Below are 57,671 nucleotides of genomic sequence, written 5' to 3' on the forward strand. Positions count from 1 at the left end.
GAGACGACCTGATTATCCGAGAAAGCCCCAACGTCAAATTGTCTCACATGGATGCCGTTTTCTGTGGTAAAGTGCCCGAACCATGAAGTCCGTATCAATAATCCTTTTAATCGTCTATCTCATGCTTCCGGCAATCTGCTTCGGTCATCCGTGCGAACTCCCATCGATGGATTCTCAACATCTCTCCTCTGTTGCGGCCGACTCAGGTGAGATTCCGGTGGATCACGATACCGACAGTTGCGAAACAACCTGTTGCTGCGCCATGTACGTTCCCCTTTCAGCTGCCATAATTATTACCGCTGCCGAACTTACCACCAGGCAGTTGCCGTATGAACCACATCTGGCCTTGCCCCGCCTTATCGACAGGATCTTTGTCCCTCCGCAGAACCTTTCCTGATTCACTTCTTACCTTCGTTACCGATATTAACTTTAGCCGCCCGGCAGTCCTGACTGAATAGCCATGGAGCAGTCGTGGCAAGACGATCATTGTCATCGGCATTGCCGGACCGGCGATGACCGTGATCCCGGTGGCATCGGAAATCCTTGCCACCGAATTTCCCCGGGCTCGGGGCGCCGGATTACGACAACCAAAGGGAAAAAGGAGAATAAACCATGAAATGCCCGGTCTGCACAGGAGTAGATCTGAAACTCGCCGAACGTCAGGGGGTGGAAATAGATTACTGCCCGGAATGCCGCGGAGTCTGGCTTGACAGGGGCGAGCTGGACAAGATTCTGGAAAGGTCGGCTATCCAGACGCCCGCCTACACACAACCCGAACCGCGACATCAACAGCCTGCCTATAACCAGCAGCATTACGGCAAGCAACATCATGACAGTCATGGCTATGGTCATGACAACCATCACAGGAAGAAAAACTGGCTTGCGGAACTGTTCGATTAAACCGGCGTGAGAGCGGGAGGAGACAACTCCTCCCGTTTTGCACACCCCTGACAAAACAGGCATTATGAAACATCTTGACGGAGTAGCGGAATGATTCAATCACCGGAAGTTCAGGCAGCGAAAAGCAGGGCCGCATTGCTGTCAATCGCATCCAACACGATTCTGACAGTAATCAAGCTGATCATCGGCATCATGATGCAGTCGGTCAGCGTTATCTCCGAGGCAGTCCACTCCGGGCTCGACCTGGTTGCTGCCGTTATCGCCTGGTTTGCGGTCTGTAAATCAGGCAAGCCGGCCGATGACGAGCACCGCTTCGGCCACGGCAAGATCGAGAATGTCGCCGGAACAGTAGAGGCGATCCTCATCTTCGGTGCCGCGTTCTATATCATCTGGGAGGCGGTCCACAAGCTGCGGTCAGGCACGGTGGAGATCGAGAGCCTGGGGCTTGGCGCCGCGATCATGGCCGTTTCCGCGATCGCAAACTACCTTGTTTCCCGGAACCTGCTGAATGTGGCGATCAAGACCGATTCGGTGGCGCTCGAAGCCGACGCCATGCACCTTAGAGCCGATGTCTACACATCGGTCGGCGTGCTTGGCGGTCTGGTGGCGATCAAGCTCACCGGCATCGCCATGCTCGATCCGATCATCGCCATCATCGTGGCCCTGATGATCATCAAGGCGGCCTGGGACCTCACCAAAACCGCCTTCTTCCATATCCTTGACGTCAAACTACCGGATGACGAGGAGGCTTTGATCCATGACGTTATGGCGAGCTATTCCGGCCGGTTCATCGAGTACCACAAGCTGCGCACCCGCAAATCAGGCCATGTCAGACATATCGACATGCATCTGGTGGTGCCGAAGCAGATGACCGTGGAAGCCGGGCATCTGCTCAGCCATCAGATCACGGCTGATATCGAAAACTGCCTGCCCCACAGCCATATACTGGTGCATATCGAACCCTGTCCCGGCGGATGCGAGAGCTGTGCGGTCGAATGTCCGAAAATTTTTGTTAACAGTTCGGCTGGTTCTTGACAGCAATAGGTGTATATTACATCGTGATGAAATTCTTGCCCCCAGAAAGAAGAGCTCCATGAGGCGATCGACAATCCTGCTCTGTTCCATAGCATTTCTATGCTGCACATCCTGCAGTGCAAAAAAAGAGAAACCCAGGGCAAAACCGGCAGTCCCGGTCAAGGTGGCGCAGGCGGTCCAGAAAAATGTGCCGGTCCAGGTCAAGGCCATCGGCAACATCGAGGCGTATACCAGCGTTGCCATCAAGTCGCAGGTGAACGGCCAGATAGCGCGGGTCCATTTCACTGAAGGGAGCGACGTCAACAAGGGAGCTCTACTGGTCAGCATCGACCCGGAACCGTTCCAGGCAGCGCTGAGCCAATACGAAGCAACACTGGCCAAGGACCAGGCACAGGCACGATTCGCCGTAGACCAGGCAAAGCGTTACGAAGGGCTGCTCAAGGACGGCATCGTCACCCATGATCAGTATGACCAGTTGCGGGCCAATGCCGAGTCGTTGGCCGCCACCGTGGTCGCCGATCGCGCCGCAATCAGGAACGCGAAAATTCAGCTCGGCTACTGCTCCATCCGCTCCCCGATCGCCGGCCGCACCGGCACCGTGACCCTGCAACCGGGCAACCTGGTGAAGGCAAACGACCTGGCGATTGTCACCGTCAACCAGCTGACACCGATCTACGTCACCTTTTCCCTCCCGGAAAAACGGCTCACGGAAATCAAGCGGGCCATGGCGGCCGGCCAGTTGAAGGTCGAGGCCGTGATCCCCAACGAACCGGGGAGCACCGAAGCCGGCACGATCAGTTTCCTGGACAATGCCGTGAATCCGGCCACCGGCACCATCAAGCTCAAGGGTGTCTTTGCCAACAAGTCGCGCAAACTCTGGCCCGGCCAGTTTACCGATGTCCTGATAACGCTCGGCGCCCGGCAGAACGCCGTGGTCGTCCCGACCCAGGCCATCCAGACCAGCCAGCAGGGCGAGTTCGTCTACGTGGTCAAGCCGGACAACAAAGTGGAGATGCGTCAGGTGACATCGGCGGTGGCATTGGGAGAAGAGACGGTTGTCGAAAAAGGACTGGCGCCGGGTGAGACCGTGGTGGTCGACGGCCAGCTCCGCCTGACCCCCGGAGCCACGGTGGAATCGAAAGAGAAGCGGGCGGCTGAAGGCAAGAAGAAATGAACATCGCTGATCTCTTCATCCGCCGGCCGATCATGACGTCGCTGATCATGATCGCCATCTTCATCTTCGGGGTGGTGTCCTATCGCCTGCTGCCGGTGAACGACCTGCCCAACGTGGATTTCCCCACCATCCAGGTCAACGCCAACCTCCCGGGTGCCAACCCGGACACCATGGCCGCGGCGGTGGCGACCCCGCTGGAGAACCAGCTCTCCACCATCGCCGGAGTCGATTCCATGACCTCGACCAACGGCGTCGGCACCACCAGGATCACCCTGCAGTTCAACCTGGACCGGGATATCGATGCGGCGGCCCAGGATGTCCAGGCCGCCATCTCCCTGGCGATCCGCTCTCTGCCGAAAAACATGCCGACCCCGCCGTCGTTCCGCAAGGTCAATCCGGCGGACCAGCCGGTGCTCTACCTGGCGCTCAGCTCTCCCAGTCTCCCTCTTTCCAGCGTTGACGAGTATGCCCAGACCCTGATCGCGCGCCGCATCTCCACGATCAGCGGCGTGGCCCAGGTCAACGTGCACGGCTCGCAGAAATATGCCGTGCGGGCCCAGCTCGACCCGAAGGCGCTTGCCTCCCGGCAGATCGGTATCGACGAGGTGGCAACCGCCATTGACGAGACCAACGTCAATCTGCCCACCGGGGTGCTGGACGGCACCAAACAGGCCTATACCATCGAGGCCAGCGGCCAGCTGTTCAAGGCGTCCGCCTACCGGCAGGTTGCGGTGGCCTATCGCGACGGCTCGCCGGTCCGGCTGGAGGAGGTCGGCAAGGTCCTCGACAGCGTGGAGAACACCAGGACCGCCAGCTGGTACAACAACACCCGCGCCATCGTCCTGACCGTCCAGCGCCAGCCCGGCACCAACACCATCGAGGTCGTGGACAGCGTCAAGAAGCTGCTCCCAACCTTCCGCAGCCAGATGCCGGCATCCGTGGAGCTGAACGTGCTCTATGACCGGTCGCTCCTGATCCGCGAATCGATGCACGACGTCAAGTTCACCCTGGTGCTGACCATCGGCCTGGTCATCATGGTGATCTTTCTCTTCCTGCGCAACATCTCCGCCACGGTGATACCGTCACTCGCAGTGCCGATGTCCATTGTCGGCACCTTCACGGTCATGCGCCTGCTGGGATTCTCCCTCAACAACATCTCCATGATGGCCCTGACCCTGGCGGTAGGCTATGTGGTGGATGACGCCATCGTCATGCTGGAGAATATCGTCCGGCACATGGAAAAGGGCGAAAGCGCCATGGAGGCGGCTTTCAAGGGGTCAAAGGAGATCAGCTTCACCATTCTCTCCATGACCATCTCGCTGGTGGCGGTCTTTATCCCGGTCCTGTTCATGGGAGGGATTCTCGGGCGGCTGCTGCACGAATTCGCCATCACCATCAGCGCGGCGATCCTGGTTTCCTGCTTTGTCTCCGTGACCCTGACCCCGATGCTCTGCAGCCGTTTTCTGAAACCGCATGGAGCTAAGCGGCACGGGCGGCTGTTCATGACAATGGAGCGGTTTTTCGACGGCATGCTCCACCTGTATGACCGCTCGCTGAAACAGGTGCTGGCCTACCGGCGGACCACCATGGCAGTGACCATCCTGGTCACGCTGCTGACCGTCTGGCTCTTTACCGTAGTGCCGATGGGGTTCCTGCCGACCGAAGACACCGGCCGGCTCAACGCCGACACCGAGACCGCCCAGGGAACCTCCTTTGCCGACATGAAGCTGCACCAGGAGGCAGTGGCCGCCATCATCGCCAAAGATCCGAATATCGACGGGTTCATGTCATCCATCGGCGGCGGCCGCGGCACCAACAACGGCAGCTTTTTCATGCGGCTGAAACCGCGCGATCAGCGCAAGCTCTCGGCGGATGAGGTGATCCAGGAACTCCGACCCAAACTGGCCAAGATCGCCGGAGTCCGCACCTTTATCAAGAACGTCCCCTCGATCCAGATCGGCGGCACCAGCTCCAAAAGCCAGTACCAGTTCACCCTGCAGGGCCAGGATACCGACGAGCTGTACCGGTCCGCCATAGAGTTAGAGGCCAAACTGCGGGAGCTGCCGGAGCTTCAGGACGTAACCAGCGACCTGCAGATCAGCAATCCGCAGGTGCATGTGGAGATCAACCGGGACAAGGTGGCGGCCATGGGGCTCTCCGTCATGCAGGTGGAGGACGCGCTGGCCTATGCCTACGGTTCTCGCCAGGTCTCCTCCATCTTTGCCCCGACCAACCAGTACCAGGTGATCCTGGAGCTGGACCCGCTCTACCAGGGGGACCCGGCAGCGCTGGGGATGCTCTACATCCACGCCAAGACCGGCCAGCTGATTCCCCTGGAGACCATTGCCACCATCACCAAGACCATCGGCCCGCTGGCGGTCAACCACCTGGGACAACTGCCCGCAGTAACGATCTCGTTCAACCTCCGTCCCGGCATCGCCCTGGGGGATGCAATGAAGCTGGTGGACAAACTGGCCGACACCACCCTGCCCCAGACGGTCAGCACCAGCTTCCAGGGGACTGCCCAGGCCTTCAAATCCTCGTTCAGCGGCCTATGGATGCTGCTGGCCATGGCGATCTTCGTCATCTACGTGGTGCTCGGCGTGCTTTACGAGAGCTACATCCACCCGATCACCATCCTTTCCGGGCTGCCGGCCGCCGGATTCGGGGCTTTGATCACCCTGATGCTCTTCAAGTGCGATCTGAACATCTACGGTTTTGTCGGGATCATCATGCTGATCGGCATCGTCAAAAAGAACGCGATCATGATGATCGACTTTGCCCTGGAGGCCGAGCGGGAGAGCGGCAAACAACCGCTGGATGCCATTTACGAAGGGGCAATCGTCCGGTTCCGGCCAATCATGATGACCACCATGGCGGCCCTGATGGGTACCCTGCCGATCGCCATCGGCCTCGGCGCCGGCGGCGAATCGCGGCAGCCGCTCGGCCTGGCCGTGGTCGGCGGTCTGGTGACCTCGCAGCTCCTGACCCTCTACATCACACCGGTGGTCTACTATTACATGGATCGGCTGCTGCATAAGGTGAGGCCGCGCAAGACGGTTGTGGTGAAGGATTGACGATAAATCGAAGAAGGTTACCCGATTCGGCGGAAGGCCGAGGCCTTGATGGCCGCGTACAGTTCGCTGCCGGCCACTATCCCCAGTTCATCAGCAGCCTGCTTGACCACTTCTGCCACCAGACGGTCCTTGCCGCAGGCCAGCTCGATACCGACCCGGTTCGCCGATGCAAAGGTCCCGGCAACCGTGCAGCGGAACAGGTTGCGGGCGCTGATCGCCTCGGGATGCTGTTTGAACAGGATAATGTCTTTTGATGAGAGCTCGAACAGGGTTTCGGGCTGGTCGTTGCCGGCCGAAATCAGCAGTTCGCCAGTTCCCCACCGGTATGCGTACAGCCCGTCACTGCGACGGGGATTAGCCAGCCTGAGAAGATTGATATAGCCGACCGGGCTGACACCCATCCGGCTGCGGGCCAGATTTTCCGGGGTGGTCTGGTCCACGACGCGGCCGTCGGCCATTGCCAGCACCTCGTCCGCCATGAGCCGCATCTCCAGCATGGAGTGGGAGATGAACAGATACGGGATGCTGAAGGTCGCGCAGACTGTTTTCAGGTGATGAATGATCTGGAAGCGGAGGGTATCGTCCAGCGCGGAGAGCGGTTCATCCATCAGCAGGAGCCGGGGATTGGACAAAACCGCCCGGCCGATGGCAACCCGCTGTTTTTCGCCGCCGGAAAGGTTATTGACCCCGCGCTCCAGCAGCGGGGCGATCTGCAGCACCTCGACCAGGCTGTCGAAGTCGATCCTCCGGTTTTCCGGGGTACAGCGCTTGAAGCCAAAAAGCAGATTGTTCTTTACGTTCAGGTGCGGAAACAGATGTGGATGCTGGAAGATGATCCCGATCCGCCGCCGGTCTGGCGGGGTGTCGATGTTTCGATCGAAGAGCGTTTCGTTGTTAAGCCGGATAATGCCGTCATCCGGTTGCTGCAGCCCGGCAATCAGGTTGACCAGCGTTGACTTCCCGCTCCCGGACGGGCCGAAAATACCGATCCGGTCCTGCGACACCGTAAAATCGACGTTCAGGTCAAAGGAGCAGAACTTCTTCGTCGCCGCGACGCGCAGTTCCATGTCAGTCCACCCTGATCATGCGGCGGCTGAGATATTCATGAAACAGCAGCACCACCACCGAAATGACAACCGAAACAACGCAGAGCGCCAGGGCCATGCGGTCGCCGTCGGGCGAGCTGGCGTATTCGTAGATCGCCAGCGGAATGGTCTGGGTTACCCCCGGGATATTGCCGGCAACGATGATCGTTGCCCCGAACTCTCCCAGTCCCCGCGCGAACATGAGGGCCGAACCGGCGATGACGCCCCGCAGGGAGAGAGGCAGGATAACCGTCATCACGGTATCGAACCAGCCGGCACCGAGGGTGCGGGATGCCTGCACCAGCCCCTGGTCGATGGTTTCCATGCCGATCCGTATGGAACGGACCAGCAGAGGAAAGCCGACCACGGCAGTGGCGATCACCGCCGCCTTCCAGGTAAAGATCAGCTTGATCCCCAGCGGTTGCAGGATCTGCTTGCCGATGACCCCGTTCTGCCCGAGTACGACCAGCAGGATATAGCCGATCACCACCGGCGGCAGGGTCAGGGGAAGGTTGACGATCAGGTCCAGGACGAACTTACCCCGGAACTTCCGGTAGGTCATGACATAAGCGGCGCTAAAACCGAACGGCAACGACAACAGGGTCGCCACTATCGACACCTTCAGCGACAGCAGGATAGCGGTATATTCGGCAGACGTGAACTCCGGCACAGGAACCCCTACTTGACGATAAATCCGTGTTTCTTCAAAACAGCCTGCGCCTCAACCGACTTCAGTACGTTGTAGAAGGCTGCTGCTTCTGCGTTTTTTGCGCCATTAACGGTCAGGGCCATCGGGTAGGTCACCCGGGGATAATACTCCTGCGGCACGACGAACAGAATCTTTGCGTTCCGGGCCGCCTGCTGGGCATCGGTTTTGTAGACAAACGCGCCATCAACCTCGCCCCGGTCCGCATACATCAGGCATTCACGCACATCCTTGGCCATGACCAGCTTCTTTTCCAGCTGTTTGGAGATGCCCGCCTTTTTAAATGCTTCCATGGCATATTCGCCGGCAGGAACGCTCTTGGGGCTGCCGATGGCAATTCTATCAAGTTTCACGACATCCTGCACCCCGGTCGCCTTCAGTCCCGGTTTACCGGCAAAGACCAGCACATTATAGGTGAAGGTAGCAATGCTCTTCTCGTCGGCCTGTTTCCTGGCCTTCAGGTAATCCAGCCATTCCGTATTGGCAGAGATGAAGATATCGGCCGGGGCGCCGTTTTCGATCTGCTTGGCCAGCGCTCCAGACCCGCCGTAGTTCTTCCTGAAACCCACGCCGGGATGCGTCTTCGCGTAATTATCGGACAGTTCGTTCAGAACCTCTTTCAGGCTGGCGGCAACCGCGAGGTTGATCTCACCTGCGAACAGTGGGGATGAACAGCAGAGTATCACCGTTAACGCCGCCAGGGACATGACAACTGCCTGCTTCATCTCTTTGCCTCCCTTTTATAGCGTTTTATTCGATACTACATAAGGCATACCAAAGTCCAACAGATAAGTAACCGTTGGATATCATGCAATTTAAAACAAGCGACATTCAATGCCGGAGTGCTGACTGCTGTAACTTTCGGCAGTAACCGCTAATTTGCCGGGGAAGTAATCAAAAAACCGAGTGTGCATCAAAATACGGAAAATAATGGGTGCAGAATATTCTTCACCCTCACCGAATATTCTTCATTAAGCCTGTACCCCAAATGCCGTCAACTTCAAATCCCGCTTCATATTATCCAGCAATATCGAACAGATGCAAATCAAGCAAAGGATTGGCATGACCCTTGAGTAACAAGGGAGTCATACGCGGAGAACAAACATGAACCTAAAAACAATCTCGACCTCGATTCTCGTCATTGCTGCAGTTACCCTGCTGGTCGTGCTCGCACTGCGCGTTCGGGTCGGCGCAACTGCCGATTCCGTGGCAGTGCTCAGGACCGCGGGAATGACCTGCGGCAGCTGTTCCGACCGGATAGCCAAGGCGCTCGAACGGGAGCAAGGGGTTGCCGTAACCAAAGTGGATATTACCGGCGGCTGGGTAATCATCGGCTTCGACTCAAAGAGGGTCGCCCCGGAAACCCTGGCGGCCAAGGTCACGGCAACAGGGTTTGCCAGCAACCTTGATTCGGTTCTGTCCCCGGAAGAGTTCAAGAAGACCACCGGCATGGAGATCGGCAACTGCGCGGCGAAAGCCACGAGCTGTTGCGCCGGCAATGGCAGGGGCTGCAACATGAACGGAGAAAATCAGGCAAAAGGAGAGTGACATGGCATCAGAACGATCAACACAGGTTGTATGGGGGTTGGCAACAATCGTGGCATTACTGCTTGGAGCGGCAAGCGTCTTTGCCTTCTCGTTCGGCAAGTATGAAAAGGTGAAGGTAACCGGTGCCGTGGCGACGATACCGGTTACCAAGCTTGAAGATGCCAAGGCGCATTTTTACAAGTTTGAAGACGGCGGCAAAGAGATCGCCTTCTTTGCGGTCAAGGCAGCGGACGGCAGCGTCAAGACCGCCTTTGACGCCTGCGACGCCTGCTATAAGTCGAAGAAGGGGTACGAGCAGCAGGGTGACAAGATGAACTGCAAGAACTGCAACCAGAAGTTCGCCATCAGCAAGCTCGGCCCAAATGCCACCGGCGGCTGCAACCCCGGCTATCTGCCGCACCAGCAGAGCGGCGGCAACATCACGATCAACCTGAACGACCTGAAGGCAGGGGCGAGATACTTCTGATGAAGCTGCACACCATTGCCATCAACAACCTGAAACGCCGCAAGGCCAAGATGGCCTTTCTCACCATCGGCCTGAGCGTGGGAATCGCCACCATCGTTACCCTGGTAACCCTCACCAGATCGATGTCCGGCGACATCGAACGGAAGATGGACGAGTTCGGGGCCAACATCCTGATCACCCCGCTGAGTAACGGCCTGGCCATGAATTACGGCGGCATCAGCCTTGGCGGCGTCACCTTCGACCAGCGGGAGATCCGGGAGAGCGACCTGGCCAGGATCAAGACCATTGCCAACCACAAGAACATCTCGGCCATCAGTCCCAAGGTTTTGGGCGGGGTCAAGGTGGGGAGCCATGACGTGCTGCTGGTCGGGGTAGATTTTGCCAGCGAGCTGAAGATGAAGCAGTGGTGGCAGATCTTCGGCGCCGCGCCCAAAGCCGATAACGAGCTGCTGCTCGGAAGCGACAGCGCGAAGGTCCTCAACGTGGGGACGGGCGACCGGATCAGGATCAAAGGTGAAGAGTTCAGGGTGGCCGGAATCCTCGGCCAGACCGGCTCCCAGGACGATGCCCTGGTATTTGCCGCGCTCCCCAAGGCCCAGAAGCTGCTCGGCAAAGAGGGGAAGATCACCCTGGCCGAGGTGGCGGCGCTCTGTTCCGGCTGTCCCATCGGGGACATGGTGACCCAGATCGCTGAGAAAATACCGGATGCCAAGGTTTCCGCCATCCAGCAGGTGGTCGAGGGACGGCTCAAGGCGCTGGACCAGTTCAAGCGGTTCTCCTACGCCATGGCCGCAGTGGTGGTCTTCATCGGTTCCCTGATCGTCTTCGTCACCATGATGGGGAGCGTCAACGAGCGTACTACCGAGATCGGCGTCTTCCGGGCCATAGGATTCCGGAAATCGCACATCATGCGGATCATCCTGTTCGAGGCGGCCCTGGTGAGCCTGCTGGCCGGTTTCCTGGGGTATGGGGCCGGCATGGGGGGCGCCAAACTTGCCCTGCCGTTCATGGCGGAAGGGAAGAATACCCTACTGGCGTGGGACGGATCGGTAGCAATCGGTGCTGTCGTCCTTGCCGTGGCGTTGGGGCTGGTGGCCAGCCTTTATCCGGCGCTGCATGCGGCGAAGATGGACCCGACCGAAGCCCTGAGGGCTCTTTAGTGAAACGCGGCTTTTGCGCAATATCTGCGTAAGTCTTCGGGATTCCTTGTGCGGCGTAGCGCTGCTACGCCTCCGCGCAATCCCTCGACAGCCTTGATCTTGCACAAAATCCACGTTTCATTGGGCAGTGCACTCCATTCGAGGAACAGAAAATCATTATGTCACTCATTGAAATCAGTAACGTAACAAAGCAGTACAATGGCGGCGATGAGGTCGTCGAGGCGCTGCGCGGGGTGGACATAGCCATTGAGGCGGGTGAGTTCATCACCATCATGGGCCAATCCGGTTCCGGCAAGAGCACCCTGCTCTCGATACTTGGTGGGATGAACCACCCGACCTCGGGCGAGGTCGCGATGGCCGGTGTGGAGCTTTACCGGCTCCCCGGCGAAAAGCTGGCAGACTTCCGGGCACAGAACCTGGGGTTTGTCTTCCAGTCATTCCACCTCATCCCCTATCTGACCGCCATTGAAAACGTCCTGCTACCGTTGGCAATCGTCAAGATGAAGGGAGCGGACAAGAACGCCGCAGCCAAACGAGCACTGGAGCGGGTCGGCCTCGGAAACAAGGCGGATCGCCTGCCCAACCAGCTTTCCGGCGGCGAACAGGAACGGGTCGCCATTGCCCGGGCCATTGTCAACAATCCGAAGATCCTGCTGGCGGACGAGCCGACCGGCAATCTCGACTCCAGGACCAGCGATGAAGTGATGGCGCTGTTCCGGGAACTTAATGATGCCGGTCAGACCGTGGTCATGGTAACGCACAATCCGGAAAACTGCCGCTATTCGGACCGGAGCATCAACCTGAGGGACGGGCTGGTCGTAGGGCAGAACTGATTGCATCCGTACGGAAAAAGGATAGACTTTATTTGCCCAACAAGGCAGTTCACCCTGATCCAGATACAGAAGGCCCAATGCAAAGATCATCCATAATCCGGCCAACCGTTATCGCAACATTCATCGTAGCCATCAGCCTGCTGCACTACTTTACCCCGCTTCATCTCCCCTACCTCCATGCCATATTCCAGAGGCTTTACTATCTGCCGATAATCCTGGCCGCCCTCTGGTTCGGCTTTCGTGGTGGCCTGATCTGCTCGATCATTGTCAGTATCGCCTATGCCCCCCATATCCTGTTCCAGTGGGGAGGGTGCCTGACCATGGAGATGGAAAAATACCTGGAAATCCTACTGTACAATATCGTCGGCGGCATGACCGGCCTGCTGTCCCAAAGAGAGCGTGAGCGCACGGTCGAACTGCAAAAGACCGCCCGCGGCCTGGAGGAGTCGTACCAGCAGCTGCAGCAGCAGTCGGAACGGATCATTGCCATCGAAGAACAACTCCGCCGGGCGGAAAAACTCTCAACCCTGGGGGAGATGGCGGCGGTGCTGGCCCACGAGATCAGGAACCCCTTAGGTTCGATCCGCGGCACGGCCGAGATCCTGAAGGACGATTATAAACCGGGCGACCCCAAGCACGAGTTCATCGAGATCCAGATCAGGGAGACCGAGCGGTTGAACCGGGTGGTTGAGGATTTCCTGCGGATGGCGCGGCCGCAGCCGTCGGAAATGGGCCGTTGCTCGCTGGTTGAAGAGCTGGAGACTGTGGTGACGCTTGTTGCCCGTGATGCCCTTGACCGCGGCGTCACCCTGCGCCTGGAGCCGTTCGCTGGCGCGGCGATTGTCCGGGCCAACGGTGAGAAGCTGCGCCAGGCATTCCTCAACATCGTGATCAACGCCCTCCAGGCCACCCCTTCCGGCGGCAAGGTCGATATAGCGCTTCGCATGGCCGAATCCGCCTATGAAATCAGCGTCAGCGATAACGGCACCGGCATCGATGCCGACTCCCAGGCAAAGATCTTCGAGCCGTTCTTCACCACCAAGCCCAACGGCACCGGCCTGGGGCTGGCCATCACCCGTAAGATCGTTGAAGGCCACGGCGGGACCCTGGCGGTAGAGAGCGAAGTCGGTAAGGGGACGACGGTTTTGGTGAAATTGCCCCTGAACGATTCTGCAAACTAAGGACCACCATGAAACCGAAAATCCTCATCATCGATGACGACCCGTCCTTGCGGCGGGTGCTGGAATACAACCTCCAGGAGGAGGGATACCATGTTTTTGCCGCGGAATCCGGCGAGGACGGACTGCGGCTGTTCAGCGACGAGAAGCCGTCGCTGGTGATTACCGACATGAAGATGTCCGGCATGGACGGCATGCAGGTGCTTAAGGCGGTCAAGGAGCAGTCGCCCGAGACCCTGGTCATGATCATTACCGCCTTCGGCGCAGTTGATATGGCGGTGGAGGCGATGAAGCTCGGGGCCTACGACTACATCACCAAGCCGTTCAACCGCGACGCCCTGCGGCTGACAGTGGCCAAGGCGCTGCAGTTCACCGGCATCACGGCGGAGAACCGGCGGCTGAAGGCAGAGCTGGCGGACAGGGACGATTTCCGCGCCATTGTCGGCAGCTCACCGCAGATGGAAAAGGTGTTCGCCGTGGTCCGCAAGGTGGCCGACACCGAGGCATCGGTGCTGATCACCGGCGAATCCGGCACCGGCAAGGAGCTGATCGCCCGGTCGATCCATAGCAACAGCTCCCGCCGTAACGCCCCGTTCGTCGCCATCAACTGCGCCGCCATCCCCCGCGACCTGCTGGAAAGCGAGCTGTTCGGCCATGTCAAAGGGGCGTTCACCGGTGCGATCAGGGACAAGACCGGCAAGTTCCAGCTGGCCGACGGCGGCACCCTGTTCCTCGACGAAGTGGGGGAACTGCCGGTGGAACTGCAGCCGAAACTGCTCCGGGCGCTGCAGGAAAAGGAGATCGAGCCGGTCGGCGGCACCAGGACGCTGAAGCTGGATGTCCGGGTCGTGGCAGCCACCAATCTCGATATCGAGCGGGCCATCGAAGAAGGGGCATTCCGCGAGGACCTATATTACCGGCTCTCCGTCATACCGATCATTTTGCCGCCGCTCCGGGAGCGGCGCCAGGATATCCCGCTCTTGATCAGGCATTTCTGCGCCAAGCACCACAGCGACCAGGTCGGGTTCGACAAGGAGGCGCTGGCAGCAATGACCGCCTATGCCTGGCCCGGCAACGTGCGCGAGCTGGAAAACAGCGTGGAACGGCTGCTGATCATGCGCAGCGGCGAGACAATCACAGCGGCGGAACTGCCGGACAAGATCCTGAACGCCAAAGGCGGGCAGGCTCAGGGATCGGCTGTCTTCAGGCTGCCGGACGAGGGGTATTCTCTGGAACAGCTGGAAAAGGAGATCGTCCTCGATGCTCTGGAGCGAAACAACTGGAACCAGGCAGCTGCGGCCCGGTTCCTGAAAATTCCCCGTCATACCTTGATCTACCGACTGGAGAAATTCGGAATTTCACTGCCCGACAAGAAGGGGTAGAGGAAGAAATGCTAAGAGCCGGGAGGCTAATGCTCCCGGCCCTCGTTCAGAGTAAAGTCCTTAACTGAGGCAACAAGCAGGAATGCCGTATTTTTCTGCAACAACTTTGATCTTGCCTTTCAGCTCTTTTAGTTCCGCTTCAAGATCGTTAACTTTGCGGAGATCAATACCCTCATAGCCGTACAGACCGCGCAGTTCGATTTCTTTTGCCTTAAGTACGCTTGCGAGTGCAGCTGTCTCCTGGGTGAACTGCTGGACGACCTGCTTATCCGTGCATTTGCTATCGGTGCAGCACGACCCTGCAGCTGAAGCCGATATAGCGCCGACTGAAAGCATTGCTATTGCAACCACTACGATTACGTTCTTTTTCATTGTCTTCTCTCCTTTGAGCTGGTTTGTAAGGCGCAAGCCTGTTTGTTATGTTTATACATATCAACGAGTGTGCCACATTGAACTATCCATATAACATACTGAATATGCGGGAAATATTCATTTGACCGTTATAAGGTCAGAATTTTTGCGTACAGAAAATGCTGCATCACCCCTCAGAAATCGGAGAATTTTCTGCAGCTTCCTGTTGATGTGATGTTTTTAAATTGATAGCGACATTACCAGCCTGAATCTTAATAATGATAATGACCGTTAACCCAATCCATGCGGGAGAATATTCTCCGCTCACAAAGAATATTCTCCACCTTTTACCACTACAGCAGCATCCTCCAACTCAACCAGCCCTTCAACATGCCGCAATTCTGGCATTTATTGTTTAATTAATGAGTTGGCACATTGCTTGATAATATAATCATGCAACACTAGGAGCATGTCCATTGTCAGCAATACCGAATGGCAGCGGCGGGAAGATTCAATATTAACCAGAACTTATCATCGTATCTCGACGTGCCTGGAAAGAATGCTACTATCATAAATAAGGAATGATGAAGGAACGCAGCACTCGTCAGTTACAACTCACAGTCAGGAGTTCCCATGCAACACCTCCGTACACTGGCTTTATTAATATTGCTATCTCTTGCACCTGCCCTGGCAAGGTCTGAAGGAGTGAAATCCCCACCCGACGACTTGGCGAGTCTTGTTGCTACAGCAGTCGCCAACAATCCCGAACTCAAGGCTTCCCAGGCGCGCTGGCGGATGTTCACCAGCAAGGCCAGGCAGGCCTCAAGCCTGGAAGACCCGATGTTCATGTTCAAGCTGCAGAACCTGGTGGCCAGGGAGCCGTTCTCGTTCGGCGGCAGCGACCCGCAGACCGCCAAGGTGATCGGCATCTCCCAGCAGCTCCCCTTTTGGGGGAAGCGGGCCATCAGGGAAGAGATTGCCCAGTACGAGGCGGATTCGTACAAATGGTCTCTGGAGGAACGGAAACTGGAGCTGGCCCGAATGGTCAAGGAGACCTGGTACCAGATCTACGCCGTGGACCGGTCAATCGCGCTGGCAGACAAGAACCTCCGGATTCTTACCGACTTCATGACCATTGCCGAGTCGAAATACTCGGTCGGCCAGGGGGCGCAGCAGGACATCTACAAGGCCGGGCTGGAAAAATCCAAGATGCTCGACATGCAGATCACCCTCAGGCAGCAGCGCCGGAGCCTGGAGGCCAACCTCAATTACCTCCTTGCCCGGCCAGACTCGACGCCGGTGGCCAAGATCCCGGATTTCGACCTCCCCGGGTTCGCCATGACGTCACAACAACTCAATGACTTCGCCTTTGCCCAGCGCCCCCGGATGAAGGAGCTATCCAGCCTGGTCAACAAGGGGTCTGCAGCGCACCGGCTGGCGCAGAAAGAGCAGTGGCCGGACTTCAACCTCTCCTTTGAATACATGTTCCGGGAAGCGGTCAACAATGAGATGACCAAAGATCCGGGTTACAACATGTTTACCGTCGGCGTGACCTTCAACCTGCCGGTGCAGAGGGAACGGCGCCAGGCAATGGCTGCCGAGGCGTCATCCGAGACGGCCATGGCGCTGGAAGAGCTTAACAGCCTGAGAAACAGCATCGGTTACTCGATCAGCGACACCCTGGCGCAGATGGAGCGGCTGCAGAAACTGGCGGAACTGTACAAGACCGGCACCATCCCCCAGGCCGAGCAATCCCTGGAATCGGCGGTGATCAGCTACAAGGTGAACAAGGTCGATTTCCTGACCCTGCTCGACAGCCGGATGAGTCTCTATACCTATGAACTCGGCTACTGCCACGCCCTGGCCGAGTACATGATGAAACTGGCGCAGCTCGAAGCACTGATCGGCGTCGATCCGGCAGACCTACAGGCGCTGCCAACGCCGGCAACCGATAAGCAGCCGCACCATTGAAAAATGACTTATGAGGTCGAACATGAACCTGAATAAAAAGATCGTTATCCCCCTGCTGCTGGTGATCCTGGCGGCTGTTGCCGGCGGCGGCTGGCTGTACAGGGCAGGCTGGTTCAACAAGGACAAAGACGGCCACTCCAAGGTTGAACACGCTGCCAAGCAGCTCTACACCTGCTCCATGCACCCGTTCATCGTCAAGGACAAGCCGGGCACCTGCCCGATCTGCGGCATGGAGCTGATCAAAAAGGTTGACGATTCTGCCGCGGGCGGCAGCCAGACACCGGAGCAGAAGCAACAGGCCGAGATGCTCGGCCATGTCTCGGTGTCGCCGACCCAGCGGGTCATGGCCAATGTCGCCACCATAGCGGCCAAGCAGCAGACATTGAACAAGGAGATCAATGCCGTCGGCATTGTCCAGTTCGACCAATCGCGCCAGGCCAAGGTGACCGCCTGGATTGCCGGCCGGATCGACAAGCTGAACGTCAACACCGTCGGCGCCTATGTTTCCAAGGATAAGCCGGTGGCCGAGGTCTACTCGCCCGATCTCCTTGCCACCCAGCAGGAATACCTCCTCGCCGTCAAGAGCCGCGACCAACTGAAGAACTCGCCGGTGGCCGCCATCGCCCAGAACGGCGACGGCCTGGTGTCATCGGCCAGACAGCGGCTGATGCTGTTCGGGGTCAAGGAGAGCCAGATTCTTGAATTGGAACGAGCGGGCAAGCCTAATATCCGGCTCCCGATCTACACCCCGCTCTCCGGCATCGTCATCGAAAAGATGGTGCAGCAAGGGCAGTACGTCAATACCGGTGACCCGCTGTTCAGCATTGCCGATCTCTCGACGGTCTGGGTGGAGGTGGAGGTCTACGAAAACGAGTTCCCCAACATCCGGATCGGCCAACAGGTGGAGATCCGCTCCCAGTCGTTCCCTGGCCGGCCGTTTTCCGGCAGGATCGCCTTCATCTACCCGTTCCTCGACCCCAAGACCAGGACCGTCAAGGCCAGGGTGGAGATGGCCAACCCCGGCCAGAAGCTGAAGCCGGACATGTTCGTCAACGCCGTCATCAAGTCGCCGCTCGGCTCAAGCATCGTACTACCGGTCACTGCGGTCATGGACACCGGCAAACGCAAGGTGGTCTGGGTCGAGACCTCCCCCGGCATGTTCGAGCCGCGTGACGTCCAGACCGGCCAGCAGACCGACGACAAGGTCCAGATCCTCTCCGGTATCAAGCCTGGGGATAAAGTGGCGGTTTCCGGCGGCTACCTGATCGACTCCGAAGCGCAGCTGAATGGTGGCGGCAGCCAGGATCACAGCCAGCATAGCGGGGAGAAGGCACCTGCGGCACCTCCAGCCAAGAAAGACAGCCTGAAGATGGATGATATGAAGATGTAATGTAGGGGCGATCCTTGTGATCGCCCAAAATACGGGCAAACACGAGGTTTGCCCCTACGAGAACCGACAATGATCGAAAAAATCATCGAATATAGCGCCCGCAACCGGGTCATCGTGCTGATGCTCTTCGGGCTGATCATCGCCTGGGGGGTCTGGTCGGTCTACAAGACCCCGGTGGACGCCATCCCGGACCTCTCCGACAACCAGGTGATCGTCTTTACCGATTATCCGGGCCGCTCGCCGCAGGTGGTGGAGGACCAGGTCACCTACCCTCTGGCGGTGAACCTGCAGGGGTTGCCACAGGTCCGCGCCGTGCGCGCCTCTTCGGCCTTCGGCTTCTCCATGATCTACGTGATCTTCGAGGACAAGTCCGACATCTACTGGGCCAGGACCAGGGTGCTGGAACGGCTCAACTATGCCGCCTCCTTGCTGCCGCCGGGAGTGGTCCCGACCCTCGGCCCGGACGGCACCGGGGTCGGCCATGTCTTCTGGTACACCATCGAAGGTAAGGGGTACGACCTGGAGCAGCTGCGGACGCTGCAGGACTGGTTCGTCCGCTACCAGCTCAACACCGTCCAGGGTGTGGCCGAGGTCGCCTCCATCGGCGGCCTGGTGCGGGAATACCAGATCGATCTCGACCCGGCCAAGCTGTTTGCCTACAACATCAAGGTAGCCAAGATCATGGACGCGGTGAAGGTTTCCAACAAGGATGTGGGGGGCAAGCTGATCGAGCAGGCCGATGCCGAGTACCTGATCCGCGGCAGCGGCTATGTGAAATCCAAGGCCGACCTGGAAAACATCGTGGTCGGGGCCGACATGCGCGGCACCCCGATCTATTTGAAGAATCTGGGGACCGTGCAGTTGGGTGGCGCCATACGCCGCGGCATGCTCGACATGAACGGCGAGGGTGAGGCGGTCGGCGGCATCGTGGTCATGCGCTACGGCGAGAACGCCAAGGATGTCATCGACCGGGTCAAGGTGAAGATCAAGGAGCTGGAAAAGGGACTGCCCCCAGGGGTGAAGATCGCGGTCTCCTATGACCGCTCCGATCTTATAGAACGGGCTATAGACACTCTTAAGAAAAACCTGCTGGAAGAATCAATTGTTGTCTCGCTGGTAATCCTGGTATTCCTGCTCCATTTCCAGAGCGCCCTGGTTATTGTGCTGACGTTGCCGATCGCGGTCCTTATCGCCTTCATCACCATGAAGCTGATGGGAGTGACCTCCAACATCATGTCGCTGGGCGGCATCGCCATCGCCATCGGTGTACTGGTGGACGCCGGTGTCATAATGGTGGAGAACTGCTACCGCCATCTCTCCGAGATGCTACCCGAAGAGCGGGCCGGAAAGCGGCTGGAGGTGATCATTGCCAGCGCCAAACAGGTCGGACGCGCCATCTTCTTCTCCCTGGCGATCATCGTGCTCTCCTTCGTCCCGGTCTTCCTACTGGAGGGGCAGGAAGGGAAGATGTTCCATCCACTTGCCTTCACCAAGACCTTCTCCATGATGGGTTCGGCCCTGATCGCCATCACCCTGGTGCCGGTGCTGATGTACTTTTTCATGCGGGGCAAGATGCCTCCGGAGAGCGCCAACCCGGTCTCCTCGTTCTTCATCAGGCTCTACTCGCCGGTCATCCGCTGGGTCCTCAAATGGAAGAAGACTACCATCGCCCTCAACATTGTGGCCCTGGCCATTGCCATCCCGCTGTTCATGCAGCTCGGCTCCGAGTTCATGCCGCCCCTGGATGAGGGGTCGCTGCTCTACATGCCGGTGACACTGCCCAACGTCTCCATCACCGAGGCCAAGCGCCTGATCCAGGTGCAGGACACCATCATCAAGAGCGTCCCCGAAGTGGAGCACGTCCTGGGCAAGGTCGGCCGGGCCGAGACCTCCACCGACCCGGCGCCGGTCTCCATGTTCGAGAGCATCATCATACTGAAGCCGAAGGAGCAGTGGCGACCGGGGATCAAGAAGGCCGACATCGTGGCCGAGCTCGACTCGAAGCTGCAGCAGATCGGGGTGAGAAACGGCTGGACCCAGCCGATCATCAACCGGATCAACATGCTCTCCACCGGCGTCCGCACCGACCTGGGGGTCAAGATCTTCGGCAGTGACCTGAACGTGCTGCGGGACCTGGCAATCCAGGCCGAGGCGATCCTCAAGCCGATCAACGGCGCTGCCGATGTAGTGGCAGAACGGGTCACCGGCGGCAACTACCTCGACATCGATATCGACCGGGAGGCAGCTGCCCGTTACGGGGTCAGCGTCGGCGACATCCAGGATGTCATCGAGACCGCTCTTGGCGGCGAGATGCTCTCCACCACCGTGGAGGGGCGCAACCGCTTCCCGATCCGGATCCGCTACCTGCGCGACTATCGCGACAACATCCCGGCGATCCGCCGCATCCTCGTCTCAGGAATGGATGGCGCCCAGGTGCCGCTGTCGCTGGTGACCAAGCTGAAGATCTCCACCGGCGCGCCGGAGATCAACAGCGAGGGTGGACTGCTCCGCTCCCTGGTCTTCCTCAACGTACGCGGCCGTGACATGGGTGGCTTCGTCACCGAGGCCAAGCAGGTGCTGGAGAAAAATCTCAAGCTGCCGCCCGGCTACTATGTGGCTTGGTCAGGCCAGTGGGAGAACCAGATCCGGGCCAAGGCGCGGTTGCAGCTGCTGGTGCCGGCAGGAATGATCATTATCTTCATCCTGCTCTACTTCACCTTCCACTCGGCCCTGGAGGCGAGCATGGTCATGCTCTCGGTGCCGTTCGCCCTGGTGGGCGGGGTCTACCTGGTCTCGGCCCTGGGGTACAACATGTCGGTGGCGGTCTGGGTCGGGTTCATCGCCCTGTACGGCATTGCCGTGGAGACCGGGGTGGTGATGGTCATCTACCTGCACGAGGCGCTGGACAAGAAGTTGATCAACGGCCCCTGCACGGAGCAGGATATCTATGACGCCACCTTCGAAGGGGCGGTGCTCCGCCTGCGGCCCAAACTGATGACCGTGGCCGTGGCCCTTCTGGGGCTGGTCCCGATCATGTGGTCATCCGGCACCGGAGCAGACGTGATGAAGCCGATTGCCGCGCCGATGATCGGCGGCATGATCTCGTCGGCAGTGCATGTGCTGATCATGACCCCGGTGATCTTCGTACTGATGAAAAAGAGGGAGTTGAGGAAGGGAACATTGAAATATTCAGGGATGAAGCATTAGGACAGCACCGATCTGACCAAAATTCGGAGCCGATTGACAAAACCAAAAGGAGAATGAAATGAAAAATTTACTTATTACTGTTGCAGCAGTTCTTGCTCTGGCCGCTCCGGCCGCTTTTGCCGCCGATCACAGCGGACATGGCAGTGGCGCGCACGACATGGAACATGCAGTTCGTGGCGGAGTAAGCCCGGCCCACGAAGAGGTGATCGACGGAGTCAAGGCTACCTTCGTGATCCAGACCATGGCCGATGCCATGAAAACAATGGGGATGGCAATGCCCAAAGGGGTCAAAGAGACGCACCACCTGCATATTGAGTTCAAGGATGTCAAAAGCGGCAAGGCCTTGACCGAAGGCGAAGTCACGGTCAAGGTTCAAGGCCCGGATAAAAAGGAGGTCACCAAGGAACTGATGGGGATGCAGGGCCATTTCGGCGCCGACTTTGTCATGTCGCAGAAGGGTAAATACGGCATAATGAGCAAATTCAAGCTCAAAGACGGCAAGGTCCGCAGCGCCAAGTTCTGGTATCCGGTCAAATGATGAAAATGTTACTGACAATTGCCGCTTCCGATACTGGAAGCGGCAATTGCGGCTTAACCCGGCCCGCCGACCGGGGTTGCAGGGGTTTGACGCCCCACCACCCAGCCGACGGCCGGAACGATAACAATCATCCCGACAAAGAGCCATGAAGCCAGATACCACAGGTCGCAGTAGGCCATTACCATGGCCTGGCGATTAACCATTCTGCCGACCATTCTCGCCCCCGCCTGATACACCTGATCCGCGTCAATCATCCTGTCAGCAAAGAGCAGCTCGATCCGGTTCATATGTTCGGTAAATTCCGTCGGGCTCAATGCCTCGACCAGCCGGTGATAGTGCAGCCTGGTCCGCTGTTCCGCCAGGATGTTGGCAATGGCGATCCCGATGCCGCCGCCGAGAGAGCGCATCAGAGTGAAGAGCCCGGTGGCGTTGGGGAGCATCTCGACCGGCAGATGGCCGAGCGCCACGTCGGTGATGGGAGCAAGACTCAGGATAATCCCCATGCCGCGAAAGATCTGGGGGAGGAACAGCTCGCCAAACCCGGACTCGACAGTCAGGCAGCTGTTCATCCGGAGCGACAGACCAAAGATCGCCACCCCCAGCAGCAGAGACGTTATCCGCCCCAGGCGCATCCTGATCCTGCGCGCAAACGGCACGGATACGAACATGGCGCACCCTGTGATCGCCATGACATGACCGATCCGGCTGCTGTCGTACTGCTTGACCGTGCCCAGGAACAGGGTCATCAGGTATCCCGAGCAAAACAGCCCGACCCCCATGACAAAGTTGAGCAGGCAGCCGATGGCAAACGGCGCTTCTCTAAACGCACTCAGGTTGATCACCGGAGTCCGGCAGGTCAGTTCCCGCCATACCAGGAGGAGCAGCGCGACCACGGCGAAAATCCCGAGAAAGACGATCAGCCGAGAAGAGAACCAGTCAAGCTCCGGTCCGTTATCGAGCAGATATTCCAGCGAACCGAGAAAGCAGGCCGCAAAGAGTATGCCTGCCAGGTCAAACCCTTTCAACACCTCCGGATCCCCCCTGTTTCCGGTTATCAGGGTGAATACCGTCAGGCTCACACAAATGCCGGGAATGATGTTGATCAGGAACATCCAGCGCCAGGAAAAGGCCTCCGTGATCCAGCCGCCGAGACTGGGGCCAATTACCGGGGCAAGAGAGATGATCAGGGTGGCGAACAGCGTTGCCCCGGGCCGCCGTTCGCGGGTGAAGAGGAGGTATATCCCCTGGTAGAGCAGTGGCGACATAACCCCCGAGCATAGCCCCTGCATGATCCTGACGACTATCAGCGTTTCGATCGACCCGGCAAAACCGCACAGCAGGCTGGTTATGGTGAAACAGAGCGCAGCTATGGCATAGAGCCGGCGCAGGGACAGCAGGCGCGACAGCCAGCCGGTCAACGGGATCATGATCACTTCCGCGATCATGTAGGCCGACTGAATCCGTGAGGTCTCCTCGATGGTTGCGCCTATGGTGGCGGCAATCTTGGGGAGGGATGCGGCAACGATCTGGGTATCGAGGTTGGCCATGAAGGTGCCGACCGACATGGCGAGAAAGCCGAACAGGGTCTTAAGCGGTATTTTATCGGCAGCTGTCACGGCAATTTCAGGCCGACACGCACACCCCCCTGAGGAGGGTTTCGGGTATCGATCCTGACCACTGCGGACATGCCGGACCGAAGTTCAGCCGTCAGCGGTTGCCCCTCCTCGATGCGAATCCGGACCGGAATCCGTTGCACGATCTTGGTGAAGTTGCCGGTGGCGTTCTCTGGCGGAATCAGGCTGTACTCGGCGCCGCTGGCCGGAGAGAGCGATTCGATATGCCCTGTGAGGCGCTTCCCCTCAAAGGCATCGATCTCAACGATAACCGGCTGGCCTTCACGCATCCGGGCCAGTTGCATCTCCTTGAAATTCGCTTCGATCCAGATCGTGTCGCGCGGAATCAGGGAAAGGAGCAGGGTCCCGGGCTTGACGAACTGGCCGGCACGTACCCGTCGGTTCCCCACAACGCCGGCTATCGGCGCCTTTACCACCGTGTCGGACAGCTCCTTGGCCAGCAGCTTGATCTCCTCCTCCTGCTGCCGCAGTTCGGAGCGGAGCCGTTGCTCTTCGGCACGCAGCACCTGCAGCTCCTTTTCCGTCAGCTCCATATTGGCGCTGGCCGACGATAGGTCGGCCCTGGCCTTTTTCTCGGCAGTGGCAATGCTTTCGTAATCCTGGGCCGAAACTATGCCCTGCGGGAGCAACGCCGAAAACCGCTGGTGATCGCTGGCCCGTTTCGACTGCTCTGCCTCGCTGGCAGTCACCTGCGACTTGGCGACCGCGATGCGCGACAACTGCTGCCTGGCCTTGGTAAGGGCGACCAGGAGCGCACCCCGCCGCTCTTCGAGCTTCTGCCTCCCGTTCTCGAGCCGGATGCGGAACTCCGCATCCTCGATGCGGACCAGTGTCGTCCCGGCCTCGACAAAGGCATTGTCCCTGACCGCAACATCCTTCACATACCCCTGCACTTTGGGGCTGACCTGGGTGATATCGGAGCGGACATAGGCGTTATCCGTCGTTTCGATATATCGGCCGCAGGAGAACCAGTACCAGCCGAAACCGCAGACGCCGGCCACCAGAAGCAGTGCGCTAATCCCCCCTGCCATGCGCCTCACACGCCCCCCTTTCCCTGCAGAGGGTGATGGCAGGCAACCAGGTGGCCCGGGGCTATCTCGCGCAGCTCCGGCTGGGTTGTTGCGCAGAGAAGGTCATTATAAGGACAGCGGGTCCGGAACCGGCAGCCGCTGGGCGGGTCGAGCGGAGACGGAAGTTCACCGGGTAGCAGCCCGGTCTCCGGGGGGTGATAGCCGGGGTCGGGCCGCGGCACAGCGGCCAGCAGCGCAGCGGTGTAGGGGTGTGAAGGCGCCGCGTACAGACTTTCGCAGGGGGCAACCTCGCACATGTGGCCGAGGCACATCACCCCTACCCGGTCGGAAATATTCTTCACCACGGCCAGGTCATGGGCGATGAAAAGGATGGCGAGTCCGTACGTTCTCCTGATCTCGGCCAGCAGGTTGACGACCTGGGCCTGCACCGAAACGTCGAGGGCAGAGACCGGTTCGTCGCAGACCAGGAGTTCGGGCCCGGTCATCAGGGCGCGGGCGATGCTGACCCGCTGGCACTGGCCGCCGGAGAGCTGATCCGGCCGCCGGTCGTAATAGCGATCGGGATCGAGGCCGACCGCCGTCATCATCTCCCGTGCCCGCCGGGTCCGCTCTGTCGGGCCGTCGTGCCCCATGGCGAGAAGCGGCGCCTCGATGCTTCGCCCCACCGGCCGGGATGGGTTGAGTGAGGATACCGGGTCCTGAAAGATCATCTGGAATCGGCGGCGCAGGATGCGCAGCCACACCGAATCGACGGTAGTCAGCTCCTCCCCGTCGAGGAGCACCCTTCCGGCGGTTGGGGCGGGGAGCTGCATGATTGCGCGGGCCAGGGACGACTTGCCGCAACCCGACTCACCGACCAGGCCGAGGGTTTCCCCGCGATCCAGGGTGAAGGAGACACCGGAGACGGCATGCACCCTTTTCCCCCGGCCAGCCGGGAACTCCACCACCAGGTTCGCTACCCGCAGCAGCGGTTCATTTTTCTTTTTCCCCTGCCCGGTCATGGCCGTCCCCCCACAGGAAGAGGAAACCAGCAGGCGTAGCGATGACCCTCACTCCAGTCATTGATCAGCGGCGGCTCTTCGGCCCGGCAACGCTCTTGGGCATAGCGGCAGCGAGGGGCGAACCGGCAGCCGGCCGGCAGTGCGGCCAGATCGGGCGGGGCGCCGCCGATTGCCGCCAGTTCGGTGTGGGGTGGGGCATCGATACGGGGGATGGCATCGAACAGTGCTCTCGTGTACGGCATCCGCATCCGGGCAAACAGCTCAGTGGTCTCCGCCTGCTCGACGATCTCTCCGGCGTACATAACCGCAGTGTCGTGGGCCATCCCGGCCACCACCCCCAGGTCGTGGGTCACCAGGATCATCGCCATGTTCCGCTCCCTCTGCAACCTTGCCAGGAGGTTCAGGACCTCCGCCTGCACCGTCACGTCCAGGGCCGTGGTCGGCTCGTCGGCGATCAGGAGCCTGGGATCGCACGAAAGGGCCATGGCGATGGCTACCCGCTGGCGCATCCCTCCGGAAAGCTGGTGCGGGTAACTGCCGGCCTTCTCGGCGGGACCGGGGATGCCGACCGCTGCCAGGAGTTCCAGGCTCCGCGCCGCGGCCTCGGAGCCGGACATCCCCAGGTGCCGCAGCATCGGCTCGGCGACCTGCCGGCCGATCTTCATGGTCGGGTTGAGCGATGACATCGGGTTCTGCAGCACCACCCCGATCTCCTTGCCCCGCACCGCATCCAGCTCCCTGCGGCAAAGCCCTGAGAGCCTCGTCCCGGCAAAAGAGACCTCCCCCCCCATGGTAGCGCCAGTAGGGAGGATGCCGAGGATGGCCCGGCAGAACATGCTCTTGCCGCTCCCCGATTCACCAACGACCGCCAGGGTCCTCCCGCTCTCAAGGGAGAACGAGACCTGATTCACGGCATGCAGTTCCCCCTTCCTGCCGGGGATCCGGACCGAGAGCGACTCCACCGACAGCAGATGGCGCCCGGCCGCCGTCATAGGCGGCTCTCCCGGCTGTCCAGTTTCGGCCGCAGCTGGTCGCCGATCAGGTTGACCGACAGGACGGTGAGGAACATCACCAGGGTCGGGATGAGGCAGATATGGGGCGCTTGGTCCAGCAGGTCCCGCCCTCCGGCGATCATCCCACCCCAGCTCGGCGCCGGCGCAGGAACGCTCAGGCCGAGAAAGCTCAAGCCCCCTTCGGCAATGATCACATACCCCACGGACAACAGCATGTAGACCAGTAGCGGCGTCAGCAGGTTGGGTAGAATCTCGCGCATGATGATCGAAAAATCGCTGGCGCCGATCCCTCTGGCAGCCAGCACGAACTCCCGCTCCGCGAACCTGATGGTGTTGGCCCTGGCTACCCTGGCAAAACGGGGGGCGATGAGGATGCCGAGGCCGACGGTGATGGTCGGCAGGCTCGCGCCGACGATAAAGGTGAAGACCAGGAGAAAGATCAGGCCGGGAAAGGCGAGAAGCGTATCGAGGAGGAACAGGACGAACCGCTCGTATCGACCCCGGTAAAAACCGGCCGGGATGCCGAGCAGGACGCCGAGCAGCATGCCGGTGAACGGGGCGCAGAAACCGACCACCAGGGAGACGCGGCTGCCGAAGAGGAGCCGTGCCCCGATGTCCCGCCCCATGCTGTCGGTGCCGAGCAGGTGCGCTGCGCCGGGAGGTGCGGCCAGGAGCTCCGGATCGATCCGGTCCGGGGCTGGGACCGGCCACCATGGCGCGGTGACGGCGGCAATGAGCACGACGGCAAGCCAGAGTACGGCGAGTCGGAACGGGATATTTCTCAGTTTTATGAAATTAGCCATGCGCCCCTCCCTGCCGCACCCGCGGATCAAGGAGCCCATAACAGATATCCACCAGGAAATTGAGTCCCACGTACGCCACGGCGATCAGAAGCACGCACCCCTGCACCACCGGGTAATCCTGGGCGAATATGCCGGTCACCAGCAGCCGCCGACCCCGGGGAGCGAAAAGAGCAGTTCGATGATCACTGCCCCGCCGATCAGGCTGGCAGCCTGCATACCGAAGAGGGTGATCAGTGTGAAGCAGGAAGGGCGCAGGGCGTGACCGATGAGGATCTGCCGGTCGGAAAGCCCCTTGCAGCGGGCCAGCAGGATGAAATCCTCCTGCAGAGTATCGATCAGGTCGCTGCGCAGCACTCGCATCAGGGGAACCCACTCCACCAGGGCGATAGAGAGCGCGGGGAGCATGAACCCTTTCAGGTTGGACCAGATCCCGGCGGAAAGCGGCGTATAGCCGGTGGCCGGAAACAGTCCGAGCCGCAGCGCCAGGAGGATGATCAGGCCGATGGCCACGGCAAATGCGGGAAGTGAGGCGAAACCAAAGGCGATGGTCCGCACGGCCCGATCCAGGCGCGACCCGGCTTTCCAAGCAGAAATGAGCGCCAGCGGCAGCGCCAGCAGCAGGGCGAACCCCTGGGCCAGGATGACCAGCTCCAGGGTAACGGGAAGGTGCGAGCGGATCGCTTCCCCCACGGGCTGGCCGCTGGCGAACGATTTCCCCAGGTCACCCCTGGCGGCGCCAGCCAGCCAGTGGCCGTAACGCACTGCCAGCGGCCTGTTCAGCCCCAACTCCTCCCGCACCGTGGCCAAATCGGCGCTGGAAGCCCCATACCCGGCCACTTCGGCGGCGACATCCATCGGCAAGCGGTCGAGCATCACAAAGGTCAGCAGCGTCACGGCCAGGACGACCAGGAGCAGATGGATGAATTTGGTCCAGAAGAAAAGCATGAATTACACCTCGGCCGGCACCGCTACCTGACGCTCTTCCCACCGGCGTCAAGCCAGGCATCGCTGACCCGGATGACGCCGTGCCTGACGTTCTCGATCCCCTTGACCTGCGGCTTGGCAATGACATGAAAGCGCCGGCCGCCTCCGTAGAGGAAGACCGCGTCTTCGTTGATCAACCTGGCAACGCCGCAGAGTGCCTTATCCCGTTCCTTTCGGTTGGTACTTAGCTGCTGGGTCGTCAGCAGTTCATCCATCTTCGGGTTCCGGTACCGGCCGAAATTCTGCTTGCTGTCGGAGTACAGATTGGCCATGAGAAAAGGTCCCATGTCGTCAAAATCCATCATCTTCCAGCCGGAGATCTGGTAGTCGCCGGCGATCCCCCGCTTTGCCAGCTGTCCTTCGGCCAGGGGGGTGAGCCTGAGCGTAACACCGATCTCCTTGAAGAGCCGCTGCATGATCTCGCCGGCCTCTTTGCCCCGCAGCGTATTGGTGTGGATCATCTCCAGGTTGACCGGCTTGCCGTACTCGGCAATCAGCTTCCTGGCCTTGGCCGGATCGTACCCCCGGTAAGCTGAATCGCCGCAGGAAAGCAGCCCGCCGAACGGGTCCTTCGCCAACGGCAGGGTCCCCTTGTAATCCGCCTTGACCAGGAGATCCTGGTTCCAGGCATGGGCAAGTGCCTGACGGACGCGGGCGTCGTCCAGAGGCGGTTTTGAGGTATTGAAGATGAAGTTGTACGCCCCGGCGGCTTCGCTGGTGTAGATCCGGAGGGAGCGGTCTTGACGGGCCTGCAGTATGCTCGCCCCCCTATCAGTCTGGATCACGTCGCTCTCGCCGGACTGCAGGCTGGCAAACCTGGCCTGCATATCCGGCATGGGGCGAAAGACCACGCTATCCAGGTGCCCTTTCCCCTTGCGCCAGTAGTTGGGGTTTCTGACCACCACCAGGCGGTCGTTGGCAAGCCACTCCTTGAACATGTACGGCCCGGTCCCCACTGGCGCCCGGTTTTGGGAGTCATCTTTCAGCGCTTTGGGTGAGGGAATGTACGCCGCAATGGCTTGGGGTGCGGACAGGGCGCTTTTGAATGCGGCCCAAGGGTGCTTCAGGTTGAAACGGACGGTGAACGCGTCCAGTTTCTGCACCGATTCGATCGGGCCAAAGGCGGTACGGGCGAAGAACCTGTTCTGCGGATCGAGGAGCCGTTGCCAGTGCCCGACCACGGCATCGGCATCAAACGGGGTACCGTCATGGAAGCGCACCCCTTTGCGCAGTTTGAGGGTCCAGCTCTTGCCATCCTTGGCCGGCTTGGCGGACAGGGCCAGTTCCGGCACCAGGTTCCCCTTGGCGTCCAGGTCGAACAGCCGCTCTTCCACGGCCATGGCCACGCTCCGGTCGGCAAGACCCAGAAAATTTGCCTTCAGAGGATCGAACCCGCGGAATTCCAGTTCCATTCCGACCGTCAGGGTGCCGCCCGGCTTGGGGCCGGGCCCGGGCGCGCAAATGCCGGTCCCGGAACTATTCAGCACGAAGATCATTGTCACTGCTGCTACCGCTAGCATGATGCGCAGATAACCCGGCCGTCTGGTACCCATTTGAAACCTCCCCATTATGGTATCGATCCTTACTTGTTACTTATTTAAGCCCGGAACTGCAGCATGAACCCGTCGTAGATCGCCTTGCTTGTCCGGCGGATGAACTCCTCGGTGTCGAGCCCCTTGTCTTTGAGGAAATTTTCGTCCCGGTTCAGCCAGAACGCCAGGCGCTGGGCAAACATCATCCGCGACAGCCTGATCATCTTGAACTCCATCTCGCTTAAACCTGCAAACAGCGGATAATCGGCCAACAGTTCGTCGATATATTTCACCAGCTCCATGCCGAGATTTTTTTGCTGCTCAATGTTTCTCCCGTCCCCCAGGCAGCGGTAAAGGTGCTTCTCCTCCACGGCAAAATTGACATAGCTGATCGCCTGGTCGATCCATTTGTCGCCGGTCCTGTCCACCAGGAGGCAGGCTTTCATAAGCGCCATGGCTCTTATACAGACCTCGTCCTCCAGTTCCCGCACATTGGCAAACTGGGAGTAGATCGGCATGGTGGAAGAATTGATGGCCCTGGCAACGGCCTGCACAGAAAAGCCGCTCCACCCCTGCTCCCGCACCAGCTGGAAAGCTGCCTCAACTATCTCTTCCTTGTTAAACTGGGCATTTCTCGGGGACATACGCGCTCCTCATTAGATAATTCGGTTATATAATGCTTTTATATAATATCGTTATTTATTGTCAAGCGAAAAAATCTGCAGTGGTTATGTGTGACGGAGGAATTCGTGCCGACATCATAGTCAAGGAGAGCACAGACTACATAAGCGGAAGTGGAACTGTCTAACCTTCCGCAAATATATGTAGTTATCCGGCGCAGCAGGCTTTGGAGAAGAAATGGCCCGATTTCTCAAGAAGGTGGAGGAGTGACCAGAAGCTGCAGCGCCTCGGCCAGGGGCGGCAGATCGTTCTCCTGAAGGGTGCGCAGATCAAGCAGGTAGCGGTCGCGGTAGATCCGCCCCAGAACCGGCACCCGCCCACTCCTTAATGCCTGGTCGATCGCCTGGGCGGACAGGCCTTCAGCCGTTACGGCGATGAGAACCGTCGGCAGATCGAGCAGCGGCAGCGCGCCGCCGCCGACCTGGGAACTCCCCTCCTGCAGCGCAAGCGTAACCGAGACAGGGATCTTCCCCCGGAGACGACGGAGCCAGCTCTGCCCTTTTTTCATGAGGTCGGCAGGTTGGAGCGTCAGCATCCGCAAGGTGGGGATCTCGGCGACCGCCTGCCGCTCATCGCGGTACAGCCTGAGAGTTGCCTCCAGCCCGGCCAGGGTGAGCTTGTCGATGCGAATCGCCCGTAGCAGCGGGTGGCGGCGCAGTTTGTCGATAATCGACCTCTTCCCCAGGATGATCCCGGCCTGCGGCCCGCCGAGCATCTTGTCCCCGCTGCAGGTGATGATGTCGGCGCCGCTACGCACGTATTCGTTTATGGTCGGCTCGCCGGAAATGCCGTACAACGACAGATCGAGCAGCAAGCCACTGCCGATGTCTGCCATAACCGGAATGCCCTGCTCGCTCCCAAGGGCGACCAACTCTTCGATGCTCACCTCTGCTGTAAAACCGACTACTGCATAATTGCTGGTATGTACCTTGAGAAGCAGGCCGGTCTCAGCAGTCATTGCCGACCGGTAGTCTTTCAGATGGGTCCGGTTGGTGGCGCCTACTTCGCGAAGGAGGCAACCGCTCTGGCGCATCACGTCCGGGATCCGGAACGCACCGCCGATCTCGACCAGCTCCCCGCGGGAAACCACGACCTCCCGCCCGGCCGCCATCCCCGAAAGGGCAAGCAGTACGGCTGCCGCGTTGTTGTTGACCACAATGGCGGCCTCGGCGCCGGTCAGCTCACACAGCAACCCCTCCAGGTGGCTGTAACGCTCCCCCCGCTCACCGGTCGTCAAATCGATCTCAAGATTGCTGTAATGTCCGGCAACAGTGGCTATCTGCTCACAGGCAGACCTGGCAAGCAGGGAACGCCCCAGGTTGGTGTGGATGACCACTCCGGAACCGTTGATCACGGTCCGGAGACTGCTGCTGGAGAGGCGGTCCAGCTCCACACTCACTAAGGCGATCAGGCCGTCTTCCCCGATCTTTTCCCGCAGCACCCCGTTGACCGACTCCTGTCTGAGCCTATCGAGCGTATTCCGGATGGCCTGCAGCACCAGCGGCCTGGGATGCTTCACCAAAAACGCCGCTACCTGCGGCCAGGCCAGCAATTTGTCCACTTTGGGGATTCGGCTTAACTCATTTCCCATGATCCGCTCCTGAAAAAAAACTGCCGTCCTGGCCGGCCAGTATGTTATAAATAACCACTACGCCACCGCAGCCGCAAGGCGCGAACAAATAATACCACAGGCAACCGCCTGAGGCTCTAATTCTGACCTAAAAAACAGCTGGAGAACAGATGAAGACCATTGACTGCAGGAACATGGCCTGCCCGGCCCCGGTAGTGACAACCAAAAAGGCGCTTGAGGAATCGGGCGACGGCGAGATCGAACTGCTGGTAGACACAGGCGCAGCCCGGGAAAACGTCACGCGCTTTCTGCAGAACCGCGGCTACCAGGTTGCGGAGACCGAATTGGAGCAAGGCTTTGCCCTGCGGGTCAACAAGGGTGCGAATACGATACCGGTCCGTACTCAAGCCACGCAGAAGAGCGGAGAGACCGTCATCCTCGTGACTTCCGACAGGCTGGGGGACGGCCCGGAAGAGCTGGGAAAACTGCTGATGAAGAACTTCATCATCACCCTGCTCGAACTCCCGGATCTCCCGTCACGGATGTTTTTCCTCAACACTGCCATCCACCTCACCACCGAAGGCTCGGAAGTGGTGGAACCGCTGCAGAAGCTGGCCGACATGGGAGTCGAGATCTTCTCCTGCGGTCTCTGCCTTGACTTTTTCCATAAAAAGGAGAAACTCAGGGTCGGTAGCGTGACAAACATGTACAACAGCGCCGAAGCCCTGCTGGCTGCCGGTTCCGTTATCAAGCTGTAATCCCTTCCCGGAGGTACGTCGGTCGCTGGTGGGCCGCGCGGTCTTCAAAACCGTTGAGGGGGGTGAGAAGCCTCCCTGGTGGGTTCGATTCCCATGTGCCTCCGCCAACTTTTACCACATGCATTTAATTGTCCCTTGAAGCAATTAGTGGCCACCGTTGCCACTAACTACTTCAAAATATTTGTTGACACTTATTACTACAAAATTTGTGAGTGGTACTGGGTACGGACGGACGTGCTGTGAATTGGCCTGGGATTTTGACCCACCATCGGCACCCAAGGTTGACCCGCCCAAGATTGGTTTCAATTAAAAATTAGAAAGTTAACGATGTAGGTGGGTCACGGTTCAACGCCGATCAGGGGTCAAATTTGGATGCCGATTCACACTGGAAGATGTCCCGGTTGAGAGACATTGCGGAACAAGTCATAGATGACGGCATACCACGCAGCGTTGAAGCAGTTCTGCACACCAGTTTCGGGAAAGAAGTGCCGGTAACGTACCAATGTTCCCGGTTCATTGTCCGCGACCGTCTGAACCTCCTGGTCATAGGCCGTGACATCTCCGATGAAAAGAGACTGGCCGCAGAGAAGAAAAAGATCGAAGAGCAGATGCTTCATGCCCAGAAGCTTGAAAGCATGGGTGTCCTGGCCGGCGGTATAGCCCACGACTTCAACAACATCCTGACTGCCATTATCGGCAACGCCGATCTTGCGTTAATGCGCCTCAACCCCGAGTCCCCGGTTCTTGAAAACCTGCACCGGATTGAAAAAGCCGCCGGGCGCGCCTCAGACCTCGCAAAGCAGATGCTCGCCTACTCCGGGAAAGGACGGTTCGTTATTGAGAGTATCGACATGAACCGTCTCGTTGAAGAGATGCTTCATATGCTTGAGGTCTCCATTTCAAAGAAGGCCGTACTAAAGCTCAATCTGCACCAACCGCTGCCGACAGTTGAGGCCGACGCCACGCAAATACGCCAGGTTATAATGAATCTGGTTATAAATGCCTCTGAGGCAATCGGTGAAAAAAGCGGCATAATCGCCATAACCTCCGGGTGTATGGAGTGCGACCGGAACTACCTCAAAGATGTCTGGCTTGACGATAACTTGAGCGACGGTCTTTATGTATCTCTGGAAATTGCCGACACCGGTTGCGGCATGAACAAAGATACCTTTTCCAAGATCTTTGACCCGTTTTTCACCACCAAGTTCACCGGACGCGGGCTCGGAATGGCGGCAGTTCTTGGCATAGTAAGAGGACACAAGGGCGCCATAAAGGTGTACAGTGAACCGGGGAAAGGCTCTTCGTTCAAGATACTGTTACCGGCCGGCGGCAAGCCGGAGGAAACATGCAAAATCGGCAGCGACACCACTGAATGGAAAGGTAGCGGAACTGTCCTGCTTGTTGATGATGAAGAGACAATCCGAGCCCTTGGCACTGAGATGTTACGAGAGCTCGGCTTCGATGTCGTAACAGCGGAAGACGGCAGGGACGCGATTGCAGTATTCAGCGGCCGTGACGATATCAGCTTTGTCATTCTCGACCTTACCATGCCTCACATGGACGGGGAGCAGGCCTTCAGGGAGCTCAGGCGTATAAATCCCTCAATCAAGGTCATCATGTCGAGCGGTTACAACGAACAGGAAGTCACGCAAAAATTTGTCGGCAAAGGGCTGGCCGGATTTATCCAGAAGCCGTACAAGCTCTCGATGATCAGAGACGTCTTTAGGAACATGTCGAAATAGATTTACATCCAACACGCTCAAGCAGCCGCAGACAAGAACGATGAGATAACCGGCCAGTTGCAGGCTGCATAGAACATCTATGGTTGAATTACGGAGAAATAGTGAAGAAACCGGTTTATACGTGGGATGGGGATACCTTGGTACTCAACATTCTTGGCACCCCTAATGCCAAACGGGATGCCATCGGAAAGATGAAGGGGCACCAACTCTGTGTCAGCGTGACGGCAGTCCCCCGTGCCGGCCGGGCAACCGACCATATGGTGCGATTTCTTGCTGATGAATTTGGGGTGTCCGTAAGCGATATTCAGGTTGTGTTCGGACGGATGAATGTCAACAAACAGTTGCGGATCAAGGCACCGAAACGGTTGCCGGCAATCCTTGGACAGCAGGATCTTGACCTCTAACCCCTTCTTACTTCAAGCAAGGCCGTCAAGCATTGCGTACGTTCATGACTGTGGCTATACTTTATTCAGAGGATACAATCCAAGCAAAGAATGGAGGACGTCATGGCGTGCAATATCGAACAACACAAAATGCACATGTGTGCTCTCAAGGCAGAGAACAGCAATGAGTGCATAAAGAGCCTCTCCGACAAACCGACCGTTGTCTGCGGAAACTGCGGTGCTAAAGCCAACAGTCCCGACAACGTCTGCGCTCCTCAGAAACTGACCTGACGGCAGTTCAACCTGCCATTAACCACAAAAGGCGGCCTAATCGGTCGCCTTTTTGTTTCTGACAGCAGCAATCTAAAAACATCCGTGCGTTACTACCCTGCTCCCTATTTCAGCTCCCACGCAGTCAGTTCGGCAATACTGTGCTGGAACTTGCGCCTGGTTTCACGGATGACGAACGGTACATCGCGCGGCGCGCCGAGCATACGAAAATGGGGCGCCAACGCCTCTTTCAGCCCATCCAGGGTCCAGACCGGCTCACCGCTGTCGCGGTAGCCACCCAGCCACTCCTCTTTCTTGGTAAACTCCTCCAGCCAGGTATAGGGCGAGGTGATCACCAGGAGGCCACCGGGGTTCAGCCGCTCATGAATGGTGGACAGGAATTTGCGCGGCGAATAGAGCCGGTCGATCAGGTTGGCAGCAAGCACCAGATCGTAGCCGGTAAACTTGCCCGGCAGATTGCAGGCATCGGCCTGATAGAAATCTACCTGCTCGCGGACCCCTGCCAGACCCAGTGCGGCCAGGTCGATCTCGTGGAATGAGACCACCTCACCCTCTTCGGCAAGTTCGTAGCGCAGATACCCCTCTTCCTGCATCCGTGCCGCCAGCCGGAAAAAGCGGGTGGAGAAGTCCAGCCCCGTCACCCAGCTAAAACCGCCCCGGGCCAGCTCAAAGGATGCCCGCCCCACTGCACAGCCGAGATCGAGGGCATGTCCCTTGGGGCGGTCGGCCAGCAGCTCCAGGCAGATCCCGGCAACCGTTGCCGGGAAATTGCGGACGTCGAAATGTTCCGGACCATAATGGGCGTCACAGTACTGGGCCGCCAGGGTATCGGTTTCGTACTGGTCCTGATGGATCTCGATCGGCGCCGCGCTCTCGACGTAGCGGAACCCGGCATGCTGGAAAAAATGGCGGCGGAAGGCATAGCGCGAGTCCCGCGTCGCCTCGTTGCCGGTGGAAATCCACGAGCCTCCCTTGATCAGGTTGTGCCTGGTATCAAAGGTGGGGGTGGAGAAATCGTCGTACCAGGGGTGGATCTCAAAGCCGTGGAACGGGTAGATCGGGGTTTCGGTCCACTGCCAGACATTCCCCAGCAGATCATAAAAATCACCGGTCTTGAACCGATCGATCGGACAGGACGATGCCCATTGCTCCAGGTTGATATTGCCCGGCGCTTGCTGCCAGTATGGTTGATCCGGAATATCGCAGAGATCGCGCAACCGGTTCCATTCGTCCTCGGTGGGGAGCCTGATCGCCAGCCCGGTCTGCGCCGCCTTCCAGTTGCAGAACGCCTTGGCCTCCAAATAATTGACCTCCACCGGCCAGTTCCACGGCATGTCGATCTCACTGGCCATGGTGCGCAGCTGCCAGCCATTCCCCTTCTTCAGCCAGAACAGCGGCTGCTCCGCCTGCTTGAATTCCCGCCAGTGCCACCCCTCGTCGGTCCACCACTGCTGCTCCCGGTAACAGCCTGCCTCGACGAACCCCAGGAATTCCCGATTGGAGACCAGGTATTCGCTCGCCTTGAACCCGGCGACCTCGGCCTCATGGTTACCGTACTCGTTGTCCCAGCCATAGAGCGGATGGTTCCTCGGCTTGCCCAGCGCCACCTTCCCCCCGGCCACCGGCAGCAGCCGGTTGGCCGGCGGCTCCCCGGTTTTCCAGACAGATCTCCCAGTCCGGCAGCTGCACCACCTGATCGATCGGGAGCTGGCGGATCAGCACCGATGAGGTCTCCAGGTGAATCCGTTCATGCTCGATCCCCATCATGATCCCCCACCAGGGAGATTCCCAGGTGATCGGGAGCGAAAGCGGCAGCTTCCGGATCAGCCCGTCCACAAGCTCGCGGGCCTGGTCACGGTACGCCTTTACCTGTTGGCGGGTCGGCCAGTTGTAATGCCGCTCGTCCAGGTCGTCCCACGACATCTCATCAACACCCACGGCAAACATCGACTCGTAGCTGGGATTGATCCGCTGTTCAATGACCCGGGCAATGGTCAGCTTGTTGATGAAAAAGGTGGCGGTGTGGCCGAAGTAGAAGATCAGCGGGTGGCGCAGCCGGTCCGCCCGCAGGTAAAAGGTGTCGTCATACTTGAGGGTGTCGTACAGTTTTTCGTCGATGTCGAAAGTTTGATGAAAATAGTTGAGAATTTCAGCCCGCTTCTGCTCGGGATCCCCTTCGGCCAGAATTATGGTTTTTGTTGCGCGCTGTTTCATGATCGCAGCTCCCTCTGTCTGCAGCTCTATACCACTCTGCATCTAAAGTTTATCAAAAAATTCCGGGCAAATGAGTTAGACGAAAATCGGCTGGAAGGTGATGGTTTGCCGTTTCAAGTAATCGGCAAATAACGTGCCGTCAACAAACTGCTGACAATTATCAGGCAACAGCTCGATTATACAGAGTAAATCACCAAAATACCCTCAAGATCAGGGCTGCCGTAACCTGCTACATTTGTTGCTACATACACATCTGGAGCGTCGAGAATAAGATATTGAAATCAGTAAGTTGTCCACTGTCACTACCGGATTGAGGATCATAATTGCCGCAGGAGCAGAAGCGGCGATCCTGGTCATCGCATTGTAACCATTCAAATTTGCGCAGCAATTCACAATCGACAATAGGGCACGATTGATGCTGAATCAGTAGCGCAAACATACTTTACTTCGGCTAAGTCGCAATTAAATGGCCAAAGATGAAAAAAACTGATCCGGGAAAAGGAATGAGCGGATGCAAAGCAAGATGATTGAAATTCTGCTGATCAAGGACAGCGGAGCGGAGGCAGAACTTATCAAAGAGATGCTGGCGGAGGCCAGTCATCCGGAGTGCTCCGTGCAGCACGTCAAGACTCTGGCGGAGGGGCTGACGCAACTGCGCAGCCGGGGCTTCGACTGCATCCTGACCGATCTCGGGCTCCCTGACAGCCAGGGGCTCGAAACCGCGCTGGCGGTGCGGAATCAGTCGAAACTGACGCCGGTGGTCGTACTGACAGGCCTGGATGATGAAGATACGGCATTTAAAGCATTGCAAATGGACATACAGGACTACCTGGTCAAGGGTGAAATCACCGGCAGGCTGCTGACGCGCACGATCCGTTATGCCATCCGGCGAAAGAGCGACGTCGATGCCCTGCGTTTCAGCGAAGCGCGCTATCGGGCACTGTTTCACGACAACCCCACCATGATCGTAACCCTCGATGCCGACTTGACCATGCTTACGGCCAATCCGATTTGCGCCTGCCAACTAGGGTATAAAATAGCTGAACTGGAAGGTCAGTCGGTACTGATGCTGTTCCATGAAGGCGACCGGCCTGCTGTGATCGGGCAGTTGCAGATGTGTCTGCAAAACCCGGATCAGGTGTATCGCTGGCAGTTCCGCAAAGTCCGGAAAGACGGGAAGACGCTCTGGGTAGAGGAAACTGCCCAGGCAATATCCGACTTGTCCGGTGCGCCCAACATCCTGGTTGTCTGTCAGGACATCACCGAACGCAAGCTCTTGGAGGATGAGCTAAAAAAAACCGGCATCCAAAACGAGTTGCTTCTGGCTTCTGCCGGGGAGGGCATTATCGGACTCGATCTGGAAGGAAACCAGACATTTGTCAACACCTCTGCTGCCACCTTGCTGGGATATGAGGTCAGTGAACTTGTCGGAAGGCATAGCCATTCGACATGGCACTATGCCAGGCCTGACGGTTCTCAATATCCTGCGCAAAAATGCCCTGTTTATGCGGCTTATAAGGACGGCACTGTTCATTCCGGAGACGAGATGTTCCTGAGGAAAGACGGAACGGCTTTCCCCGTTATTTTTACCAGCAGGCCGATAATTATCGACGGAGAAATAACCGGTGCGGTTCTTACCTTTAACGATATCACTGAACGCAAGCGCGCTGAAGCGGAGATCGAACGCCTGAACACAGATCTGGCGACGCGAGCTGCAGACCTGGAAGCGGCCAACAGGGACCTGGAGTCGTTCAGTTACACGGTCTCCAACGACCTGCTCCGATCCCTCATGGCCATCGGGGATTATGCTCGTGCGATCCAGGACTTTTCCTGCGCCAAAACAGACGAGCAGTGTAAAAACAATGCAAGACGCATCTACGACAAAACCAGGCATTTGGCCGAACTCATCGGCATCATGCATGATTTTTTCAGGCCGATGAGGATTGAACTGCACCGGGAAGATATCGACCTGAGCGAAATGGCCCGGGAGACAGCAGAGAAACTCCGGATATCCAAACCCGAACGGTGCGTCTCATTCCGGATTGCCGATGGCATCAAGGCTGATGCGGACCGGAACCTGCTGCAGATGACGTTGAACAATCTTCTCGGCAACGCCTGGAAACATACGGTCAGCCACGAAGAAGCGTTCATAGAATTCGGAATGACGGAAATCAATGGGATGCCGGCCTGTTTTGTGAGGGATAACGGGACAGGATTCGATATGGCGAATGCAGACAGGCTTTTTAAGCCTTTCCAGTCATTGCCCGGCACTGAGGAATATGCAAGCGAAGGTATCGGTCTGGCCACGGTGGAAAGGATCATACGGCGCCACGGTGGGAAAGTATGGGCAGAAGGGGCACCGGACAAGGGGGCGACGTTCTGGTTCACTCTGCCCCGAGACTAGTTCCGTAAAAACAAATTGGCGAACAGAACAAGCGGACGTATCAGGATGAATCGTTGCCGAAGGAGTCATACTGTTTGTATCAATCACCCGAAAAGGAGATCCCCATGAATATTTTCGATTGTGCCATCAAGATGGAAGAGGAAGCCAGGGTGTTTTACGCAAAGCTGGCAGAGACTGCTACGGTTCCCGAGTTGAAGAATCTCTTTACCCTCCTGTCTGATGCCGAGCAGGAACACCATGATGCCCTGGTGAGTATTAAAAAGAGTGCCAAATCGCAAAAAGCACAGTTCAAGGCCTTGCAGGAGGCGGCATGCCTGTTCAAACCCCTGCTGTCAAAGCGCGACCTCATGGCCCAACTGCAAGAAGATCCCGACGCGTACCAACTTGTAGTAAAGGAAGAGGAAAAGGGGGTCAAGTTCTACGAGGAATTGGCCGGGCAAGCGAAGGACGAGGGGACCCGCGAGATCCTGCTCAAGATTGCCGACGAGGAACGAAAGCACTTGAGCATAGTCGAAAACATTTACTCTTTTGTAGAATCACCGAAAAACTTCCTTGCCTGGGGCGAGTTCAGCAACCTCAAGGAGTACTAAACATGCATGCAGTCTGATAATCCACAAGTAAAAAGGACCGATATGGGTATTCATAAGGACTGGGGAACACCGGCCGCAGAACTCAGCTGCCAGGCTAAAGAGCATTTGCCGGCGGAAACTGCGACAGCGCGTCCATACCGGACAAAGGAAGAGTATCAAAGACTCATCCATGAACTTGAGGCCTACCGGATCGAGATGGAGATGCAGAATGCAGAGCTGCGGCAAGCCCGGGAATATGCCGAGAATATCGTCGAAACCGTGCGCGAACCGCTTGTAGTGCTGGATGCCGACCTGAAGATTCTCACTGTCAATCAAAGCTTCTATAACACCTTCAAGGTAACGCCGGAAGCAACCATCGGCAATTTCATCTATGACCTCGGTAACCGGCAATGGGACATCCCCAAACTGAGGATACTCTTTGAGGAGATCCTCCCCCACGATACCGTATTCAATGACTATGAGGTCGAGCATGATTTCCCGGGGATCGGCCGCAAGATTATTCTGCTCAATGCCCGGCAGATATTTCGGGAAAATATCGGCTCACATATAATCCTGCTGGCCATGGAAGACATAACCGCCCGAAAAGAAATAGAAGAGGCGCTCCGCCACGTCAGCACTCACGATAGCTTGACCGGCCTCTATAACCGGGCGTTTTTCGATGAAGAACTGGAGCGGTTTGCCCATGGCAGGATGTTTCCCCTGAGCATCGTGATGGCTGATGTTAACGGCCTGAAGACAGTCAATGATACCTTGGGGCATGCCGCAGGGGATAATCTGATCCGTTCTGCGGCACGGATTATCCTGCATGCCTTCAGGGGTGAGGACATCGTTGCCCGTATCGGTGGAGACGAGTTTGCCGTTCTTCTTCCGGAAACGGACGAAAAGGTTGCGGAGGAGGCGGTCATGAGGATCAAGAACTCCCCTGAAATCATCGATGGCCAGGTGAGCATCGCATTCGGCATAGCTTCCGCTGGAAACAAAGACCAGCTTGCGGGAGCTTTAAATCTTGTTGATGAGCGGATGTATCTGGATAAATCGTTACAAAAGGAATCATAGCCGCTGGAGGCGACGGAGAATCAAGAGAGAGCCCAATGAAACACCATGCAACAACGGTAAAAGCACCGGCAAAAACACCTTTCTCCGGCCTGTCCGGGATGGATCAGTCGCTCATAAACTCGGAACTGCGCTATCGCCGCCTCTTCGAAACCGCCCAGGACGGCATTTTGATCCTCAATGCCGAGACTGGATTGATCAGCGACGTAAACCCGTATCTGGTCGACATGCTGGGGTACTCCCGGGAAGAGTTTGTGGAAAAGAAACTCTGGGAGGTCGGCGCGTTCAAGGATGTCGAGGCCAGCAGGAGCTCCTTCCTGGCGCTGCAGAAGAACAAGTATATCCGCTACGAAAACCTGCCGCTTAAAACCAAAGACGGCCGTCTGGTTCCGGTAGAATTCGTCAGCAATGTCTATCTGGTTGGCGAGGAAAAGGTCATCCAGTGCAACATCCGAGACATCAGCGACCGCAAGCGGGCCGAGGCAGCCTTGCGGGCAAAGGACGAGGCTAATTGGTCGCTGATCGAAAATCTTGAAGATCATTGGCTGTTGATCAAACATCTTCCCATCGGTGTTGTTGTCCATGCCCCTAATACCCGGATCGTCATGTGTAACCCGGAAGCCTCGCAACTGCTCGGCAAGTCACCGGATCAGATGCTGGGCAAGGACGCAGGCCACCCGTACTGGCACTTTGTCCGCGAGGACGGTACCCGGCTGGCGACAGATGAATTCCCAGTCAATCAGGTAATCGCCACTGGACATCTGCTCAAGAATTTTGTCATGGGGATTATCCGTGACAATGACGAAGAATCATGGGTGCTGGTGAATGCCTATCCCGAGTTTGACAGTCACGAGCAGTTGCGCCAGGTTGTTGTGACCTTTGCGGACATCAGCAATATCAAGTGTGCAGAGGAACGGATACAACGGCACCTGGAACACCTGACCGCTTTGGTTGAGATAGACCGTGCCATCAATTTCAGCTTTGACCTGAATCTCAGCATGACCACACTCCTTACCCATGTCATTGTCCAATTGGGAGTTGACGCCGCTGACGTCCTGCTGTTCAACCCCCAAACCCGGACGCTGGAGTTTATCGCCGGCCGCGGTTTCAACACCAAAGCCATTGAACATGTGCGCCAGCCGCTGGGCGAAGGGTATGCCGGCGGCGCAGCACAGGAACGGAGCTTAGTCCACGTCCCTGATCTGGCAAAAGAGCACGACAGCTTTCTGGGTGAAATCCTGTTAGCGGGTGAAGAATTTGTCAGTTACTACGGAGTGCCATTGATAGCGAAAGGCCAGCTCATGGGGGTGTTGGAGGTTTTTCATCGATCTCCCCAGTCGCACGATGAAAACTGGCTCGATTTCCTCAAGGCGCTGGCAGCCCAGGCCGCAATTGCTATCGATAATGTCACCCTGTTCGACAACCTGCAGCGCTCCAACATCGAACTGGCCCAGGCCTATAACGCCACCATCGAAGGGTGGTCCCGGGCGCTGGAACTGCGCGACAATGAGACTGAAGGGCACACCCAGCGGGTTGCGGTGTTGACCGTAAAACTGGCGCGGCTGTTCGGGTTGAACGACGAAGAGCTGGTTCAGGTCCGCTGGGGCGCACTGCTGCACGACATCGGCAAGATGGCTATCCCGGACGCGATTTTATTGAAACACGATTCGCTGACCGAAGCGGAATGGGTGGTAATGAGAAACCACACCGCTTTTGCCTTTGAAATGCTCTCCCCCATCCGCTACCTGCGCTCGGCACTCGACATCCCCTACTCCCATCATGAAAAGTGGGACGGCACCGGCTACCCGCTCGGCTTGAAAGGCGACCAGATCCCCCTTACTGCACGCATCTTTGCCGTGGTTGACGTATGGGATGCTCTCAGATCAGACCGCCGCTACCGCTCCTCCTGGTCTGTAGAAAAGGTCCGCGAGCACCTCCGATCACTGTCAGGTACGCACTTTGATCCGCATGTTGTCAAAGTCTGTCTTGATTCGGATGTCCTCGTCGGTTGAGACCATGACAAAAGACGGGGTCCCATGCCCAGCCCCAACGTCCTATGCCGAGGATGCCCGCTTCCGAGCCGCCCACCGGAGCTTGCAGTCACTGGTGGAGCACCATAACATAATTTAACACGCTGATTATTTAACTTTGCCAATTCAAAGATCAACAGCAAAAGAACTGGTTAGATGCTACACTTATCGAAGATGGCAATGATTTTCAGGCAAGGACCAACCAATGAACCAGTCTACCTGGCGCACCTTTCTACTGATGATGGTTATCGCGATCCTGTTTAATCTCAGTTACAGCTATTTCCAGAGCAATGCCGGCCAGAGCGCCGAGATAAGCTACAGCCGCTTCCGCAGCGAACTTGCGGCCAATAACCTGAAGAAGGTCAGGTTCAAGGGGACAGCGACAAGCGGTGAATTCCTGAAGAAGATTCAGCTGCCGGAAATGGTTCAGGGGAAACAGGTCACCCGGGAAGTAGGGGCCTTTACCACAACTATGCCCGCAATCGCCGATCCGGCGCTGCTTGCCGAACTGGCCGATAAAAAGGTAGAGATCACGGCCGTATCTCCCGAAGCATCGCCTCTTTTTTCCATACTGATCGCAATTCTCCCCTTACTGCTGATCATTGGCGCCTGGTGGTACATCTCGCGCAATGCCCGCAACCAGGGGCCTGCAGGGATGTTCGGCAGCTTTGCCAAATCCGGGGCCAAGATGTACGGCAGCGGAGAGAAGGTCAATGTTACCTTTGACGATGTCGCCGGGATGGAGAACAGCAAGCAGGAACTGAAGGAGATTGTCGATTACCTGAAAGAGCCGGCGCATTTTCGCCGCATCGGCGGCAAGGTGCCGAAGGGTATCCTGCTGGTCGGCCCTCCGGGAACCGGTAAGACGCTGCTGGCGCGGGCGGTTGCCGGTGAGGCCGGGGTCAATTTTTTCACCATCTCTGCTTCCCAGTTTATCGAGATGTTTGTCGGGGTCGGCGCCAGCCGGGTCAGAGACCTTTTCAGCAGCGCGAAAAAAGGGGCGCCGAGCATCATCTTTATTGACGAGATCGATGCCGTGGGGCGCAGCCGCGGCACAGGGTTCGGCGGCGGCCATGACGAGCGGGAGCAGACGCTGAACCAGCTCCTCTCCGAGATGGACGGCTTTGATCAGCATGAAGAGGTTATCGTGCTGGCAGCCACCAACCGCCCCGACGTGCTTGATCCGGCCCTGCTCCGCCCCGGACGATTCGACCGTCATGTTGTTATCGAGCGTCCGGACTGGCGGACCGGGAAAAAATCTTAAGGGTTCATACCCGTAAGATTACCATGGCAGAAGAGATCGATTACGTAACCATTGCCAAGGGAACACCCGGCATGACCGGCGCCGACCTGGAGAACCTGGTGAACGAGGCAGCCATCCTGGCGTCGCGGGAGAATGCCCCAACCGTCACCATGACCCATCTGGAACTGGCCAAGGACAAACTGCTGATGGGTGGCGAGCGGAAAATGGTCATTTCCGACAACGAGAAGCGAATCACCGCCTATCACGAGGCAGGGCATACCCTGATTGCCAGGCTGCTGCCCGGGACTGACCCGATCCACAAGGTCACGATCATCCCCCACGGCATGGCGCTGGGAATCACCCAGCAACTCCCGGAGGACGACCGCTACCATTATCCGCGGAGCTATCTGGAGAAACGGATCTGTGTAGCCCTTGGCGGTCGTGCCGCCGAGAAGCTGGTCTTCGGTGAAGTCTCCACCGGTGCCCAGAGCGACTTGAAGATGGTTACCGACCTGGCCGAGAAAATGGTCTGCCAGTGGGGCATGAGCGAAAAGGTCGGGCCGGTCACCTTTACCCGCGGTGAAGAACATCCGTTCCTCGGACGCAAGCTGGCCGAAGAAAAGGGGTTTTCCGAAGAGATGGCATGGAGGATCGACCAGGAGATTACCGCCATTATCTGTCATGAAGAAGAGGCTGCCGATGAGCTGTTACGAGACAACAGGGATCGCCTGGATGCCCTGGCAACAGCACTACAGGAAGAGGAAACCCTTGATAGCAACCGGGTGGAGGAGATTCTGCAGCTTGCCGCCGCTGTCAGACCTTGATCATGAACCCTCGACATTGCCGGCATTTCCTTGCCAAATCAATTTCAGCATCGCCCAGTTTACGAATTGCGCAAGTCTGATATCATTTAATTAGGATTAGGAACGCAAGTTTAACAAGGTGTGGCCAATGGCTGATTCGCCTTTACCAATTTGGGATGACATGAGAACCTTGGATGCTTGCGTCCTGATCGAAGAGACCTGTGCGTCCATTTATTATGCTTTTGCCGGGTTATTTGCCGATAACGCCAAATTTTCCACGCTCTGGACAGAGATGGCTATCGAGGAAGAGAGCCATGCCGAGCAGTTCCGGACGGTCAGGGCAATCCACTTTGACAGTTACACCCCCTTTGACGACGAAAACTTTCTGATCAGGCATATTCTGGAGCATGTCACTAACCTGAACGAAAACATCAAGGTGAAGACGCCGACGCTGAAAGATGCCCTGATTACGGCACTGATTCTGGAAAAATCCATCGAAAAGTATCATCTGGAAACGAGCAAACGGGTTATGGACCCGGAGCTGGCAAAACTCCTCGAAGTCATGGTGGAATACAGCCACGGTCACATTGAAATGCTTCATATCGCAGCAGATTCAGCATAACCTTGTCTATGGGTATCAGACCAAGGCGAGCACCTTGCCGGTCTATTGCATAGTTTTACCTGAAAATGTTTGAGAGCAACGGGGGGGTATCTTTATGCAGTACAAGGAACCGGGACATGAAATTACCATACTGCTCATCGATGACGACGCCAACTTGCTGGGAATAATCCCCCAGTACCTGCGCAAGATGTTACCCTGCGACATAACCAGCTGCAATGACCCGCTGCTGGCACTGGACGAGATCTCACGAAGCAGATATGACATCATAATCAGTGATTACCTGATGCCGAACATGACCGGAGTGGAAATACTCAATGTTTCCAGGAAACTGGCACCGGAAACCCCTTTTATCATAATGACCGGCCAGGCAGACCTGGACACTGCCATGCTCTCGATAAAAAATGGCGCCTTTGATTTTGTTGTCAAGCCATTGGATTTCGATCTTCTCGCGAACTCGATCAAGAAGGCTCTGGCTTTTACCAGGGGGGCGGCTCTGGAACGGGAATACAAAAAGCAGCTTGAGGAAGAGGTTTTCAAGAAAACGGCAGAACTTCGCAATGCCCTGTATGAACTCGAAGTTGCCAGAAATGCCGCCCACTCCGCCTCCATTGCCAAATCGGCATTTATGTCCGCCATCAGCCATGAATTACGCACCCCTTTGAACGGGATCGTCGGCAGCATCTCGCTGCTGAAAGACCATCAGCTGGACCCGGAGCAACAGGAACTGCTCAATGCCGCCGAACAATCCGCCCAGCGTCTGAACTCGATCGTGGACAATATCCTGGCATATGTCGAGGTGAAGAGCGATTCCCACGGCAAGATCTGCCGCAAGTTTTCCCCCAGGGAGGTCATATCCTCGATCATGCATCCGTTTGCAGGCAAAGCCTCTCAGAAAGGGCTGGATTTCAGGATTGTCTATGCGGACCCTATGCCGGATATCCTTTACGGAGATGATCTCAGCCTTGGACAGACCCTGGAAATTATAGTGGATAATGCCATTAAATTTACCCATATCGGTGCAGTCGAAGTAAAGATTACCCCGTTGCGGAAAGGGGATAGCTGCCTGGGGTTGGCGGTAGCGGTGAAAGATACCGGCATCGGCATCCCGGAGGAGAAACTCGACGTCATCTTCGACGAATTCCGTCAGGGAGACTGTTCATTGACCCGTTTGTATGAGGGGGTCGGCATCGGGCTGCCATTGGCGAAAAAACTGGTCGAGCTGCTCGGCGGGAGCCTGGACTTTGAGACCGAGCCGGGCAAAGGTTCTGAGTTCAACTTCGCCATACCGTTCAAAACAGAACTACAATAACCAAAACCCATCTCTCACTGAATCAAATAACCTATGAAACACCTTATATTAGGCACTGCAGGACATATTGATCACGGCAAGAGCTCTCTGATCAAGGCGCTTACCGGAATTGACACCGACCGGCTGCCGGAGGAAAAAGCGCGGGGGATCACTATCGAGCTCGGCTTCGCCCACCTGGAGATCCCGGGTCGTTGTCATTTCGGCATTGTCGATGTGCCAGGTCACGAGCGGTTCGTTCGCACTATGGTGGCAGGGGTCGGCGGCATCGACATGGTGATGCTCGTCATTGCGGCGGACGAAGGGGTCATGCCCCAAACCCGGGAGCATCTGGATATCTGCCAGTTACTGGGGGTCAAAAACGGAATCGTGGCCCTGACCAAAAGTGACCTGGTAGAAAAAGAATGGCTGGCCCTGGTCAGGGAAGAGGTAAAGGAGTTTCTGTCAGGCAGTTTCCTCGAAAACGCGCCGATAATCCCTGTCTCGGCCCGGACCGGCGCCGGGCTGGAAGATCTGGTTGCCGAACTCGGCAGGCTCGCCGTGGTCACCGACCAGAAGAGAGCGGACGGTCCGTTCCGTCTCCCCGTCGACCGGGTCATCACAGTTCCAGGCTTCGGCACTGTCGTAACCGGGACCATGCTGTCCGGCAAGATAGCGACGAACGACGAGGTAGAGATTCTGCCACGCGGTTTGCACGCCAGGGTACGGGGAGTTCAGACCCACGGCGCCGGACGCGATCAAGGGAGTGCCGGTGAGCGGCTGGCTCTCAATCTCCAGGGTGTGGGCCACGATGAGGTCAGGCGCGGCGATGTGGTCGTCCCCCGGGGGGCGTTTCGTACCACCGGGCTTGTCGATGTCCGGCTCGAACTTCTCAAATCGGCCCCGCGCAAGCTGAAACACCGGGCGCGGCTCCGCTTCCATGCCGCAACCTACGAAATCGCTGCGAGCGTGGTTCTGTTCAACCGCAGCCAACTCGAACCGGGCGAATCCGACTTTGCCCAGCTCCGGCTGTCGCAGCCGGTAGTGCTGCAAAACGGCGACACATTCGTTCTCCGCAGTTCTTCTCCGGCAATAACGGTTGGTGGGGGGAGGATTCTGGACCCCTTCCCGCCGCCGAGGCGCCGCAGGACCGGCGAAGCAGTACAGTTGCTGGAAGCGGTCGCGGCGGTGGACGAAGCGGCTACCGTCAGCGGGATGGTAGCAAGCAACGTACTGTCCGGTATCTCCTTCTCCGACCTCACCCAAAGGACCGGTTATGCCCCCAAGCGGCTGGAATCGGTCCTGACCCCGCTTCTGGCTTCCGGCGATATTATCCAGGTCTGCCGGGAACCGAAAATCTATCTGAGCCGCACCGGATTCTCGTCGCTCTGCCAGGTACTCGCAGAAGAGCTGGCCGCTTTCTTCAGCCAAAACCCGTTAAAAGACGCTATGAGCAAAGAAGAATTGAAGTCGCGGTTTCCGGCGCGGAGCGACCAGCGTTTTTTCTCTTACTGTATCAGCGCGCTCGAAAAAAGCGGAACGCTCGTCATCGACCGGGAACTGGTCAAGCCGTTACAGCGGCAAGACCGGGTTGCAGCCGCCCAACAGGATATGGAGCAACGGATCGAAAGCAAACTGGCAAGCCATGGGAGCGAACCACCTTCGATAAAGGAACTGGCAGTTTTCTTCGACCTGCCGGAAAAATCCGCACTGGAACTCCTGAACCGGCTGGCCCGTAGCGGCAGGGCAGTGAAGGTCAAGAGCGACCTGTTCTATCCCCCTGCGCCACTGGCCGCCATCAGGGACAAAGTCGTCGCGCTTCTTGAGCAGCAATCTGAGATGTCGCCTGCCGATTTCAGGGAGGTTACTGGGCTCTCGCGCAAATACATGATCCCGCTGCTTGAATACTTTGACGAGCAGAAACTTACCATCCGGTCCGGCGACAAGCGACGGCTGCGCAGGAGCAGCATTTGAGCCGCATCGGCACTGTCAATCCCCCGGGGAGTTGCATAATCCCTGATCTCGTTTAGACTTCTCATGAGCTAAACTACGAGCCTTTCCGGCCATTGCGGGAAGCCGGCAGAATTTGCTCACTGCTAAATATCATCCTCATCGGGAGATCTATCTATGTACGCACTTGACAATGTGGGGAGAAACACCATCGCCATGGTGCTCGCCGGAGGCAAAGGGGAACGTCTCAGTCCCCTCACGCTGAGACGGGCAAAACCTAGCGTCGCCTTTGGCGGCAAATACAAGATCATCGATTTCGTGCTCTCCAACCTTTTCAACTCCGGGATCAAGAAGGTCTACATCCTGACTCAGTACCGCGCCTTCTCCCTCAACAAGCATATCCGCGAATCATGGGGGAAATGGACCGGCCTCGGAGAATTCTTCGTTGCCATCTCTCCCGAGACCAAAAGCGAACGGGAGGAGTGGTTCAAAGGGACTGCCGACGCCATCCTGCAGTACCTCCGGTTCGTGGAGACTTCGGATGCGGATTTCGTGGCGATCTTCGGCGGCGATCATATCTACAAGATGGATGTCACCCAGATGATCAACTATCACCGGATGAACCGGGCCGACATCACCATTGCCGCGCTGGAAGTGCCGAAGGAAGAGGCAAACCGGTTCGGGGTCTTCTCGGTGGACGACGACTACAGGGTGATCGGGTTCACGGAAAAACCGCAAGATCCAGAGACAATACCGGGCAGGGAAACCTGCTTCGCCTCCATGGGCAACTATATCTTTTCGACCAAGAAGCTGATCGAGGTGCTGCAGGAGGGAAAGAAGCACTACGAGGACCTGGACTTCGGCAAGCATGTGATCCCGATGATGCTGGAAAACGGCGACCGGATATTCGCCTACAACTTCAACGACAACGTAATACCGGGGATGAAGGCCGAGGAACGGGGGTACTGGAAAGACGTGGGGACCATCGACTCTTACTACGAGGCCAACATGGACCTGATCCACGTGTCGCCGCAGCTGAACCTCTACAACTACAAATGGCCGATCCTGACCAACCAGGGGAACCTGCCGCCGGCCAAGACCGTTTTCGACGACAACGACCGCCGAGGGGTGAACATCGACTCCTATGTCTGCGCCGGCTGCATCACCAGCGGCAGCACCGTGCGCAAGTCGATTCTCGGGCCGCTTTGCAAGGTCAACAGCTACAGCCTGGTCGAAGATTCCATACTGTTCGAGAATGTCACGGTCGGCCGCCACACCAAGATCAAAAAGGCGATAATCGACAAGAACGTCGTGATTCCGGATAATTCTACCATCGGCTATGACCTTGAAGCAGACCGCGCCATGGGTTACACGATCACCGAATCCGGGATCGTGGTGGTGCCGAGAAAAGAAAAATAGCGGTACCGGTTACAACCGTTCCAGGATCTTCAGCAGATGCGGCACCATCTGCTTCTTTCGGGACATGACCCCCTTCAGCTCATACAGATGCGGTTCCAGCTGAGGATACCGCATTTCATGGGCAATCCGCGTGTGGCCTTCCACCAGGAACAGGGTCGTTTCCGAAACAATGTCGGTGACCATCAAACCGGCGATAAAGAGGTTGTCCCGCTGCTTAATCGCTGCTAGACATGCCAGCAGCTCCTCCTTCATCACCGCGAACTCGTCAAATCCGACTACCTCAACCTGGCCGACACCGATTCTCTTGTCGCTGTGGGTAAAATGCTTGAAATCGGCCGCGACCACCTTTTGCGGTGTCCCGTAATGCTTGAGGGAACTGCAGGCGGCAAATATCTCTCTCCCGAAATCTGCGGCATTCATACCACTGATGGTTGCCAGCCATTCTGCCGTGGAGCGGTCGGTCCCGGTCGTGGTCGGTGACTTGAGAATTACCGTGTCCGAGAGTATCCCGCTGAGCAGCAGCGCGGCAATTCGCTGTTCCGGCTCAATGCCCGACTCGCGGTAACGTGCGGCAATCAGGGTGCAGGTGCTGCCGACCGGTGCGGTAATGAACGCAATGGGAGTAAGCGAGGGGTTGTTCCCCAGCTTGTGGTGGTCGATGACCTCGTAAATTTCCACCGATTCGGCGCCCGGGACTGCCTGACCGGTTTCGTTATGGTCCACCAGGATCAGACCGTAAGGGATGGCAGCCAACAGCGACGACTTTGTCGCCACTCCGGCCAGGGTTCCGTCATCCTCGGTCACGAACAGGGCCGCTTCTCCGGACTTCAACAGCTTCTGTCGCAGATGTGACAACGGCTCGCCGATGCCGATAGTAGTAAAAGATTGATCTGCAACCTGGGATACGGGTGTCGAAAGCCTGGCCAACCAGGCCGCAGTAGCCGTATCGTGCGGGGTCAGCATGACCCTGACACCGTTTGCCACTGCCATGGCGAGGATATCCTCGTCAGGGGCATGGCCGCCGGTCACCACCAGGAGCCCTACTCCTCTCTCTATGGCAGCCTGCTGGATAGTCCGCCGGTTGCCGGTCATGATCATAAGGCTGGCCGGTTCATACTCGGCTATCCGGCCGGAAAACGACTCCTCCCGCATGGCACCGATGAACAGGTTGAAGGTCTCGATACCCTCGTCAGCAGGGGAAAGGGGCACTCCGGACGACAGGGTCCGTGCCAGGGCGGCGAGGCTCGTTCTGATCTCGCGCTGGCGTTCGGCACAGGGGAGCAGATAGGTCTCGGAAAGACGCAGCAGGGACAGGGACCCGGACGGTTTCCCCTGGTTGTCCAGTACCGGCATAATGCGAACACCGCTGGCATGAAAACTCTCCAGCGCCTCGTACGCCGTAGAATCTTTGGTGAGCGTCACCGGCTGCCTGTTGACCACATCGCCCACTTTCGGGGTGAACATCGGCCAGGAAGAGCGGCTCGGCAATGCCGAGCCGTTCCAGGATGTAGCGAGTCTGGGGATTCGGTTCCCCGGCCATGGCGGCAATGACATGCGAGGCGCCGAGCCTCGTTTTTCAGCTCGGCGTACGCAATGGCAGAGGCAACGGAATCGGTGTCCGGATTGCGGTGGCCGATGACATAAATGGTCTTTTCCAATCGAGATCCCCCGTCAGGTGCTGTAATCGCCAAGCTACGCTCAACAGCATCATGTGTAAATTGCAGAGTCTCTAAATCTTATCGCCCTTCAGGTCATCCGCAAATAACTTTGTTGCCCCACGCGAGGCGCAGAAATCGCCGCACATGGTGCAGGTAGCCTCGTCTTCCGGAATCCGGCTGGCGCGTACCGATCTGGCATCTTCAGGATAAAGGGCCAGTTCGAACTGCTTCTCCCAATCCAGATTCCGGCGCGCCTTGGACATTTCCAGGTCCCGCATCCGCCCCTTTTCCGGGTATTTGTTCATATCGCCAATGTAGGTGGCGATTTTTGCGGCCTTCACCCCCTGTCGGACATCGTCTTCATTGGGGAGGGCAAGGTGTTCGGCCGGTGTGATGTAGCAGATCAGGTCGGCACCGAAACGGCTTGACTGGGCCGCGCCAATGGCGGCGGTGATATGGTCGAAACCAGGCGCCACATCTGTTGAGATCGGCCCCAGCATGTAATACGGCGCTCCGCCGCTCATCCGTTTCTGCAGCTGGATGTTACCCTCCACCTCGTCCAGCGGCACATGCCCCGGCCCTTCGACGAGCATCTGACACCCCATCTCCCGGCCTTCCTCCGCGAGCTCGCAGTTGATGAGCAGTTCCTGGATCTGCGCCCGGTCGCTGGAGTCGTGGATCGCCCCGGCCCGGAGGCCGTTGCCTAAGGAGAGCACAGTGTCGTATTTTTTCAAGATCCCTACCACCCGGTCGAATTTCTCATAGAGCGGGTTTTCGCGGCCATTGGCCAGCATCCAGGCAACCATGGAAACCCCGCCTTTGGAAACCAGGCCGCCGTAACGGTACCCCTGTTTACGCAGCCGCTCGATGGTGTAGAGGTTTATGCCGCAATGCACCGCCATGAACGCCATGCCGTCAGCGCACTGCTTTTCGATCAGGTCGAACAGCATCTCCTCGTCCAGCCTGTTGGGATCGCCGTATTTCCGTGCTGCCTCGCAAAATGCCTGATACAGCGGCACATTACCCACCGGCAGATCAACGGCAGCGATCACCTCCCGCCGTACTCGGTCCAGGTCTCCCCCTACGGACAGCTCCATCAGCGTATCGGCGCCGGACTCCGCGGCAGCCAACGCCTTTTTCACCTCCGCCTCATAGTCGATGATGTCAGACGAAGTCCCGATGGAAGCATTCACCTTGGTTCTAAGCCCCTTACCGATCCCGACCGGCTTCGGTTTGCGGATGTGGTTCCAGGGTATGACGATCTTTCCTTCGGCAACCATCTGCCGGACGTACTCGGAAGAAAGCTGTTCCTCAAATGCTACGGTTTCAATCTGTGGTGTGACAATCCCCTTGCGCGCTGCCTCAATCTGGGTAAGCATCCGAATCTCCTGACCTCATGGATTCAACCGGGTGCCGGAAACAACAACGCCCCTGCCGTTTAGACAGGGGCGCGAATGCCGCAGATGGAAATACCGGGCTTCGGCCCCTCTTTCCACGGAAGGTCCATTGAAGCATCGGTTTGGCAGGTCTCCTGGCTCCAGGGTCATCTTACTCGCCGCGCCTTCCCAGATTAACCCAGTGGCATAAAGCGGCTTTCATCGCCTGTTACAGTTGCGGGACAGCGAGGGATTCCCACCCTCTTCCCTATTATCCGCGCCTTGATGAGGCACGGCACCAATCCGTCTGGCAAGCAGTTGTGGCATGAGTTTTATCAGCCATAGCGGTAAATGTCCAGAGATTTGATCTTGTGATACAGGCGTATTTAAAGCATAAATTCTGTCCCGTTGACTTGATAGAACCCTAAAGTCTTTTATAATTTTCTCAAAATATGCGGGGTATTCTGCGAGGTCAAAGGATGGGCATTACCTTATCGTATCAAGAATATCAAAACCTGGTAGAACAGGCTCCAATACTCATCTGGAGGGCCAATAGGGAAGCTCTCTGTGACTATTTCAATGAATGTTGGCTCTCTTTCAGGGGTCGCACTCTGGAGCAGGAGTACGGTAATGGTTGGGCTGAGGGTGTCCACCCTGACGACTTTGCTCGTTGCTTGAAAATATATCTTGATAATTTCAATGCCAGGAAAATTTTTGAGATGGAATACCGGCTCATGAGGCATGATGGTGTCTATCGGTGGATATTTGACAGAGGAGTTCCTTTTACCAATGAACACGGTGAATTTGCCGGATACATCGGCAGTTGTGTGGATGTTACGGAACGAGTTGAGGCGCAGGAGGCATTGAAGCAGAGATTAGAGCAGGAAATAAAGATTTTAAAAGGTATTATACCGATTTGTAGTTGTTGCAAAAGAATCCGCAATGATGAACAGATTTGGCAACAAATTGAAGCATACATCTCAGAGCATTCTGATGCCCTCTTCAGTCATGGCTTGTGCCCCACCTGCTTTGAAATAGAAATGAAAAGCATCGAGAAGATGAAGCCTAATCAGTAACTTACTTTCAAACTGTCTACTTGACAGGGAAGCTTACGTAATCAAACAAATTCTGAATTTGGGCATCTTTGCTATACTGAACTTGGTAACAAGGCATATCCAGATTCAGGGTGGGGTCTTCAAACCACATCTCTTTTAGCTTCTAGAGCGGAGGGAAATATTCCACCGTTACGACTTATGCAAACTACAAAAAGTGCCTCCATTTTCGTAAGCTCTTTGTATTTGCACTAATTGTCGGAAAAGTTTACATTTTGGCGTTTGAGACAAATATCCCGGCAAATCTGAATATATGGTATGGAACGTAAATTTCATAGGCAGTTTGCAAATTTATATTTAAATATTACCAAAACTCTGTCGGAGAAATTTACATAATTGCGGATTTAATTGAGATCGAATCAAAAGGCATTAAGAGTGCTATTGCACTAAATCTGTTTTTAAATAATGTATAACTTCAACACGGTAACCCCTCAAAATGTAAGCATATACTGTTATTCCCCGATCCTCTTCTCCGACCGATAGTGCATTTCCTTAATGAAATATTCGCATAATCACCCCGTCATATATTTGTCGAGCTTCTTGACACTTCTCATTGACATTCTGACCGCCTATTTTCACCATTGAAAAAATGCAACAAATATGCGCTGTTACCGCAAAGACCTCATTTGGTATTATATTTGAATTTAAGTTAAAAATAATTATTCCACTTATTACTAAACAACTAATCAAGAGAAGACCATCACTATGTGTTAAAGAAAGGAACAGCCATGTGCGCAATGAACGTAAAACAGAACAAAGAAGAGTTATACACAGAAATGAATGATGACTATCGCATTTTAAAGACTTTGAACCACCTTGTAGGGAAGACAATCAAAATAAAAAGTATTAAGCAATTGCAGTACAAAGTGTTTCCAGAGCGGAATTTTATAGTTCTTTCACACGCCGAGTTACAGATTAATAAACTTCTGCATTCTCAAAAGCTGAAATCTGAACATAGTTTGTCTACTAATACATTACAGTCATTTTTGAAGAGAAACGGCGCTCAGGCAGTAGATCCGGCTGGTAAGCCTATATCTCAACGGCCTTTACGTTCCGACTTACGCTCCGACTTACAATCCGAAGTTAAAATGGTTATTTACCCATGGTACGCACCCAAGACCGAGTTTGTCTGGCAGCAGAATTCAAGAGGCTTTTGGAAAAAGATGCGATCCGCCGAACTCACTACAGAGGAGCTAATGTACTGCTCTCCTGCGGCATGAACTTGCTTAGCGGTATCAAGAAAGAATGAAGCCGAAAGAAATTTAGACTCAACTGCTCTTCGCCCCTATGTCAACTCCCGGCATAGGGGCTTTCTGATATCCGCCAGCTGTCGTTATCTTCTACTACTGTGTTAACCTACATCCCCTTGAGCTTCCAGAGCGCTATATGATAGCATTCGGTGACTAATGGGCCTCCATTTCGGAAGCCATTTCACATTTCTATTGAGCGTCGAAAAACTTTACATGCTTGATATTCAGTGTAGGCTAAAATTAAATTATCCAGCATTATCAACCCGTTAACTTTTGGCGCCTCCATTGCATGCAATAAAGAATCTTATATTAATTGTCAGTGATCGAATTGCAAAATAGTTGGAGGTATTTTAAATGAAAAATTTGACTGCATTACTGTCAGGAATCATGATGAAGTCGCTCAATTGTTTGCTGGTTGCAAGTCTTTTCTTAGCCGGCATGGTGGGAACATCTTTTGCGACTCCAACACAATGGACCACAAGTGCAGGTGGCAATGGTCATTGGTACGACGTTGTCATCAGCTCTTTGTCATGGACAGACGCGAGAGATGCCGCAGTAGCTGCTGCAGCGAACCCAGCAAGTCCCGATGATTTTTCACACCTTGCAACCATTACCTCTGCCGGAGAGCAAGGGTTTGTCGCGTCCTTGGTTGCACCCTATACGACTCCAGGCGATGGCGGATTCAAGCTTGGAGGCTTCCAGCCTTCTGGTTCGCCAGAGCCCGGCGGGGGATGGCAGTGGGTGACGGGTGAGGCTTGGAGTTTCACAAGCTGGGGAAGTGGTGAGCCCAATAACGTGAACGGTGGTGAGGGATATCTTTATATGGACGAAAGATATGGTTGGAAATGGAATGACTATGTGGTTGGTGATGCCTACTACAATCCTAAGGGGTATATTGTTGAATATGAAACCGCCCCGGTTCCCGAGCCATCTACCCTGCTTCTCCTCGGTGGCAGCCTTGCTGGTTTAGCTTTCTGGAGAAGAAAGAAAACCATGTAAAATCTTCTGACACATAGCTACGCGAAAGGGCTTCCGAAAATGGTGGCCTTTTTTCATTGATGTCGGTCGTCAATAGTGGGCACCAATTTATTGTGGACACAGATTGTCTCAAGTAGCCTCTTACGATTGATAGAATTTCTGTTCAAACACAACCGGTGAAAGATAGCCAAGTCGAGCCTGTTTTCTTTGCCGGTTGTAGAATACCTCAATGTACTCCCATATTTCCTGAATTGCCTCAT

General features: G+C 57.0%; 45 protein-coding genes, 1 tRNA gene, 3 pseudogenes and 1 riboswitch (1 of these 50 running past the window's edge). Of the genes and pseudogenes, 32 read left to right on the plus strand and 17 right to left on the minus strand.

Annotation, left to right across the window (positions count from 1 at the left end):
* Nucleotides 1-82 precede the first annotated feature (82 nt).
* The 5 genes from OR1_RS16680 (at nucleotide 83) to OR1_RS16700 (ending at nucleotide 6,186) form a co-directional block, all read left to right on the plus strand.
* A complete protein-coding gene (locus tag OR1_RS16680; RefSeq protein WP_041973294.1) occupies nucleotides 83-397 on the plus strand; it encodes a hypothetical protein in 315 nt (104 codons plus the stop codon).
* 215 nt (nucleotides 398-612) lie between these two features.
* Nucleotides 613-900, plus strand: coding sequence for a zf-TFIIB domain-containing protein (locus tag OR1_RS16685; protein WP_041973296.1), 288 nt, complete (start codon nucleotides 613-615; stop codon nucleotides 898-900).
* A 90-nt stretch (nucleotides 901-990) separates the two neighbouring features.
* Entirely contained in the window at nucleotides 991-1,935 is a 945-nt protein-coding gene (locus OR1_RS16690) for a cation diffusion facilitator family transporter (protein WP_041973298.1), read from the plus strand.
* A gap of 58 nt (nucleotides 1,936-1,993) precedes the next feature.
* Nucleotides 1,994-3,109: an efflux RND transporter periplasmic adaptor subunit gene (locus OR1_RS16695; protein WP_041973301.1), complete on the plus strand. Its 1,116-nt coding sequence runs from the start codon at nucleotides 1,994-1,996 to the stop codon at nucleotides 3,107-3,109.
* Nucleotides 3,106-6,186, plus strand: a complete 3,081-nt coding sequence (locus tag OR1_RS16700; protein WP_041973304.1) for an efflux RND transporter permease subunit — start codon at nucleotides 3,106-3,108, stop codon at nucleotides 6,184-6,186. The genes OR1_RS16695 and OR1_RS16700 overlap by 4 nt, the downstream gene beginning before the upstream one ends.
* Before the next feature lie 17 nt (nucleotides 6,187-6,203).
* Here OR1_RS16700 and modC read toward each other — a convergent pair whose 3' ends face one another.
* From modC to modA, 3 genes are read right to left on the minus strand one after another with little or no spacing between them, the layout of a single operon-like run.
* On the minus strand, nucleotides 6,204-7,253 hold the full coding sequence (gene modC / locus OR1_RS16705; RefSeq protein WP_041973306.1) for a molybdenum ABC transporter ATP-binding protein: 1,050 nt from the start codon (nucleotides 7,251-7,253) through the stop codon (nucleotides 6,204-6,206).
* A gap of 1 nt (nucleotide 7,254) precedes the next feature.
* Nucleotides 7,255-7,941: a molybdate ABC transporter permease subunit gene (gene modB, locus OR1_RS16710; protein ID WP_041973308.1), complete on the minus strand. Its 687-nt coding sequence runs from the start codon at nucleotides 7,939-7,941 to the stop codon at nucleotides 7,255-7,257.
* Nucleotides 7,942-7,949: 8 nt separating this feature from the next.
* The gene (modA, locus tag OR1_RS16715; protein WP_041973310.1) at nucleotides 7,950-8,702 is read right to left on the minus strand and encodes a molybdate ABC transporter substrate-binding protein; all 753 of its coding nucleotides are present in this window, start codon (nucleotides 8,700-8,702) and stop codon (nucleotides 7,950-7,952) included.
* A 379-nt stretch (nucleotides 8,703-9,081) separates the two neighbouring features.
* On the opposite strand from modA, the gene OR1_RS16720 reads away from it, so the two are divergent.
* The 6 genes from OR1_RS16720 to OR1_RS16745 all read left to right on the plus strand — a co-directional run bounded on the left by OR1_RS16720 (nucleotide 9,082) and on the right by OR1_RS16745 (nucleotide 14,544).
* Nucleotides 9,082-9,525 (plus strand): heavy-metal-associated domain-containing protein, encoded by a 444-nt coding sequence (locus OR1_RS16720; protein ID WP_041973312.1) that lies wholly within the window; start codon nucleotides 9,082-9,084, stop codon nucleotides 9,523-9,525.
* A gap of 1 nt (nucleotide 9,526) precedes the next feature.
* Complete coding sequence (locus OR1_RS16725) at nucleotides 9,527-9,991, plus strand: DUF2318 domain-containing protein (RefSeq protein ID WP_041973315.1); 465 nt, start codon at nucleotides 9,527-9,529, stop codon at nucleotides 9,989-9,991.
* Entirely contained in the window at nucleotides 9,991-11,151 is a 1,161-nt protein-coding gene (locus tag OR1_RS16730; RefSeq protein ID WP_041973319.1) for an FtsX-like permease family protein, read from the plus strand. Before OR1_RS16725 ends, OR1_RS16730 begins: the two co-directional genes overlap by 1 nt.
* 158 nt (nucleotides 11,152-11,309) lie before the next feature.
* On the plus strand, nucleotides 11,310-11,984 hold the full coding sequence (locus OR1_RS16735) for an ABC transporter ATP-binding protein (RefSeq protein ID WP_041973322.1): 675 nt from the start codon (nucleotides 11,310-11,312) through the stop codon (nucleotides 11,982-11,984).
* A gap of 77 nt (nucleotides 11,985-12,061) precedes the next feature.
* Complete coding sequence (locus tag OR1_RS16740; protein WP_041973323.1) at nucleotides 12,062-13,165, plus strand: nitrogen regulation protein NR(II); 1,104 nt, start codon at nucleotides 12,062-12,064, stop codon at nucleotides 13,163-13,165.
* Between the two features lie 8 nt (nucleotides 13,166-13,173).
* On the plus strand, nucleotides 13,174-14,544 hold the full coding sequence (locus OR1_RS16745; RefSeq protein ID WP_041973325.1) for a sigma-54 dependent transcriptional regulator: 1,371 nt from the start codon (nucleotides 13,174-13,176) through the stop codon (nucleotides 14,542-14,544).
* Between the two features lie 60 nt (nucleotides 14,545-14,604).
* Here OR1_RS16745 and OR1_RS16750 read toward each other — a convergent pair whose 3' ends face one another.
* Nucleotides 14,605-14,916, minus strand: coding sequence for a hypothetical protein (locus tag OR1_RS16750; protein ID WP_041973327.1), 312 nt, complete (start codon nucleotides 14,914-14,916; stop codon nucleotides 14,605-14,607).
* A 612-nt stretch (nucleotides 14,917-15,528) separates the two neighbouring features.
* On the opposite strand from OR1_RS16750, the gene OR1_RS16755 reads away from it, so the two are divergent.
* The 4 genes from OR1_RS16755 (at nucleotide 15,529) to OR1_RS16770 (ending at nucleotide 22,001) form a co-directional block, all read left to right on the plus strand.
* Nucleotides 15,529-16,866, plus strand: coding sequence for a TolC family protein (locus tag OR1_RS16755; protein ID WP_041973330.1), 1,338 nt, complete (start codon nucleotides 15,529-15,531; stop codon nucleotides 16,864-16,866).
* 22 nt (nucleotides 16,867-16,888) lie between these two features.
* Entirely contained in the window at nucleotides 16,889-18,256 is a 1,368-nt protein-coding gene (locus OR1_RS16760; RefSeq protein WP_041973332.1) for an efflux RND transporter periplasmic adaptor subunit, read from the plus strand.
* Nucleotides 18,257-18,325: 69 nt separating this feature from the next.
* A complete protein-coding gene (locus OR1_RS16765; protein ID WP_041973335.1) occupies nucleotides 18,326-21,463 on the plus strand; it encodes an efflux RND transporter permease subunit in 3,138 nt (1,045 codons plus the stop codon).
* Nucleotides 21,464-21,521: 58 nt separating this feature from the next.
* The gene (locus tag OR1_RS16770) at nucleotides 21,522-22,001 is read left to right on the plus strand and encodes a hypothetical protein (RefSeq protein WP_041973338.1); all 480 of its coding nucleotides are present in this window, start codon (nucleotides 21,522-21,524) and stop codon (nucleotides 21,999-22,001) included.
* A 53-nt stretch (nucleotides 22,002-22,054) separates the two neighbouring features.
* Here the strand turns inward: OR1_RS16770 and OR1_RS16775 are convergent, their stop codons facing one another.
* The 9 genes and pseudogenes from OR1_RS16775 to selA form a co-directional block, all read right to left on the minus strand.
* Nucleotides 22,055-23,617, minus strand: coding sequence for a DHA2 family efflux MFS transporter permease subunit (locus OR1_RS16775; RefSeq protein WP_052440567.1), 1,563 nt, complete (start codon nucleotides 23,615-23,617; stop codon nucleotides 22,055-22,057).
* A complete protein-coding gene (locus OR1_RS16780; RefSeq protein ID WP_237754338.1) occupies nucleotides 23,614-24,666 on the minus strand; it encodes an HlyD family secretion protein in 1,053 nt (350 codons plus the stop codon). The genes OR1_RS16775 and OR1_RS16780 overlap by 4 nt, the downstream gene beginning before the upstream one ends.
* A gap of 5 nt (nucleotides 24,667-24,671) precedes the next feature.
* Nucleotides 24,672-25,667 (minus strand): ABC transporter ATP-binding protein, encoded by a 996-nt coding sequence (locus OR1_RS16785; RefSeq protein WP_041973345.1) that lies wholly within the window; start codon nucleotides 25,665-25,667, stop codon nucleotides 24,672-24,674.
* Nucleotides 25,664-26,659, minus strand: coding sequence for an ABC transporter ATP-binding protein (locus tag OR1_RS16790; protein WP_041973347.1), 996 nt, complete (start codon nucleotides 26,657-26,659; stop codon nucleotides 25,664-25,666). The genes OR1_RS16785 and OR1_RS16790 overlap by 4 nt, the downstream gene beginning before the upstream one ends.
* Nucleotides 26,656-27,483, minus strand: a complete 828-nt coding sequence (locus tag OR1_RS16795) for an ABC transporter permease (protein ID WP_041973350.1) — start codon at nucleotides 27,481-27,483, stop codon at nucleotides 26,656-26,658. Before OR1_RS16795 ends, OR1_RS16790 begins: the two co-directional genes overlap by 4 nt.
* Nucleotides 27,476-28,428: pseudogene (locus tag OR1_RS16800) on the minus strand (ABC transporter permease). The gene OR1_RS16795 and the pseudogene OR1_RS16800 overlap by 8 nt, the downstream one beginning before the upstream one ends.
* Before the next feature lie 23 nt (nucleotides 28,429-28,451).
* Nucleotides 28,452-30,020, minus strand: a complete 1,569-nt coding sequence (locus OR1_RS16805; RefSeq protein WP_160295271.1) for an ABC transporter substrate-binding protein — start codon at nucleotides 30,018-30,020, stop codon at nucleotides 28,452-28,454.
* A 44-nt stretch (nucleotides 30,021-30,064) separates the two neighbouring features.
* Nucleotides 30,065-30,643 (minus strand): TetR/AcrR family transcriptional regulator, encoded by a 579-nt coding sequence (locus tag OR1_RS16810; RefSeq protein WP_041973359.1) that lies wholly within the window; start codon nucleotides 30,641-30,643, stop codon nucleotides 30,065-30,067.
* 227 nt (nucleotides 30,644-30,870) lie between these two features.
* Nucleotides 30,871-32,271, minus strand: coding sequence for an L-seryl-tRNA(Sec) selenium transferase (gene selA, locus OR1_RS16815; RefSeq protein WP_041973362.1), 1,401 nt, complete (start codon nucleotides 32,269-32,271; stop codon nucleotides 30,871-30,873).
* 149 nt (nucleotides 32,272-32,420) lie between these two features.
* On the opposite strand from selA, the gene yedF reads away from it, so the two are divergent.
* The 5 genes from yedF to OR1_RS22525 all read left to right on the plus strand — a co-directional run bounded on the left by yedF (nucleotide 32,421) and on the right by OR1_RS22525 (nucleotide 35,424).
* Nucleotides 32,421-33,008 (plus strand): sulfurtransferase-like selenium metabolism protein YedF, encoded by a 588-nt coding sequence (yedF, locus tag OR1_RS16820; RefSeq protein ID WP_041973364.1) that lies wholly within the window; start codon nucleotides 32,421-32,423, stop codon nucleotides 33,006-33,008.
* 9 nt (nucleotides 33,009-33,017) lie between these two features.
* Nucleotides 33,018-33,115 (plus strand) — tRNA-Sec (locus OR1_RS16825).
* Between the two features lie 261 nt (nucleotides 33,116-33,376).
* Nucleotides 33,377-34,750: a response regulator gene (locus tag OR1_RS16830; RefSeq protein ID WP_052440572.1), complete on the plus strand. Its 1,374-nt coding sequence runs from the start codon at nucleotides 33,377-33,379 to the stop codon at nucleotides 34,748-34,750.
* A gap of 98 nt (nucleotides 34,751-34,848) precedes the next feature.
* Entirely contained in the window at nucleotides 34,849-35,154 is a 306-nt protein-coding gene (locus OR1_RS16835; protein WP_193377112.1) for a DUF167 domain-containing protein, read from the plus strand.
* A 102-nt stretch (nucleotides 35,155-35,256) separates the two neighbouring features.
* Nucleotides 35,257-35,424: a hypothetical protein gene (locus tag OR1_RS22525; RefSeq protein WP_193377111.1), complete on the plus strand. Its 168-nt coding sequence runs from the start codon at nucleotides 35,257-35,259 to the stop codon at nucleotides 35,422-35,424.
* Between the two features lie 104 nt (nucleotides 35,425-35,528).
* On the opposite strand, the pseudogene ovoA reads toward OR1_RS22525, so the two are convergent.
* Nucleotides 35,529-37,638, minus strand: a pseudogene (ovoA, locus tag OR1_RS16845) (5-histidylcysteine sulfoxide synthase).
* Between the two features lie 523 nt (nucleotides 37,639-38,161).
* Between ovoA and OR1_RS21060 the strand changes: the two are divergent.
* From OR1_RS21060 to glgC, 9 genes and pseudogenes are all read left to right on the plus strand, one after another.
* Nucleotides 38,162-40,042, plus strand: a complete 1,881-nt coding sequence (locus OR1_RS21060) for a PAS domain S-box protein (protein ID WP_160295272.1) — start codon at nucleotides 38,162-38,164, stop codon at nucleotides 40,040-40,042.
* 104 nt (nucleotides 40,043-40,146) lie between these two features.
* On the plus strand, nucleotides 40,147-40,632 hold the full coding sequence (locus tag OR1_RS16855; RefSeq protein ID WP_041973371.1) for a ferritin family protein: 486 nt from the start codon (nucleotides 40,147-40,149) through the stop codon (nucleotides 40,630-40,632).
* 42 nt (nucleotides 40,633-40,674) lie between these two features.
* Nucleotides 40,675-41,688 carry a GGDEF domain-containing protein gene (locus OR1_RS21065; RefSeq protein ID WP_160295273.1) on the plus strand — a complete coding sequence of 338 codons (1,014 nt, stop codon included), beginning with the start codon at nucleotides 40,675-40,677 and terminating at the stop codon, nucleotides 41,686-41,688.
* A 35-nt stretch (nucleotides 41,689-41,723) separates the two neighbouring features.
* Nucleotides 41,724-43,697: an HD domain-containing phosphohydrolase gene (locus OR1_RS21070; RefSeq protein ID WP_052440577.1), complete on the plus strand. Its 1,974-nt coding sequence runs from the start codon at nucleotides 41,724-41,726 to the stop codon at nucleotides 43,695-43,697.
* 223 nt (nucleotides 43,698-43,920) lie between these two features.
* Nucleotides 43,921-45,782, plus strand: a pseudogene (gene ftsH, locus OR1_RS16870) (ATP-dependent zinc metalloprotease FtsH).
* 160 nt (nucleotides 45,783-45,942) lie between these two features.
* Nucleotides 45,943-46,383, plus strand: a complete 441-nt coding sequence (locus tag OR1_RS16875; protein ID WP_152609945.1) for a hypothetical protein — start codon at nucleotides 45,943-45,945, stop codon at nucleotides 46,381-46,383.
* A gap of 94 nt (nucleotides 46,384-46,477) precedes the next feature.
* Nucleotides 46,478-47,692, plus strand: coding sequence for a hybrid sensor histidine kinase/response regulator (locus tag OR1_RS16880; RefSeq protein ID WP_041973377.1), 1,215 nt, complete (start codon nucleotides 46,478-46,480; stop codon nucleotides 47,690-47,692).
* A gap of 33 nt (nucleotides 47,693-47,725) precedes the next feature.
* Nucleotides 47,726-49,642, plus strand: coding sequence for a selenocysteine-specific translation elongation factor (gene selB / locus OR1_RS16885; protein WP_041973380.1), 1,917 nt, complete (start codon nucleotides 47,726-47,728; stop codon nucleotides 49,640-49,642).
* Between the two features lie 153 nt (nucleotides 49,643-49,795).
* On the plus strand, nucleotides 49,796-51,037 hold the full coding sequence (gene glgC, locus OR1_RS16890; RefSeq protein WP_041973382.1) for a glucose-1-phosphate adenylyltransferase: 1,242 nt from the start codon (nucleotides 49,796-49,798) through the stop codon (nucleotides 51,035-51,037).
* Between the two features lie 9 nt (nucleotides 51,038-51,046).
* On the opposite strand, the gene OR1_RS16895 is transcribed toward glgC, so the two are convergent.
* Complete coding sequence (locus OR1_RS16895) at nucleotides 51,047-52,591, minus strand: putative manganese-dependent inorganic diphosphatase (protein WP_370543369.1); 1,545 nt, start codon at nucleotides 52,589-52,591, stop codon at nucleotides 51,047-51,049.
* A 175-nt stretch (nucleotides 52,592-52,766) separates the two neighbouring features.
* Nucleotides 52,767-54,074: a 5-hydroxybenzimidazole synthase BzaF gene (locus OR1_RS16900; protein ID WP_041973385.1), complete on the minus strand. Its 1,308-nt coding sequence runs from the start codon at nucleotides 54,072-54,074 to the stop codon at nucleotides 52,767-52,769.
* A gap of 124 nt (nucleotides 54,075-54,198) precedes the next feature.
* Nucleotides 54,199-54,389, minus strand: a riboswitch (cobalamin riboswitch).
* 161 nt (nucleotides 54,390-54,550) lie between these two features.
* Here OR1_RS16900 and OR1_RS16905 point away from each other — a divergent pair.
* The 3 genes from OR1_RS16905 to OR1_RS22895 all read left to right on the plus strand — a co-directional run bounded on the left by OR1_RS16905 (nucleotide 54,551) and on the right by OR1_RS22895 (nucleotide 57,432).
* The gene (locus tag OR1_RS16905) at nucleotides 54,551-55,147 is read left to right on the plus strand and encodes a PAS domain-containing protein (protein WP_041973389.1); all 597 of its coding nucleotides are present in this window, start codon (nucleotides 54,551-54,553) and stop codon (nucleotides 55,145-55,147) included.
* Between the two features lie 773 nt (nucleotides 55,148-55,920).
* Complete coding sequence (locus OR1_RS16910; protein WP_152609946.1) at nucleotides 55,921-56,403, plus strand: hypothetical protein; 483 nt, start codon at nucleotides 55,921-55,923, stop codon at nucleotides 56,401-56,403.
* Between the two features lie 384 nt (nucleotides 56,404-56,787).
* Nucleotides 56,788-57,432: a PEP-CTERM sorting domain-containing protein gene (locus OR1_RS22895; RefSeq protein ID WP_041973393.1), complete on the plus strand. Its 645-nt coding sequence runs from the start codon at nucleotides 56,788-56,790 to the stop codon at nucleotides 57,430-57,432.
* Between the two features lie 120 nt (nucleotides 57,433-57,552).
* Here the strand turns inward: OR1_RS22895 and OR1_RS23335 are convergent, their stop codons facing one another.
* Nucleotides 57,553-57,671 carry the 3' portion of an IS3 family transposase gene (locus OR1_RS23335; protein ID WP_082003010.1) on the minus strand. Its footprint extends 31 nt past the window's final position, so the window shows 119 of its 150 coding nt (coding positions 32-150); its start codon lies off the right edge, out of view; the stop codon is at nucleotides 57,553-57,555.

This window comes from Geobacter sp. OR-1 (assembly GCF_000813145.1).
Classification (GTDB): domain Bacteria; phylum Desulfobacterota; class Desulfuromonadia; order Geobacterales; family DSM-12255; genus Geoanaerobacter.

Coding starts and splice junctions, on each gene's coding strand:
- OR1_RS16680 (WP_041973294.1), top strand. CDS start 83: ATGAAGTCCGTATCAATAATCCTTTTAATCGTCTATCTCATGCTTCCG.
- OR1_RS16685 (WP_041973296.1), top strand. CDS start 613: ATGAAATGCCCGGTCTGCACAGGAGTAGATCTGAAACTCGCCGAACGT.
- OR1_RS16690 (WP_041973298.1), top strand. CDS start 991: ATGATTCAATCACCGGAAGTTCAGGCAGCGAAAAGCAGGGCCGCATTG.
- OR1_RS16695 (WP_041973301.1), top strand. CDS start 1,994: ATGAGGCGATCGACAATCCTGCTCTGTTCCATAGCATTTCTATGCTGC.
- OR1_RS16700 (WP_041973304.1), top strand. CDS start 3,106: ATGAACATCGCTGATCTCTTCATCCGCCGGCCGATCATGACGTCGCTG.
- modC (WP_041973306.1), bottom strand. CDS start 7,253: ATGGAACTGCGCGTCGCGGCGACGAAGAAGTTCTGCTCCTTTGACCTG.
- modA (WP_041973310.1), bottom strand. CDS start 8,702: ATGAAGCAGGCAGTTGTCATGTCCCTGGCGGCGTTAACGGTGATACTC.
- OR1_RS16720 (WP_041973312.1), top strand. CDS start 9,082: ATGAACCTAAAAACAATCTCGACCTCGATTCTCGTCATTGCTGCAGTT.
- OR1_RS16725 (WP_041973315.1), top strand. CDS start 9,527: ATGGCATCAGAACGATCAACACAGGTTGTATGGGGGTTGGCAACAATC.
- OR1_RS16730 (WP_041973319.1), top strand. CDS start 9,991: ATGAAGCTGCACACCATTGCCATCAACAACCTGAAACGCCGCAAGGCC.
- OR1_RS16735 (WP_041973322.1), top strand. CDS start 11,310: ATGTCACTCATTGAAATCAGTAACGTAACAAAGCAGTACAATGGCGGC.
- OR1_RS16740 (WP_041973323.1), top strand. CDS start 12,062: ATGCAAAGATCATCCATAATCCGGCCAACCGTTATCGCAACATTCATC.
- OR1_RS16745 (WP_041973325.1), top strand. CDS start 13,174: ATGAAACCGAAAATCCTCATCATCGATGACGACCCGTCCTTGCGGCGG.
- OR1_RS16750 (WP_041973327.1), bottom strand. CDS start 14,916: ATGAAAAAGAACGTAATCGTAGTGGTTGCAATAGCAATGCTTTCAGTC.
- OR1_RS16755 (WP_041973330.1), top strand. CDS start 15,529: ATGCAACACCTCCGTACACTGGCTTTATTAATATTGCTATCTCTTGCA.
- OR1_RS16760 (WP_041973332.1), top strand. CDS start 16,889: ATGAACCTGAATAAAAAGATCGTTATCCCCCTGCTGCTGGTGATCCTG.
- OR1_RS16765 (WP_041973335.1), top strand. CDS start 18,326: ATGATCGAAAAAATCATCGAATATAGCGCCCGCAACCGGGTCATCGTG.
- OR1_RS16770 (WP_041973338.1), top strand. CDS start 21,522: ATGAAAAATTTACTTATTACTGTTGCAGCAGTTCTTGCTCTGGCCGCT.
- OR1_RS16780 (WP_237754338.1), bottom strand. CDS start 24,666: ATGGCAGGGGGGATTAGCGCACTGCTTCTGGTGGCCGGCGTCTGCGGT.
- OR1_RS16785 (WP_041973345.1), bottom strand. CDS start 25,667: ATGACCGGGCAGGGGAAAAAGAAAAATGAACCGCTGCTGCGGGTAGCG.
- OR1_RS16790 (WP_041973347.1), bottom strand. CDS start 26,659: ATGACGGCGGCCGGGCGCCATCTGCTGTCGGTGGAGTCGCTCTCGGTC.
- OR1_RS16795 (WP_041973350.1), bottom strand. CDS start 27,483: ATGGCTAATTTCATAAAACTGAGAAATATCCCGTTCCGACTCGCCGTA.
- OR1_RS16805 (WP_160295271.1), bottom strand. CDS start 30,020: ATGGGTACCAGACGGCCGGGTTATCTGCGCATCATGCTAGCGGTAGCA.
- OR1_RS16810 (WP_041973359.1), bottom strand. CDS start 30,643: ATGTCCCCGAGAAATGCCCAGTTTAACAAGGAAGAGATAGTTGAGGCA.
- selA (WP_041973362.1), bottom strand. CDS start 32,271: ATGGGAAATGAGTTAAGCCGAATCCCCAAAGTGGACAAATTGCTGGCC.
- yedF (WP_041973364.1), top strand. CDS start 32,421: ATGAAGACCATTGACTGCAGGAACATGGCCTGCCCGGCCCCGGTAGTG.
- OR1_RS22525 (WP_193377111.1), top strand. CDS start 35,257: ATGGCGTGCAATATCGAACAACACAAAATGCACATGTGTGCTCTCAAG.
- OR1_RS21060 (WP_160295272.1), top strand. CDS start 38,162: ATGATTGAAATTCTGCTGATCAAGGACAGCGGAGCGGAGGCAGAACTT.
- OR1_RS16855 (WP_041973371.1), top strand. CDS start 40,147: ATGAATATTTTCGATTGTGCCATCAAGATGGAAGAGGAAGCCAGGGTG.
- OR1_RS21065 (WP_160295273.1), top strand. CDS start 40,675: ATGGGTATTCATAAGGACTGGGGAACACCGGCCGCAGAACTCAGCTGC.
- OR1_RS21070 (WP_052440577.1), top strand. CDS start 41,724: ATGAAACACCATGCAACAACGGTAAAAGCACCGGCAAAAACACCTTTC.
- OR1_RS16875 (WP_152609945.1), top strand. CDS start 45,943: ATGAGAACCTTGGATGCTTGCGTCCTGATCGAAGAGACCTGTGCGTCC.
- OR1_RS16880 (WP_041973377.1), top strand. CDS start 46,478: ATGCAGTACAAGGAACCGGGACATGAAATTACCATACTGCTCATCGAT.
- selB (WP_041973380.1), top strand. CDS start 47,726: ATGAAACACCTTATATTAGGCACTGCAGGACATATTGATCACGGCAAG.
- glgC (WP_041973382.1), top strand. CDS start 49,796: ATGTACGCACTTGACAATGTGGGGAGAAACACCATCGCCATGGTGCTC.
- OR1_RS16895 (WP_370543369.1), bottom strand. CDS start 52,591: ATGTCATTGCCGCCATGGCCGGGGAACCGAATCCCCAGACTCGCTACA.
- OR1_RS16900 (WP_041973385.1), bottom strand. CDS start 54,074: ATGCTTACCCAGATTGAGGCAGCGCGCAAGGGGATTGTCACACCACAG.
- OR1_RS16905 (WP_041973389.1), top strand. CDS start 54,551: ATGGGCATTACCTTATCGTATCAAGAATATCAAAACCTGGTAGAACAG.
- OR1_RS16910 (WP_152609946.1), top strand. CDS start 55,921: ATGAACGTAAAACAGAACAAAGAAGAGTTATACACAGAAATGAATGAT.
- OR1_RS22895 (WP_041973393.1), top strand. CDS start 56,788: ATGAAAAATTTGACTGCATTACTGTCAGGAATCATGATGAAGTCGCTC.